Source organism: Brevundimonas sp. BAL450 (assembly GCF_015767455.1).
Lineage (GTDB): Bacteria > Pseudomonadota > Alphaproteobacteria > Caulobacterales > Caulobacteraceae > Brevundimonas > Brevundimonas abyssalis.
This window is the reverse complement of the sequence record NZ_JADWOW010000033.1, coordinates 1-56545: the sequence shown is the minus strand read 5'-3', so window position 1 is coordinate 56545 and position 56545 is coordinate 1. Positions and strand designations below refer to the sequence as shown.

The following is a 56545-nucleotide window of genomic DNA, read 5'->3' as shown; positions in this document are numbered from 1 at the left end:
GTGAAGTCGGCTGCGGCAGGTTCGCGGCCGATCAGCAGATGGTTGTTGCTGTCCAGACCCACGAACTCGGCCGACGGAATGGCGGTGGCCAGCTCCCGACCGGTGGCCATGGGGATGCGGCGGTCGCCCCGGCTGTGGATCACCAGGGTGGGCGCCTTCACCGCACCGAGACGGTGGCGGACGTCCAGCTCGGAGAAGGCCTGAAGGAAGCGCACCGCGTTGCGCGACGAGGTGGTCTGGCGCTGGAACTCGTCGAACCAGTCCAGTTCGTCCGGGGTCGCGTCGGGCATGAAGGTGCCCGAGAAGATGCGCCGGTATGCGGGGTCGGGCCGGCCCCAGCCCGCCTCGGTCAGCACCATGACGGCCTCGCGCTCACGAACCTCCGCCGGAGTGGCGATGTGGCGCCAGCCGGCGGGATAGCCGCCGAACAGGATCAGGTGGGACACCCGCTCCGGATGACGGGCGGCGTACTCGATGGAGACCGAAGCCCCCTGACTGATGCCCAGCAAGGGGAACCGTTCAAGGCCCGCCGCATCGACCACGGCCTCCAGATCGGAGACGAAGGTCTCGAGACTGATCTCGGGCGCGTCCCAGTCCGACAGGCCGCAGCCGCGACTGTCATAGCGGACAAGGCGATGGGTGGCAGCCAGATCGCGATACAGGGGGCTCCAGATGGGCGCTTCCCAGTCGAGCTCCAGATGGGTCAGCCAGTTGGCGGCCTTGACCAGCGGCGGCGCGTCCTCACGCCCCACCGAGGCCCAGGCCAGGCTGACGCCGTCGGCGGCGCGGACGAAGCGGACTGTCTGGCGCGGCCGGGGGGCGTCAGGTCGAGGACGATCGGACGGCGCCGCAGATGTCACAGCGGGCGTCGACCATGCGGGGGCGGTCAGACCCGCATCCCGGAACACCGTCTCCAGCTCGTCGGCGGATCGCCGCGCCTCCTCGGCGCCCCTCGCCCGGCGGGTCATGGCGACCACTGCGCGGGCGGCGTCGGGATCGAACGGCTGGTCGTCCAGCCAGCGCACGGCCCAGACCAGCGCCTCGTCCGCGCCCGTCTCGAAGTCCAGCGCCAGCCGCCGGGCCACCCCCGCTCGCAGCTGGGCGAGAGCCTGACGTTCGCGGTCCAGCCAGACGGCGAAGGCCGGCTGATTGGCGAGCTCGCAGTCGTCCAGCAGGATGTTGTCCGCCGTCCGCCAGGCCTCGGCCAGATCCTCGAAGGCCGCTTCGGGGTCGTCAGCGCAGGCCTGAATCCGGCGCAGGTCGACGTCCACGTCGTCGCTGACGACCTCCACCCGCTCGCGGTCGGCGGTCAGGCGCTCCACCCCGTCGCGGTTCAACAAGGGCCGCAGCTTGGTCAGCGACCAGCGCAGCGCCCCGCGCGGGTCGTCAGGCACCTCCCAGAACAGCTCACAGAGTCGGTCGCGCCGCTGGGGGCTTCTAATCAGGATCAGATACCCCAGCAGGGCGCGGGTCTTCCGCGAGGCCGGAAGCTCGAGCCGACGACCGGCCGCCCAGACCTCCAGGCTTCCAAGCAAATTCACCGCCAAGCCTGGGGAGACGACGGTGGGAGACGCGGCCATGAAGCCTCCGTATTATCCCCGGATACAGACTGAACTGTAACACAGCCGGGCCCCGACGAGAATCAGCGAAACCCGGCCGTAGACGGGGTTTCCGTCCCGGCGCGGGCGTCGTCCTTGCAGCGGATCGAACCTGGCCTAGCGCCCGAACTTCTGGAACTTGATCCGGTGGGGGATGAGGCTGTCGGCGCCGAGGCGGCGCTTCTTGTCTTCCTCGTAGGCTTCGAAATTGCCCTCGAACCATTCCACGTGGCTGTCGCCCTCGAAGGCCAGGATGTGGGTGGCCAGACGGTCCAGGAACCAGCGGTCGTGGGAGATGACCACGGCGCAGCCAGCGAACTGTTCCAGCGCCTCTTCCAGGTTCTGCAGGGTCTCGATGTCCAGATCGTTGGTCGGTTCGTCGAGCAGGATCAGGTTGCCGCCGGACGCCAGGGTCTTGGCCAGGTGCACGCGGTTACGCTCACCGCCCGACAGCTGGCCGACCTTCTTCTGCTGGTCGCCGCCCTTGAAGTTGAAGCTGCCCACATAGGCGCGGGTGTTGATCTCGCGCTTGCCGACCATCATCACGTCGGTGCCGCCGGAGATGGCCTGCCAGATGGTCTCGTCCGGCTTCAGGTCGTCGCGGGACTGGTCCACATATGCCAGCTTGACGGTCTCGCCGACCTTGATGGTGCCGCCGTCGGGCTGCTCCTGGCCGGTGATCAGCTTGAACATGGTCGACTTGCCGGCGCCGTTGGGGCCGATGACGCCGACGATGCCGTTGGGCGGCAGCTTGAAGGTCAGGTTGTCGAACAGCAGCTTGTCGCCATAAGACTTCTGCAGGCCCTCGACCTCCAGCACCACATTGCCCAGGCGCGGCCCGGGCGGAATCTGGATGTGGGCGTGGGTCTGGGCGCCGCGGGCGCTCTCCTGCTCCTCGACCATGCGCTCATAGGCGGCCAGACGGGCCTTGGACTTGGCCTGACGGGCCTTGGCGCCCGAGCGGACCCATTCCAGTTCGCGGGTCAGGGCGCGCTGGCGGGCTTCGGATTCGGAGTTCTCCTGAACCACGCGCTTCTGCTTGGCCTCCAGCCAGCTGGAGTAGTTGCCCTCGTGGGGGTGGCCCTTGCCGCGGTCCAGCTCCAGCGTCCACTTGGTGACGAGGTCGAGGAAGTAGCGATCGTGGGTCACCAGGATGACGCAGCCGGGGAAGTTCTCCAGGTGGTGCTGCAGCCAGGCCACGGACTCGGCGTCCAGGTGGTTGGTCGGTTCGTCGAGCAGCAGCATGTCCGGCTTGCTGAGCAGCAGGCGGGCCAGGGCCACGCGGCGCTTCTCACCGCCGGACAGGTTGGTGACCTCCCAGTCGTCGGGCGGACAGCGCAGGGCGTCCATGGCCATCTCGATGCGGCTGTCGATGTCCCAGACGTCGGCGGCGTCGATCTTCTCCTGCAGCGCCGTCATCTCTTCCATCAGCGCGTCGGAGTAGTCCTCGGCCATCTCGGCGGCGATGGCGTTGAAGCGCTCGACCCACTGTTTCTCCTCGCACCAGGCCTCGACGTTCTGACGCACGTTCAGCTCGGGGTTCAGGTGCGGCTCCTGCTCCAGATAGCCGCGCTTGATGCCGTCGGCGGCCTTGGCCTCGCCCGAGAACTCGCTGTCGAGACCGGCCATGATCTTCAGCAGGGTGGATTTACCGGAGCCGTTGACCCCGACCACGCCGATCTTGGCGTCGTTGTAGAAGCTGAGCCAGATGTTCTCGAAGATCTTCTTGCCGCCAGGAAAGGTCTTGGTCAGGCCCTGCATCTGGAAGATGTATTGCTGCGCCATGAGGTGCGGTGCGCCCTTGCTTGCGTTCGTGTGGGGAGGTTGCGCGGGATGTAGCGATTGCGAGGGCTTTAGGCAAACGCAGCGGCGTCAGTCCCGGGCCGGAAGCAGCGCCAGCAGGCCGTGGGTGAAGCCGCGCGGGGCCACGGTCAGGTGGTCCTCGTCGTTCAGAACCTCGCTGGAGAGGGTCAGTCCCTCATAGTTGCGGGACCGGAGCCGCGCCTCGAAGCGGGCGTTGTCGCCGACCATGTCATAGCGGTTGTTGCGCCGCCCCCCGCCCGGAACCTCGTACTCCCCGATGTACATATAGACCCGCGCCGGCAGGGCCGTATGGGCGCGGGCGTAGTCGGCCTCGGCCCGCATCATGGCGTGATCGCCGAACCAGAAGGACGGGCTGCCGAGGATATAGCCGTCGAACAGCGTGGGCTCGCTGAACATGATCTGGGCGCCCAGCAGGCCGCCGTAGGAATGGCCCAGCAGGATGCGGCGCGCCGGATCACCCCGGAAGCGGCCTTCGATGAAGGGCAGGACCTGCGTCTTCAGATAGGTCTGGTAGGCCGCGCCGCCGCCGGTCCGGTCATTGATCGCGACAGGGGTGTAGTCGCGGGCGCGGCTGGCCATTCCGCCCTCGCCCACCGCATAGGACAGGCCGACCAGGATGAACTCCTCGATGACCGGCTCGTTCAGGTTCACCCGGCGGGTGATCTGGCGCAGCAGCGGGAAGGCGTAGTCGGCGTCGGTGACGTAGAGCACGGGATAGCGGCGGTCCGGTTCGGCGCCATAGCTGGGCGGGAGGGCGACGAAGACCTGATAGTCGCGGCCGGACACCGGATCGGGCACGTCCCAGACCTGGGTGCCGAGGATTTCGTAGGGGCTCCCCTGCCCGCGCTGGGCGGTCGCTGATGAGGGCGGCTGGGCCGGTGGCTGTTCTGCGCTCGTCGCCGTATCGCCACAGGCCGACAAGCCCACTGTCAGCAAACCCGCCAGCATCAACCCTCGTCTCAGCATCGCACACCTCTCTGAAGCTTGGCCGCAGGGATGACGAGGCGCGGGGACCGAAATATGACGCTCAGGCGTAGTTGAAGCTGATGGAGACCCGCTCGGCCTTCGCGGCGTTGGGGGGGACCTCGTGGCGGAGCCAGCTTTCCCACATCAGGATCGTGCCCTCGGCGGGCGCCAGATAGACGAAGGGGCGCTCGGCCTCGGGGGCGTCGGCGTGGACGGCCGGGCGGGCCATCATCATGGGCAGGCGCGGGTCTTCCAGCTTGAGGGACGAGGCCCCGTCGGGGACCGCCAGATAGACCGTGCCCGACAGGAAGGCGTGGGGGTGGATGTGGCCGGTGTGGCCGCCGCCGGGCTTCAGGACATTCACCCACAGGTTGTCGAGGCGGGGCTTTCGGGCCAGGTCGAAGTTCAGCGCCTTCGCATAGGCAGCGGCGTGGCGATCAAGGTGGCGCTTGAGCTCGGCGAACTCGGGGAAGCGGCGCGGCAGGTCGTTCAACGACCCGTATGACGTGTAACCGCGATAGCCATGGCTGCGGCACCAGACGCGCCCGGCCGTGTCCTCGGACGCCAGCATGGCGATGAGGTCCAGCAGGCTTTCGTTGAGGAGCTCGAAACCGGATGTGTCGGCCAGAGAGGCCTCATAGACCTGGGTGACGAAGAGGGGGCGCAGGGACATGGCCAGCCGGAGATGGGCCCGATCGGGCGGGGTGGAAGTGAGACTCCGGGACGAAAAAACAGTGCAATGGAGTGCAATGGAGTGCAATGGAGTCTAACGCGCCGAAAAAAACAGGGTCTGAATTGTCTGAATAGTCTGAAATCGCCCTCCTGCTCGCAGATTCGCCGCGCGCCATTATAGGGCCGGTGGAGAGAGCGGGGGAAAAAGGCGGTCCCAGGGACGCCAACCCTTGTCCGCAAGGCGGTCCGGAGACGGAGAAAGCGGGATTTAGCGGGTTGCGGCTCAACCGGACCGGGCGGTTTATGTTTGAGGGTCGCCGGCTGTCCGCTACCCTGTCCGACAGGCGGGCGGATGGACCAGGGGCTTCGATGACACAATCGGGAACGGACGCCAGCTGGCACTGGAGCGACTATTGGCGCGACGCCAAGCCCGAGGTTCTGACCACGGGGCCAGCCGGGGGCCGCCGCCCGTTCGAAGCCCGAACCCTGTGGCTGTCTTTCTTCTCGGAACTCGCGCCGGGCTCCCACGTGCTCGACCTGGCCACCGGCGGGGGGCAGGTGGCGGGCTATGCCTGCGAAGCGGCGAGGCTGGGCGAGCGTGCGTTCGAGGTCGTGGGCGTCGATTACGCTGACCTTCCCTTGAGCAAGGGTCCGTTCAGGCTGGTCGGGGGCGTCCGCCTCGAGCAATTGCCCTTCGAGGCCGCAACATTCGACGCCGCCTCGTCACAGTTCGGGATCGAATATGCCGATCGCCGGGCCGCCCTGGCGGAACTGGCCCGTGTTCTGAAGCCCGGGGCCCCCGCGCTGCTCCTGATGCATCACGAAAACAGCGTCATCACCCAGCAGGCCCGGACGCAGTTGACCGCCCTGGACCGCGTCGAGGGGGGCGGAGCCTTGATCAGATTGGCCCGACAGGCGTTCCGGGCGCATCAGGCGAACCTGTCCGGCGACAAGGTCAGAGCGGCCGAAACGGCGTTCCGGAAGGCTGTGGCCCGCGCACAGACCCGGTTGGGTGATGACGCCAGAGCCATGACCGCCCGTCAGTATCTGGGCTTCATGGCCGACCTGGCCGGGCGTAGCGCGGCCTATCGCCCGGAAAGCGCCCTGCAGAGCCTGGCCCAGGCGGAAACGGCCAACACGGCCTGGCGCCGTCGTCAGCATAGCCAGATCCGGTCCGCGCTGGATGAGGCCGGCATGTCAGCCTTCCTGAGCCAGGCCCGGGATCGCGGCCTGACGGTCGAGCAGAAGGCGGAGGCATACGACGATCACAGCGCGCTCATCGGCTGGCGTATCAGGCTGAAGAAGACCGGGTGACCTGACCGCCCTACTCCAGCCCCACCTCTTCCGGGGTGGCGGGCGGGGTGGTGATGTTTTCGCGCAGGCGGCGGGCGGCGTGCTCGCAGCGGCCCGGCAGACCGAAGAACAGGCCGAACACTTCACTGCGCGAGGCTTCCTCCTCGCGGGCGATGGCGGCGTCCCACAGGGCGGTGCGCTCGGCGGCGGCGGCCTCGGCGGCGGCGAGGCTCTCGGGCGACTGGCGATCGCGGGCGGCGTTCAGACCGGCCTGGAAATCGGCGGCCTCGAGCCGGCCCAGACGCATGATCTCCTGATCCAGGTCCGACGGATCGGTCAGGGTCTCACCCAGACGCACATGGCCCGTGACCAGGGCCTCGCACCAGGCGGTGAGCGCATAGTCGTCGGTCGGGGCGCCGGGCGGCAGGGCGTAGGAATAGGCGATCGCCTCGCGAACCCGCACAGAGTCCGTGCTTTCAACTGCAGTGCCGCCTGTGCGGATGGGGCCGTCGTCGACGGGCTGGGCGGCGAGAGCGGCGATGAAGGCGAAAAGAACGGACATGCGGCTTCCTGAATAGCGAATGGCGTCGTGGACAGACGCAGGGCGCCCGAACCAGCGACCCTAACGCATGAACGGCCCAGGTGGTTTTTGTGGGGCGGCGAAATAGCGCATCGGCCAAGAAAAAAGGGCGGCGGACCCGAAAGTCCGCCGCCCCGATTTCACACTGACAGCTTCTTTTAGAAGTCGGCGGTGACGCCGAAGAAGATGTAGCGGCCCATGGAGTCATAGACGCCCGGGTAGGTGTTGCCGTTGCCGCCGCCCGAGTAGCTGAGGGGCGGATCCTTGTCGAACACGTTGTTGATGCCGACGCGGAAGCGGGTGTTGTCGAACGCCTGCCAGGTGGCCCCGATGTCGAACCAGTTGTAGGCGTCGAAGTAGCGGTCGATGCGGGTCGAGTTGGCCGGCAGATTGTAGTGCTCGACTTCACCGTGGTAGCGCCAGGTCAGCAGCAGGTTCACGTCCCAGGGGGTGGACCAGCTGGTGGTGAACCGGTGACGCCATTCGGGAGCGCCGAAGCCGCAGTTGTTTTCGTAGAAGCCGACGCATTCCAGACCCGGAGCGCCGTCGAACGGGGTGTTCTCCAGCGTTTCCAGCCAGGTGCCGGTCATGTTGAAGGCCAGGCCGCCCATGCCCGTCAGACCGAAGTCGTCCAGGTTCATGTTGTAGTTGACGACCACGTCCACGCCCTTGGTCACTTCACCACCGGTGTTGATGGTGAGGTTTTCCACGAAGCCGGTGTTGGTCCACAGCTGGCCACCCGCCGAACGGTTGAGACGGGCGCAGGCCGCCGCATCCGGGCTCGAGAAGGCGCCGAGGCCGTAGCAGGCGTCGATGGTGTTGTTGGCGCCGAAGGTGCCGATGGCGCCTTCGATCTCGATGTCGAAATAGTCGATCGACATGTTGAAGCCCGGCAGGAAGGTCGGGGTGAAGACCACACCATAGGTATAGGTGTCGGCTTCTTCCGCGTTCAGGGCCGGGTTGCCGCCGGTCAGGTTGTTGTACTGACCCGCCGGGCTGTCGATGAACGCCTGGCCGTAGTTGGCGGCCGGGACGCCCGTGGCGGTGCACTGGGCCAGAGTGGCCGTAGCCGCCGCGCCGCAGGGATCGCCGCCGCCGCGACCGAACAGGACCACGTTCTGGGCGTTGAAGAAGTTGAACACGTTGGGCGCACGAACCGCACGGGCATAGGAAGCCCGGAAGCGGACATCGCTGGTGGGCGCCCAGTCGAGGCCGATCTTGTAGGTGTCGGTGTCCTCGGCGAGGTTGTACTTCGAGTGACGATAGGCGGCGTCCAGGGTGATGGACTCGGCGAAGGGCAGGCCTTCCGCGATCGGGAAGATCAGCTCCGCGAAGTAGTCGCGCGCCACGGTGGCGCCGGAGATGCCGATGAAGGCGCCGCCCTGACCCGCGCCGTCGCCCGACTGATAGCCGGAGTCGGTGTTCACGGTCAGGTAGTCACGACGGTATTCCGTACCGAAGGCGACCTGCATGCCCGAGGAGGCCCAGGGGCTCTGCACGCCGTAGACGCCCAGGTCGCCGGTCATGGCGGCGGTCAGGACCTGATTGGTCACATAGCCGGTCGCGATCAGCGGCAGGGTCAGATAGTCGATCTGCTCCTGGGTGATGCCGCCCGGACGGAACGGGTTGTAGGGCACGCAGTTGGGGTCCGTGCCATCGACGACCGAGCGACAGGTCGGGGTGCCGCCCACGTCCACCACGTCAAGGGCGCGGCCCAGACGCTGGGTCGAGAAGTCGCCGAGGTAGCGGTCGGTGTACTGCACGCGGGCGTATTGCGCCGTCAGGTCGTAGGACCAGGCGTCGCTGATGTCGCCGCGCAGGCCGCCGACGAGGCGGTAGGAGTTCAGGTTGTAGTCCTGAATCCGCGGGCCGCCTTCGACGTTACGACGGCCGACGTAGAACAGGACGTCCTCGTCCGCCGCGATCTGGGCCGGGGTACAGATCAGCGCCGACTGCTGGGCCGACAGGAGCGGGTTTCCGCAGTTGATGCTGTCGTTGTTGAAGAACGAACCCGAGGGCGCGATCTGGGCCAGGGTCGAGCTGTCGGTGAACATCAGCTGGGTGTAGACCTCAGCCGCGCGGTTCAGCTCGTAGTTGGCGAACACGCCGAAGGAGTAACGCTCTTCCGGACGCATGTAGTAGTTGATCGGCGCGTAGTTGTACGCGTGGATGTTCGGGTTGTACGGAATGAACTCGCCGGCCGGGTTGTTCGGGTTCAGCGTGTAGCCATAGGTGGCGAAGTCGGTGAAGTAGCCGCCCGAGCTGGTGGCCGAACCGCCGCAGCTGAAGGTGTCGGGGCCGCTGGCCGCATTCGGGGCGCCGGCGGCGCAGGCCGAGTAGTCGCGGTCCGCCTGGAACACCGGGTTGTTTTCACGATAGGTGAAATAGCCGGTGATGTTGCCGCGGCCGCCGTCGACGTCGGTGCCGACGACCAGGCTGAACTGCGAGGTCTCGCCGTCACGGACATTGTTGTCCGGCAGCCGGAACTCGCCAGGGTTGGTGAGACCGCGACGGGCGATTTCCTGGCTGATGTTGCCCACGCCGTCGAAGTCGTTCTCGTGCTGGTAGAAGCCGTACTGGGCGTCAACGCGCACGCCTTCGAAATTCTTGCGCATGATGAAGTTGACGACACCGGCCACGGCGTCGGCGCCGTAAACGGCGGAAGCGCCGCCGGTGTAGACTTCAACCCGCTCCACCATGACGGCGGGGATCTGGTTCAGGTCGGCGGCGGCGATGGCCGGCGAGCCGTAGGGCATGCGGCGGCCGTCGATCAGGACGACGGTGCGGTTCGGGCCGAGGCCGCGCAGGTCGACCGTGGCGGTGCCGGACGAGCCGTTCACGACGGTCGAGGTCTGACCGGCGAAGACCTGCGGCAGCTGGTTGACCAGATCCTCAACGCGGGACACGCCGGCGTTGGTGATGTCCTCGCCCGTGACCTGGGTCACCGGGCTGGTGGTCACCAGGTTCGCCTGGGCGATACGCGTACCGGTGATGACGATCTCGTCGACACGGGTCGCTTCCTGGTCCTGAGCCTGCGCCATGGCAGGGGTCGCGGCAAGCGCGAGCAGCGCAGCGCCGCCGATCATCGTCGAGGCCAGCAGGCGCTCACGAGTATTCTGGATGTTCAAGGGTCACCCTCCTGAGACCGGCGATTTGTATCGGCCAAAATGACCGACCTGCCCCCGCCCGGTACGTTTGATTCAGCAGTCATCCGCGGAAATATTTCCGGCAGATTGAAGGGCACGATAGGAATTGCGACCTTATAGCGTCAACGGAATTACAGGGCTGTAAGGTTGTCGTCGTCGGACTGTCGCATTCGCGCCACGGTTCTGTCGCTGTGGGGCCTTGCTGGCGGCGCGCGTTTCGCGGTGGCATACAGGGTCGAATTCCGTCGGCGACAGAAGGCCTCGCACCATGACTTTCCTCAGAACGGCCCTGCCCCTCCTGGCGGCCTTGGCCATCCCCGCGCTCGCCCAGGCACAGGAGGCCCCCCGGCCCGAGCTGCTGAACCGCCTGACCGACTGCCGGGCCATGACCGATCCGGCGGCGCGGCTGTCCTGCTACGACACGGCGGTGGAGGCGCTGGACGCCGCTGAACGTCAGGGCGAAGTGGTGGTGGTCGACCGCGCCCAGGTGCGCGAGAGCCGCCGGGCCCTGTTCGGCTTCGAAATGCCCAGCCTGCCGGCCTTCGGACGGGTGACGGCGGCCGAGGACGAGGTCTCCAGCGTGGAGACCACCCTGACCCGCGCCAGCCGCGGCGGCGACGGAAAATGGGTGTTCCGCCTGGCCGACGGCTCCACATGGCGCCAGATCGATTCGGAATCGGTGTTCTTTTCCAACCGCGAGGGGACCGAGGTGCGGGTGCGCCGGGCGTCCATGGGCAGCTTCATGATGACCCTGGGAAGCAGCCGCGCCGTGCGCGTGCGACGGGACCAGTGAGCTTCCGGCCGCTGGCGCCCGGCGTGCGGGTCTGGGGCCAGATTCACGCGGACGACGTGGTCCGGGCGAAGGACCTGGGGGTCACGCTGATCGTCAACAACCGGCCAGACGGCGAGGAGCCGGGGCAACCCGCCTCCGCACAGGTTGAAGCCTGGGCGCGGGCGGCCGGACTGGACTACGCCTCGGTCCCCGTCCGGGGCCGTCCGACGCCCGAGGACGCGGCGGCCCTGGCGGACCTGCTGGCGAAGACGGACTCGGCCCTGATCTTCTGCCGATCCGGCATGCGCTCGACCGCCGCATGGGCCATGGCCCAGACGGCTTCGGGGGCGATGAGCCCGGACGAGGCGCGGGCGGCGGCGGCGGCGGCCGGTTATGATCTCTCGGGTCTGCCGCTCTAGCGCTGGACGGCCACGCGGGCGGCGTAGGGCGCGGCCGGTTCGGGCGTGCAGGCGGCGGTGATCAGCTGCGCCGCCATGAGACACAGCACGGCGGCGGCCAGGGGCTGGAGCCGATTTGAGACAGTGATGAGGGCGTCCAGGGCGATGATTCGGGCCATTTCGGCGTCTCCGGGCGTTTCAGACCGCCTTGACCGCAAGCTCCGCGCCGTCCGGAATGGGACGCCATGATCCCCTTCGTGAAAGCCTTCGATCCGGAATACGGCGTCTGCCGCCGCGTCTCGCCGCGCATCCGGCGGGTTGTCGCGAACAATCCGGGGCCGTTCACTTTCACAGGGACCGGGACCTACATCGTGGGGAACGGGACGGTGGCGGTGATCGACCCGGGGCCGGACGACGGGGCGCATCTGGAGGCGCTGCTGGCGGCGGTGGAGGGCGAGACGGTCAGCCATGTGCTGGTGACCCACACCCACCGGGACCACGCGCCGCTGGCCCGGCCGTTCGCGGACGCGGTGGGCGCTCTGGTGCTGGCGGCCCGGCCGCCGGCGCGCGAGACCCACGCCTCGGGGGCGCTGGACGAGGCGGAGGACCAGACGTTCCGTCCGGACGTGATTCTGAGTGATGGCGACCGGATCGCGGGGCCGGACTGGACCCTGGAGACCCTGGCCACGCCGGGCCATGCCTCCAACCATCTGGCCTTCGCCCTGATCGAGGAGAACGCCCTGTTCAGCGGCGACCATGTGATGGGCTGGGCCACCTCGGTCGTGGCGCCGCCCGACGGGGACATGGGCGCCTATATGGACAGCCTTGAGCGGGTGACGGCGCGGGGTTTCGACACGCTGTGGCCCACCCACGGCGCGCCGGTGACGGACGTGGCCCCTTTCCTGACGGCCTACAAGGCGCACCGGCTGGAGCGGGAGGCGCAGATCCTGGCGCGGCTTGAAGCGGGCGACCGGACCATCGGCGAGATGGTCCCGGGCCTGTATGCGGCGGTGGACGCGCGGCTGTGGCCCGCAGCGTCCCTGTCAGTGCTGGCGCACCTGATCGACCTGACCCGGCGGGGCGTGGTCGTGAGTGACGGGGAGCCGGGGCTCGGCGCGGCGTTCGCCCCTCGGTGAGGGCGATCACCGTGGCCCTGATGCATCACCTTGCCGGACACGCGCCGACAGACGGCCGGGTTCGCAGGACTGTTACAGAACTCAAACGGCCACGTCACAGAGCTTGGCCATTAGCGGACCTCGAACGCCGTTAGGCCGGGTGCGGACCAATCCCGCCCGGTTTTCGGCATCCACCGAGGACCGCACCATCATGACCCTGACCGCCCGAGCCCTCGCCACCGCCTCCGTGCTGGCCCTGCTCGCCCCCGCCGCCGTACACGCCCAGGCTCCCGCCGGGCAGATCCAGGGTCGCGTGACCTCGGCCGAGACCGGCGCGCCCCTGGCCGGCGCCCGGGTGAGCGTGGCGGGCAGCCCCGTGGTCGCCCTGACCGACGAAGCCGGCGCCTTCACCCTGACGGGCGTGCCCGCGGGCGCAGCCACGGTGACGGTCAGCTATCTGGGCCTGGCGGACACCAGCGCCGCCGTCGAGGTCGCCGCCGGCCGCGCGGCCAGCCTCAACATCGCCCTGGGCGGCGAGGCGGGCGTGACCGTGGACGCGGTGGTGGTGATGTCGCAGCGCATCGCCCAGAACGACGCCCTGAACCGCTATCGCAACTCCGACGCCATCGCCAACTATGTGGCCGCCGACGACATCGGCCAGTTCGTCGACCAGAACGTGGCCGAGAGCCTGCAGCGCCTGCCGGGCGTGTCCATCACCCGCGACCAGGGCGAAGGCCGCTTCGTCAGCGTGCGTGGCGTCGGCCCGGGCCTGAGCACCGTGACCGTCAACGGCATGCGCATCGGCACCCCCGAGGACAGCGACCGCGCCGTGCCGCTGGACGTGATCCCGTCGGGCTCCATCGACCTGCTGGAAATCGTCAAGGTTCCCACCCCTAACATGCCGGGCGACGCCATCGGCGGCTCCATCGACGTGCGCTCGGGCTCGCCGTTCAACGAGAACCAGAACTACAATTTCCGCTACCGCCTTGAAGGCTCGTACAGCGAGCTGAGCGAGGACTTCAATCCGGAAGCGCGCCTGAACTACACCAGCCTGTTCAGCGTCGGCGGCGGCCAGGACAACCTGGGCGTCTCGCTGGGCATGAACTACCTGGACCGCACCTTCGAATCGAACAACCTCGAGGCGGCCTACAGCTTCAACGACGACCTGGGCGACGACGAGTTCGTCATCGAGGAAATCCAGCTGCGCAAGTACTTCGTCAACCGCGAACGCTTCGGCGCCAACCTGAACCTGGAATACCGGCCGACGGCGAACGACACCTTCTTCGCCAACGCCCTGTTCAGCCGCTTCACCGACGCCGAGACGCGCCAGCGCAGCATCTTCGTGTTCGCCGACGGCGACCTGACCGCCTTCAACGGCGAGGCCGCCACGTTCGAGGACATCGATGAAGACGGCTTCCGTCGCCGCATCCGTTTCCGCACCAAGGACCAGGACACCCTGGCCCTGGCCTTCGGGGGCGAGCATCAGCGCGGTCTGTGGTCGTTCGACTACCGCATCGGCCACTCCATGACCGACGAGAACGTGCCCGACGAGATCGAGGGCCGCTTCGAGAATGATCAGTCGCCGCTGGACGCCGTCGTGCGCCAGGGCGCGGGCATGCCGACCTTCCAGATCCTGTCGGGCGGCGCCGCGGACACCAGCTACCTGGACAACGCCAACTACGCCTTCGACCGCGTGGTGTTGGCGCCCAAGTTCGTGGACGACGACGACACCAACCTGAACTTCAACGTCGAGCGGGCCGAAGCCTTCGGCGTGGCGGGCTTCACCCTGAGCGGCGGCATCGACCTGCGCTTCAAGCGCAAGGTGACGGATGTGGGCGAAACCGAGCTGCGCAACGTGCCGGATATCCGGCTGGACCAGTTCACCACCGGAGCGCCCGGCTATCCGTTCCACCCCCTGGGCGACGGGATCAGCAGCGCCGGCTTCGTGGACTTCTTCAACACCAACCGCTCAAGCATCCTCGAGCGGCCCCAGGACGTCGAGGACAACCTGATCCTCAACACCGCCGAAGACTATTCTGCGGATGAGGACGTCTCGGCCGGTTATCTGATGGGCACCTGGGACTCCGGCCCCTGGCGCTTCATCGTCGGCGCCCGCGTCGAGCACACCGAATATTCGGCTCAGGGTTCGGAGCTGAACTTCGACGACAGCGGCGACCTGACCATCAATCCCCGCTCGGTGGAATCCAGCTACACCAACGTGCTGCCGGGCATTCACGCCCGCTTCACCCCGCGCGACGACCTGGTCATCCGCGCGGCCTGGAGCAACACCATCGCGCGGCCCAGCTTCGGCGACCAGTCGCCCCGCTTCGAGATCAACAACGAGGATCTCGAGATCAACATGGGCAACCCCGATCTGGAGCCCTACGAGTCCAGCAACCTCGACCTGCTGCTGGACTGGTATCCCGGCGGCGGTTCGGTGATGTCGGTGGGCGTGTTCTCCAAGGAGCTGGACAGCTACATCGTCGAGCGCACCTTCCAGAATGACGCCCAGTTCCCGGGCTTCGAGGTCACGCGCCCGGTCAACGGCACCGACGCCTCGATCCGCGGCATCGAGCTGAACCTGGAGCAGGAGCTGGGCCGCTGGGCGCCGGCGCTGGACGGCTTCCTGGTGGGCGCCAACGCCACCCTGCTGGACACCGAGTTCACCGTGGACGGCCGCACCGAGACCTTCAGCCTCCCCCAGGCGGCGGAAGAGAGCGCAAACTTCTACGTCGGCTACGAGCAGGGCCGTTTCAGCGGCCGCGTCAGCTATTCGTTCCGCGGCGAGTACCTGGAGGAGATCGGCGACAGCCGCGAGTTCGACGTCTATGTGATGGAGAGCCAGCAGCTGGACCTGACCGCCTCGTTCCGCGTGAACGACGCCATCGAGGTGCTGTTCGAAGCGCAGAATCTGCTGGACGATCCGCTGGAGCTCTATCAGGGCACGCCGGCCACCACCCTGCAGTTCGAGGAATACGGCGCCACCTTCGCCATCGGGCTCAAGGGCCGGTTCTGATCCTCAACCGATAGAGACACTCCGCCTCGCCTCCCCCGCCCCGTGCGGGGGAGGTTTTTCTTTGGAATCAGAGCTCCAGGGCGCAGCGTTCGTGGATGGTGGGACGGCTGACGACCACGCGGGACAGGCCCGGCCAGGCGGGGGTGAGGCGCCGGGCGAACCACAGGCACAGGTGTTCAAGGGAGGGGACCTCGAGGCCAGCGTGCTCGTTCAGCATGCCGTGGTCCAGCTCCCCGGCGGCGGCTTTCAGGGCGGCGTCCAGCGCATTCAGGTCCGCAACCCAGCCGTTGGCGTCCAGCCGGTCGGAGCGGATCGACACCTCCACCTGGAACGAGTGGCCGTGGATGCGCCGATAGGGGCTGCCCTCCGGCTCGTTCGGAAAGTGGTGCGCCGCGTCGAAGGTCGCGGCCTTGGTGATTTCGAAGACAGGCTTGGTCATGTCAGGGTCAACGCACGCCGATGTATTTGTGGGTCTGGACGCTGAGGCGCCATTTGGGGTGTTGCAGGCAGTAATCCATGGCCGCCGCCGTGTTGGCCTCGGTGTCGGGGCCGTCCATGGGCTGGAGCCAGAAGCGTTCGAAGTCCATGTCGGCGAACTGCTCGGGCCGGGCCAGCGCCTGCGGATAGACCAGTTTCAGCTCCTGCCCCGTGGTCTGGAGCACCGGGGCGTCGGCCTTGGGGCTGACGCAGATCCAGTCGAGGCCGTCCGGCGCCACGACGGTGCCGTTGGTCTCCACCGCGATCTCGAAGCCCCGCGCGTGCAGGGCGGCGATCAGAGGCGGGTCCAGCTGCAGCAGGGGCTCGCCGCCCGTGCAGACCACCAGACGGGGACCGCCCGCCCCGCCCCGCCACAGGGACGCGACGCGGTCGGCCAGAGCCTCGGGCGCGGCGAACTTGCCGCCGTCAGGGCCGACGCCGACAAAATCGGTGTCGCAGAACGAGCAGACGGCCGTGGCGCGGTCCTGTTCGCGCCCGCTCCACAGGTTGCAGCCGGAAAAACGCAGGAACACGGCGGGACGGCCGGCCTGTCCGCCCTCGCCCTGAACGGTGAGGAAGATTTCCTTGACGGTGTAGGTCACGCGCCCGCCGCCCACTGGTCATAGCCGGCCGCGCGCAGCTCGCACGCCGGGCAGGTTCCGCAGCCGTAGCCCCACGGGTGACGGTGATCCCGGTCGCCCAGATAGCAGGTGTGGCTGTCCTCGATGATCAGCTGGACCAGGGCATCGCCGCCCAGATCGTGGGCCAGGGCCCAGGTCTCGGCCTTGGTCAGCTGCATCAGAGGCGTTTCGATGGAGACCGGCTTGTCCAGACCCAGCGACAGGGCCTGCTGCATGGCGTCCATGGTCTCGCGACGGCAGTCCGGATAGCCGGAAAAGTCGGTCTCGCACATGCCGCCCACCAGCACCTGCAGCCCGCGCCGGTCGGCCAGGGCCGCGGCGTAGGTCAGGAACACCAGATTGCGGCCCGGCACGAAGGTGGTGGGCAGGCCGCGGGCGTCCATCTCGATGGCCCGGTCACTGGTCAGGGCGCTGTCGGCGATGCGGCCGAAGCCGGTGATGTCCACCACATGGTCCGGGCCGAGGCGGTCCGCGACACCGGGCAGGACTCGGGCCATGCCGTCGCGCACCCTGAGTCGCGCCTGCATCTCGACCGCGTGGCGCTGGCCATAGTCGAAGCCCATGGTCTCGACCCGCGCGAAACGGCCCAGCGCCCAGGCCAGGCACGTGGCGCTGTCCTGCCCGCCCGAGAACAGAACCAGGGCGGAGGACGAAGGGTTGATCGAGGAAGCGCTCATGACAAATCTGCGGTCGGCCCGGGGGCCGCGCGCATGCAAGGGAGTCCAGTGATGAAAAACGAAGTGGCGGTGCTTTACACCACATGGCCCGATGCGGAAAGCGCGGCGGCGGCCGGGCGGACTCTGGTGGGTGAGCGGCTGTGCGCCTGCGTCAACATCCTGGGGCCCATGCGGTCGATCTATCGCTGGGAGGACGCGGTGGAGGAGAGCGTGGAGATCCCGGCCCTGTTCAAGACCACCGCCGACGTCGCGGCCGTCCTGAAGAGCCGCATTCTGGCGCTGCACCCCTACGATACCGCCTGCGTCCTGATGCTACCGGTATCAACGGAGGGGTCCTCAGGGGCCTTCACCGCCTGGGTCACGGACAATGTAACAGCGATATCAGAATGATTTTGCTGACCTTTCCCGATTCATCCCCAGCTTAACCCTTCCGCAAAGCCTGCTGGGGCATTGTCGCTCGGTAACAGGGAGTTCTCGGCCGTATGCCGACGATCGAGTCCATTGCCGAACGGGCCACCCCGGCCGGCCTCAAGACCCTCGGTCACGAGGTGTACGCGCGGTTCCAGGCGGAGCCCGACACCCTTGTCATACCTGTCGTCGAGAACGGTCGCCCGATCGGCCTGATCGAACGGGATAATTTCCTGCTGAAGTTCGCCGGCGATCACGGTCATGCCCGCTACGCCCACCGGACCATCGACATTGTCATGGACGCCGAGCCCGCCGTTGTGGAGGCCGGGGTCCACATCGACGCCTTCGCCGGCCCCATCCTGAACAGCGGCCCCGGCGCCCTTCTGCGCGGCTTCATCGTCACCCGTGACGGGGCCTACTGGGGCGTCGGCTCGGCCGTGGCCCTGCTGCGCGCGGCCAGCGAGGGCAAGGATCGTCAGATCCGCGCCCTGGCCGAACAGGAAGAGACCCGCGCCCAGGAGCAGGAACGCGCCGTGGCCGTGGCGCGCGGCCGCTATGATTTTCTCAATGCCCTGAACCATGACCTGCGCACCCCCCTGAACGGGGTGCTGGCGGTGGGCGAACTGTTGCAGCGTCAACCGCTGGGCGCCAACGCCCAGGCTCACGTGCAGACCATCGTGGACTCCTCCGAGACCCTGCTGCGCATCCTGCAGGACGCCATGGACCTGAGCCGCGCCGAGGCGGGCGAACTGGCGCTGGAGCCCGCGCCGACGGTGCTGCGCGGCGTCATGGACGCGATCCAGGCCGAGTGGGAGCCCCGGGCCCTGAACCAGGGTGTGCGCCTGATGGTCCGCTACGACGGCGACACCGAACTGGCCGCAGAGATCGACAGCCGACGTCTGAAACAGGTGTTCGACAATCTGATCGGCAACGCCCTTAAATTCTCCCGCGGCGGTCTGGTGGAAGCCGGACTGAAGACCCGCGCCGCCAGCGGTTCGGTGGTGATGGAAGCGCGGGTCCGCGACAGCGGCTCGACCCTGGCGGACCTGAAGGACGACGACCTGTTCGCCACCTTCATCAAGGCCGCCGACGAGGGCTCGGCGCCCGGCGGCGTCGGGCTGGGCCTGGCCATATGCCGGCACATCGTCCAGGCCATGAGCGGCCGCATCTGGGCCGAGCGGAACCAGGGCAAGGGGGTCACCTTCGCCTTCGACCTGTGCGCCCCCCAGGCCGTGATCGAGGCCGAGGCCGATTCCAACGTCTCCGAGCTCGGCGGCCTGTCGCTGCAGAGCCAGCCGCATGTGCTGATCGTGGACGACAACGCCACCAACCGCGTGGTGGCCCAGGCCCTGTGCGAGATGTTCGGCTGCACCTCCGAGACCGCCGAGGACGGCCTTGAAGCGCTTGAAGCCGTACAGGCGACCCGCTTCGACCTGATCCTGATGGACATCAAGATGCCCCGCATGGACGGGGTCGCCGCCACCAGGGCCATCCGCGCCCTGGACGGGGACGTGTCCCATACGCCCATCATCGCCCTGACCGCCAACGCCGACCCGGACGACGCCCGCAAATATGTGGCCTCGGGCATGTCGTCGGTGGTGGAGAAGCCCATCAAGCCCGAGCGCCTGCGCATGGCCATCAACACCGCCCTGTCCGAGGGCGAGGCCCACGCTTCGAAGGACGCCGCCCGCCGCGCGGGATAGGTGCTTTCCCCGCCTGCGCCCCACGGATAAGAACGGCCCATGGCCGCAACCATCGAATCCCTCCTGCCCCAACTGGCCGCCGGCGCCGCGCACACCCATGCCCTGGGGTTCGCTTACGAAGCGCTGGACGGCGACGCGGTCACCCTGCGGGCCCCGTATCGCGAGGACCTGGTCGGTGATCCCAACGCCGGCGTGCTGGCCGGCGGGCTGGTCACGGCGATGCTGGATCACGTGGGCGGCCTGGCGGTGTGGGTGGCGCTCGGCGAATTCCGGCCCATCGCGACCCTGGACCTGCGGGTCGACTACATGCGGGCCGCCGAACCCGGGCGCGATCTGCTGGCGCGCGCGCGCTGCTATCGCCTGACCCATTCGATCGGCTTCGTGCGCGCCTTCGCCTATGAGAGCGATCCCGACGATCCGGTCGCGGCGGCCCAGGCCGCCTACATCATCAACTCTGACGGGGAACGGGGCGCCGGTACGAACGGGCCGCGCCCCGGGGCCGCGACATGAGCGAGACGGCCGCCTTCGATCTGGACAGCATCCCCTACGCCCGGTTCCTGGGCCTGAAATCGCTGGCGTCCGGCGACGAGCTGACGGTGGTGATGCCGTTCTCGCCCCATCTGATCGGCAATCCGATGCTGCCGGCGCTGCACGGCGGCGCAACCGCCGCCCTGCTTGAGCTGACCGCGACCGCCCAGCTGGCGTTGCTGCACCCGCGCCCGCGGCTGCCGCGCCCCATCAATGTGACGGTGGCCTATCTGCGGTCCGGCAAGCCGGTGGACACCTTCGCCCGCGCCCATGTCAGCAAGGCCGGACGCCGGGTGGCGTCCGTGACCGTCGAAGCCTGGCAGGAGGAACGGCGCCAGCCCATCGCCACCCTGACCGCGCACTTCCTGCTCGACAACTGAAACGAGTATTGTTGCGAAACAAGCGTTTTGCGTGTCTGCTCCCGTCATTTGCGGGGAGTGAAGTCATGCATCACGAAGCCGTCGGCCGGGATCTGAGCCGGAAAGTCCATGCCGCCGAGGCGGCGGTGGACCACGCCCTGATCGAGATCGCCGCCCTGACCGCCGCCCTGCCCGAGGCGCGGATGCGCGCCGGCGTTTCGGGGGTCACAGGCCAGTCCGCCTTTGATGACCTGGCGGCCTCGCTGTCGGCCCTGACCCAGGCGCGCGCCCGGCTGGGAGGGGCGCACCGGACCCTCGCCGCCCTCGCCCGGCGGATGGGTCTTGGCGCCCTGGCCGCGGGTCCCATGGACAAGCCGGACGATCAGCCGCCGCTGGACGGGACCGGCGGGGTGCGGGCAAACATGGTGAACGAGAAGTAAACACCCTATCCAAAGGGGCTGAACCGTGTTAACACTTGGCTAACCACAGTGGAGGGTTTGCACGTGTACAAGGCTGAAATCGTCAACGGCGTCGCCAATGAGCTTTACGCCACGGAACAGGCGCTCGACGCCGCCATCGCCCAGGCCAGCGGTCTGGTGCAGACCATGATCGCCGGCCGTGCAGAGTTGAGCGTTTCGGCTCTCTCGGGCGCCGGCGCCCAGGCCAAGGCCATGGAAGCGATCGCCGCTCTCGGCCAGGCCCGCGAAGCCATCGTCGCCACCCACCAGGAGCTGGCCAAGGATCACCGCCGCATGGGCTGGGGCGTCTACGCCGCCGGTCCGCTCGACAAGCCCGATGACATGACCCGCCCGGTCGAAGTCCCGGGACGTCCGGGCGTGAAGCTGCGCGTCGCTTAATTCGCTGTAAGAATTCCCTTCAACCGTATCGGTTGAGGCTAAATCAGCGCATTATCGCCTCCGGACCACAGGTTCGGGGGCGATTTTGCATGTTTGACACCCTCTACACCCAGATCGGCGCGATCGTGATGGTCGCCGTGCTGGCCTTCGCCATGCTCAAGGGCGAGGAGCCGGAGCGGGCCTTTGCGGGTGTGTATCTGGTGGCCTGGCTGGCCTCGATGCTGGTCCAGCACGAAAGCAATCTCTTCGACTGGCAGCCGGTGATCGCCATGCTGGACATCGTCATCCTTCTGTTTCTTGCCGGTCTGAGCTGGAAAAGTAAGCGCAGCTGGCCAGCCTGGGCCATGGGCTTCCAGCTTCTGGCCCTGATGGGCCTGATTCTGCCCTGGGTCGATGTGCGCCCGCCCATGTGGTCCTATATCGCCGTGGTCAACATCGCGACCATCGGCATACTGGGCAGCCTGGCCGTCGGCACCTTCTGGGCTTGGCAGGAGCGCCGCGCCGCGGGCCTCGAGTAGAGGCTTTTATTCCTATTTCATGTTAAGTTCGGGCGATTCGGGAGGTCGCCTTGGCGCTGACGCACGCCCAGTTGTGGAGAGGTCTGGACGCGCTGGCGGCGCGGCAGGGCATGACGCCGTCGGCCCTGGCGCGGGCGGCGGGGCTGGATCCCACAAGCTTCAACCGGTCCAAGCGGTTCGGGCCGGGCGAGCCGCCGCGGCCGCGCTGGCCGTCCACCGAGAGCCTGACCCGGGCGCTGGATGTGGCCGAGGTCAGTCTGGGCGACTTCGCGCGGCTGGCGCGAGACGCGGCCTCGGCCGAGAGCGTGCCCCTGCTGGGCATGGCCCAGGCGGGGGCGGACGGCTTCTTTGACGACGCGGGCTATCCGACCGGACAGGGCTGGGACCGCACCCTGCTGCCGGCGGCCGGGGATGCGCGCTTCAGCCTGAAGATCAGCGGGGACTCCATGACGCCCCTGTACCGGGAAGGCGACGTGGTGATCGTGGACCGGGCCGTGACCGACGTGCGCAAGGGCGACCGGGTGGTGGTGTGCACCACCGGCGGCGAAGTGATGGCCAAGGAGGTCACACGCCTGACCGCCACACGGGTGGAGCTGGGCTCCATCAATCCCGCCCATCCGCCGCGCACCCTGCATCCCCGTGACGTCGACTGGATGGCGCGCATCCTGTGGGTCAGCCAGTAGCCACGAAGAAGGGCCGCCCCTTTCGGAGCGGCCCTCGCCTCGCGCACGGTGGGAGGATCAGTACGCGCGGCGGACGTAGCCGGAGTGGACATAGCCGCCCCCGGCCAGCTGCAGCCACTGGCCCTGCGACCCGGCGACCTGGAAGCTCTGACCTGCGCTGAGCGAGCCGATCTGGCCGTAGCCGGTGGAGGGGCCGGAGCGGATGCGCAGGTTGCTGACGGCCACATAGGCGTTGGCTTGGGCCGTGGCCTCCGCATGGCCGTTGTTGTAGCCGGCGTTGTAGTTGTCGAGGCGGGCGCGCTGCTGGCGGCAACCGACATAGGAGCCGGCCGCTGCGCCGAGGACGCCGCCGCCCACCGCGCCGAGCTCCCGCTCGTTGCGCGAGATCTGGGTGCCCAGGGCCGCGCCGAGGATGCCGCCGATCACGGCGCCGGCCTGCTGGCGGCCGCCAGGGGCGTCGCAGCCGAGGACGCCGGAGCCCATGGGGCGCTGGGGCTGCTGACCATACGACTGGGCCGAGGCGGTTCCGGCCAGGCCCATGGCCCCGGCCATCAACACCGCCAGAGCGGCTTTCGAGGAAGACTTCAGGTTCGACATGACGCTCTCTCCTTTGTTCGATCGCTATCGATGAGGAGAGGCTAGGCGCGCGAAGCTGAAGCGGTTCAGACGAGGGCGGTTATATTGGGTTCATGTTTTTGGGGCGGGCGTCTTCCCTCTCCCGGCGGGAGAGGGCCGGCTCCGCGCGGCGAGATGCGTAGCAGATCGCCACTTGCGCGGAGGGTGAGGGCTTACAGTGTGACCGGGGGCCAGCGAACGCCCTCATCCCCCGCGCAAGAACCGGATCGCGTCGCGCTCCGGTGCGCGGGTTCCCCCCTTCTCCCCTCGGGAGAAGGATCACGCCGCCGCCAGTTCTCCCCGGGCGCCCTGTTCCAGCAGGGTGATGGTGCGGTTCAGGCCGTAGATGGCGGCGAAGGAGCCGAAGCGGGGGCCCTGCGACTGGCCCAGCAGGACCTCGTACAGGGCCGCGAACCAGGCGCGCAGGGGCTGGAAGTCGTGTTCCTTGCCCACCGCATAGACCTCGTTCTGGATCACCTCGCCGTCAGTGGTGTCGGCCGGCAGGGCGCGCAGGCGCTCAGCCAGGTCCAGGAAGGCCGCGGCCTCCGCCTCCGTAGGCGCGCGGAAGGCCTTCGTGGGCTTCACGAAGTCCTCGTAGTAGTTCAGCGCATGGCCCATCAGCCGGTCCAGAACGGGCTCGTTCTCGGGCGTGGCCTCGGGCAGGTAGCGGGCGAAATAGGCCCACAGCTCCGCCTTGTTCGACGCGTTGGCGACGCCCACCAGATTCAGAAGCAGCGAGAAGGACGCCGGGCTGGCGTCTTTGGGCGGCGCGCCGGAATGGATGTGCCAGACCGGGTTGTCGATCTGCTTGGGCGGCTCCTGCTCCGGGAAGCTGGTGATCGCCTGCAGATAGTCGTCGATGGCGCGCGGGATGACGTCGAAGTGCAGCTTCTTGGCCGATTTGGGCGACTGGAACATGTACCAGCTGAGGGACTCCGGCGTGCCGTAGCGAAGCCATTCGTCCATGGTCAGGCCGTTGCCCCTGGACTTGGAGATCTTCTGGCCGGCCTCGTCCAGGAACATCTCGTAGTTGAACCCCTCGGGCGGGACGCCGCCCAGGGCGCGGCAGACCTTTGAGGAGACCTTGACCGAGTCGATCAGGTCCTTGCCGCTCATCTCGTAGTCCACGCCCAGCGCGGCCCAACGCATGGCCCAGTCGGGCTTCCACTGCAGCTTCACATGGCCGCCGGTGACGGGAACCTCGGTGCGGCCGCCCGCCGGGTCGTCGAACACGATGGTCCCCCGATCCAGATTGCGCTCCAGCGTCGGCACCTGAAGCACATGGCCGGTGACGGGGCTGATTGGCAGGAAGGGCGAGTAGGTGGCGCGGCGGTCCGGCCCGAGGGTCGGCAGCATGACCGCCTGAACCGCGTCGAACCGCTCCAGCAAGGTCAGCAGCGCCTGATCGAACCGGCCGGAGCGATAGGCCTCGGTCGAGCTCATGAACTCGTACTGGAAGCCGAAGCCGTCGAGGAAGGCGCGCAGGCGGGCGTTGTTGTGGGCGCCGAAGCTGTCGTGGGTCCCGAACGGGTCGCGCACCTGTGTCAGGGGCTTGTGCAGATCCTCGGCCAGCATCTCCGGATTGGGCACGCCGTCGGGCACCTTGCGCAGGCCGTCCATATCGTCGCTGAAGGCGATCAGACGCGTGGGCCAGTGGTCGCCGGTCAGGGCGCGGAAGGCGTTGCGCACCATGGTGGTCCGGGCCACCTCGCCGAAGGTGCCCATGTGCGGCAGGCCCGAGGGGCCGTAGCCGGTCTCGAAGATCACCGGGCGCGCGAGGGCCGGCAGCGTGGACAAGGCCTCGTCCGTCTTGTTCCTGCCGATCAGGGTCGCGGCCAGGTCGCGTTCGCCGTCCGTGTCGAGGCGGTGTTTGAGCAGGTGGGCCAGCAGATTGCGGGCTTGCTCGAACGGCCACGACCGGGCCTCACGGGACAGGGCTTCGATGTTTTGCAGCATGGGGTGGGCTTAGGGCGCGGAGCGCCCGGCGGTCAATGGATTCCGCCGTGGATCAGCCGACCTGGGCCAGTTCCGGGACGCGGGTGACCTCGCGCCAGGCGTGGGGCGCGGCCAGAAGGGCGCGGACCAGCTGGTTGTTCAGGGCGTGGCCCGCCTTGACCCCTTCGTAGCGGCCCAGCAGGGGCGCGCCCAGCACATAGAGGTCGCCGATGGCGTCCAGCGCCTTGTGCTTGACGAACTCGCGCTCCATCCGAAGCCCGCCGGGGTTCAGGATGGTGTCGCCGTCGATGACCACGGCGTTCTCCAGGCTGCCGCCACGGGCCAGGCCGGCGCGGCGCAGGGCCTCGACCTCATGGGCGAAGCCGAAGGTGCGCGCGGCCATGATCTGGTCGCGGAAGGTGGCCTCGTCGACCACGAAGTCCACCACCTGATTGCCGATGACCCTGGAGTCGAAGTCGATCTCGAAGCGCATCTCGTAGCGGTCGCAGGGCAGCAGGGCGGCGCGCTTGTCGTCCTCCTCCACCACGATGGGCTCGAGGATCTCGATGTAGCGGACCGGGGCCAGCTGACGGCGGAAGCCCGCGCGGTCCAGAAGCTGGACGAACGGCAGGGCCGAGCCGTCCAGGATGGGCAGTTCGGGGCCGTCGACCTCGACGATGACGTTGGAGACGCCCAGGGCTGCGAAGGCCGCCATCAGGTGTTCGATGGTGGACAGGCGCACGCCGTCGGCGTTCTCGATCATGGTGTTCAGTCGCGCCTCGACCACCGCTTCGCCCGACACCGGGATGCGGTTGTCGCGGTCGGTGACGTCGGTGCGCACGAAGACGACGCCCGTGCCCGTGGGGGCCGAGCGGATGGCCAGACGCACGCGCTCGCCCGAATGCACGCCCACACCCGCGCAGATGGCGGGCGCGCTGAGCGTGCGTTCGTGATGATCGTCGCGTCCAAACAAATCGAGATACCCGTAATGCAACCGTCACAAGACGGTCTGCGCCCCGTCATGCAGTTAATGACGGGGCGTCAGAGGGTAAATGAAATCCGGGTTTCGGATTGTTTCGAGCCATCGGGAAACCCTTGCGCCGCAAGGGATCGCGATGGTTACGAATTAGTTGGCGAGACGGCGCAGGAAGGACGGGATCTCGAGATCGTCGTCGGCCTGGGTCTGCTGGGGCTCGTCCACGGGCTGGGCCTGATGGGTCGGGCGCATCTGGGGCGCGGCCGGGGCGGGCGCTTCCTGCTGGTAGCTCTGGCTGGTCGGAGAGCGGCGGCCGCGGCCGAACAGGCTCCATCCGCGCTTGGGCTCCTGGCTTTCGAACAGGCTGTCGTCGGCGTACTGCGCCGGCTGGGCCGGTTGCGGAGCCGGGCGGCGCACGGGGGCAGGCTCCGGACGACGGTCGAAATACAGGTCGCCCTGCTCGGCGTCCGACGCCTCGTCCTCAAACTCATCGACCGAGGGGTCGACGATGCGGCCGATGACGCGCTCGGGGTCGGCCGAGGCGGCGGCGGGCTGGGCCTGCCGGATGACGGGGTCGGCGTCAGCCTGCGGCGGGGGCGCCGGGGTCTGGGCGGCCGGCTGGACCGGTTCACGGGCGTAGGACGGCGTGGCGGGTTCACGGGCCGTCATGGGCTCGTGGCGGGTGGCGGCGGCGTAGCTGGTGGCGGCGGTCGGCATGACCGGCGCGCGCGGGGTCTCCACCGGACGCTGTTGCGGGGGTTCGATGGACTGGGTGGCTTCCTCGTCCATGCCGGTGGCGACCACCGACACGCGCAGCTTGCCTTCCAGCGCCGGATCGAAGGCGGCGCCGAAGATGAAGTTGGCGTCCATGTCCACTTCGGCCGAGATGGCGTTGGCGGCTTCGTCCACCTCCATCAGGGTCATATCCATGCCGCCGGTGATGTTGACCAGCACGGCCTTGGCGCCCTTCAGGCTGGTTTCGTCGAGCAGGGGGTTGGCGATGGCGTTCTGGGCGGCCAGCAGGGCGCGGTCCTCGCCCGAGGCCTCGCCGGTGCCCATCATGGCCTTGCCCATTTCGGACATGACCGCGCGCACGTCGGCGAAGTCCAGGTTGATCAGGCCCGGCAGGATCATCAGGTCGGTGATGGAGCGCACGCCCGAGTGCAGCACCTGGTCCGCCATGCCGAAGGCGTCGGCGAAGGTGGTCTTCTCGTTGGCGACCCGGAACAGGTTCTGGTTGGGGATGACGATGAGGGTGTCGACGTAGCGCTGCAGCTCCGCGATGCCGGCGTCGGCCAGACGCATGCGGTGGCGGCCCTCGAAGGTGAAGGGCTTGGTGACCACGCCGACGGTCAGGATGCCGCGATCACGGGCGCATTTGGCGATGACGGGGGCCGCGCCGGTGCCGGTGCCGCCGCCCATGCCGCCGGTGATGAACACCATGTGAGCGCCTTCCAGGTGCTCGTGGATCTCGTCCACGGACTCCTCGGCGGCGTTCATGCCCACTTCGGGGTGAGCGCCCGCGCCCAGCCCTTGCGTGATGGTGGCGCCCAGCTGGATGCGACGGTCGGTCTTGGCGAACGACAGATGCTGCGCGTCGGTGTTGGCCACGACGAACTCGACCCCTTCGAGGCCGGCGTCGATCATGTTGTTGACGGCGTTGCCGCCGGCTCCGCCGACACCGAACACGACGATGCGGGGCTTGAGTTCAGTGTGTTGCGGCTTGACCAGCGACAGCGACATGTTCGTTTCGACCTTCCGACCCGTTTGTCCGGGACCCTGCGCGACACACCCCCGCGAATCACATGGGTCCGAACCCTGCGTTAATGAAAGAACCATCAACGTTAAGAGATGGTTACCCCCTAGCCTGAGTCGGTGAATTGGAAAGGCCTTTCGGCGTTCCCCGAACCCTTGCCCACAAAAGAAAAAGGGCGGCCCCGAAGGGCCGCCCTTTCCCGTTTCGGATCAGCAGATCCTACCAGAGGCGGTAGTTCATGCCGATGAAGAAGCGACGACCGAAGGCGTCGAACTGGTTGTAGAGCGTCGTGCCCAGCCAGGGGTGCTGGCTGTTGTCGAACGCGTTCACAACACCGGCCCGCAGGGAAACGTCGTCGTTCACGTTCCACCGGACGGTGAAGTCGTGACGGGCGAAGTCGCCGGTGTCGAGCTCGGAGGCCGGACGGCTGTCCGGGTTGTTCACGAAGGTCGACGGGCGAACCATGTGCTGGGCGGTCTGCCAGTCCATGGTCCAGTTCACGCTCCAGGTGTCGTTCGGCGTGTAGGTCAGCGACGAGGTCAGACGGACACGCGGGTAGTAGAGGTTGCCCGACAGGACCGTGGCGTCGGTCGGATCGTCCGTGTTGGTGTACTGCTCCTGCTTGAGCAGCCACAGACCACCCAGACGGTAGCTGAGGCGGCCCCAGTCGCGGCCGAGCCAGTCGTAGGTGTCGATCGCGTAGTTGACCGCGAAGTCCAGACCTTCGGTCTCCAGGGCGGCGTAGTTGAGCGAGCCCTGGATGAAGCCGCCGATCGGATCCCCGGTGGGGGCGCCGACGCCGAACGGAATGCTCGGGTTGTTGCGGAAGATCGTGTTGCAGGCCGCGGTGTTGAGCGTCGCACCGTTGACGCAGTTGGTGGCCGCGACCGCCGCCGACACCGAGGCGATCACGTCAGTGACCTCGATGCTGTAGTAGTCCAGCACGATCGACAGGTTGTTGATGAAGCGGGGCTGCAGGATCACCGAGAAGGTGAAGCTTTCCGACTCTTCCGGCTCCAGGAACGGGTTGCCCGCGTTCACACCCGCGATGCCCGAAGTATAGGCGGGCAGGTAGGCGTTGGGGGCCGACTCGTCGGTCCAGTTGAACTGACCGCCGAACCCGTACTGCTGAGCGAGGAGCTCGCAGTTCTGGATGCGGTTGGTGCGCTCCTCGGCCGTGCGGTTCGGCGAAGCGATCTGCCGGGTGTCGCAGGGATCGACCACGCCGTTCCAGAAGGTCTGGGTGGCCGGGGAGAAGTTCTCGCCCAGGTTCGGCACGCGGATCGAGGTGTTGAAGCTGGAGCGGAAGGCGATGTCCCGGATGGGACGATAGACCAGGTTCACGCCCCAGGTCTCGATCTCACCGACGGTGGTGTAGTCCGAGAAGCGGTACGAACCGCTGATCTCGGCGTACTCACCCAGGAACGAGTCGCGCATCAGCGGCACCGAGATTTCGGTGAAGACCTCGTCGCTGCTGTACTCGGCGCCCAGGAAGTCGGGGCCGGTGTTCAGGAACAGGAAACGACCGGCGGTGCTGGCGTCACGGCCGACACCCTCGGTGTATTCCTTGCGGTACTCATAGCCCAGGGCCATGCCGATCGGGCCGGCGCCCCAGAAGTCCCACAGCTGGCCGGCGATGCGGGCCATGCCCTGGTGCTGCTTGTTGGTCTGGGTCACGTCCAGGAAGGCGCTGGAATAGGCCAGGCCCTCTTCAGACTGGTTGCCCGCGCCGAAGATGTTCAGCGGAACGCACTCGTCGATCGACTGCTGACCGTAAGCCGTGTCGCGGATGTCGCCGCCACGGAAGTAGTCCACCAGTTGGCCGTTCGGGGCGCCTTGGGCGTCCAGCAGGCTTACGCGGCAGACGATGGCGCCGGGCGTGCCCATGACGCCCGCGGTGTCGACCACGGCGTCGGCCGACCACTGGAAGCGCTGGACGTCCAGGCCGTACTCCAGGTTCTGGTTGTCCACCTCACCGTAGGTGTAGCCGATGTCCCAGTTGACGTTGTTCACGAAGGCCAGGCGATCGAAGGTGCCCTCGAAGCCGCCCACGAAGCGGGTGACTTCACGGGTGTTCTCCTGGAAGCGCTCAGGACCGAACATGGTGTGCTGCGCGTAGGGCGCGGCCACGAAACCCAGAACCGGAGCAGGCGCATCCGCGGTCGGCGGGCCATAGACCGGCACAACGTTGGCGGCGATGGCATCCTTCACCGCCTGGGGCAGGAAGGCGTTGTCCGAGTAGCGCAGGTCGAACTGCGACGAGGCGCGCAGGATGCTGGCCGAGTTCGGACCGTAGGTGTTGTCCCACAGGTTGACGGTGAAGAAGCTCGGCTGACCGATGAAGTTGGCTTCTTCGGTGACGAACTTGGCTTCGAAGAAAGCCCGCACGTTCGGGGTCAGGTCGAAGTTGAGGCCGGCCTGGTAACGCTGGGACTCCATCTCCGGGTACTGCGAGAACAGCGAGAAGTCCGCCGGGTTCACGCCGTCGCCGCCCACGTTGAACGGACGGTTGATGCCGGTGTTGCCCACGCGGGTGCCGAAATTGGCCAGACGGGCGCCGCCGCCTTCATACCAGAAGGTGCGGCCGGGGGTGACGGCGAAACAGTTGGTGTTGTTGGTCAGGCCGGCGCACTGGACGTGAGCCACGTTCGGATTGCTGGTCGGGCTGGCCTGCTGGCCGCCGAACAGGGTCGTCTGACCCCAGCGCGGACGATCGAGGCGGTTCAGGTTGAAGAACACGCCCTGGTCGATGATGCCGTCGGAAGGCATCGCGGTCGGATCCGCGTCCAGGCCCAGCACCAGCGGCGCACGGTCCAGCCAGGGCAGGTCGAACGAGTTGACTTCGTCGTTCAGCTCATACTCGGCGTGCAGATAGACGTTCAGGCGGTCGTCCAGGAAGTTGCGGCCGGCCAGCATGGAGATGCGCTGCGAATACCGGTCGTTGCGGCTGGCGATCTCGCTGATGTTGGCGTCGATCTCCAGACCTTCGAAGTCGTCGCGAAGGATGAAGTTCAGCACGCCCGACACGGCGTCGGCGCCGTAGATGGACGAGGCGCCGCCGGTGACGATCTCGATGTTCTCGATCAGCAGACGGGGAACGGTCGACACGTCGACCGACAGCGAGCCGGCCGAAGAGCCGACGTGGCGGCGGCCGTCGATGAGGGTCAGGGTGCGGCCCGTGCCCAGGCTGCGGAGGTTGGCGAATTCCAGACCCAGGGCGTTCAGGACCGAACCGGTGTTGTCGGTCGGGACGCGCGAGTTCATCAGGGCCGGGATGGTCGCCAGATAGTCGATCATCGTGGTCTGGCCGGTTTCCAGAACCTCATCGCGGCTCACCTGGATCAGCGGCGTCGGGGCGTTCACCGGGTCACGACGGATCAGCGAGCCCGTGATGACGATCTCTTCGACCGTGGTGGCATCTTGTTCAGATGCGGGCGGTGCGTCCTGGGCGAGACCCGGCGACGCGAGCGCGAAAGCGGTCGCGAAGGCCGTGCTGCCGAGGAGCAGTTTGCGATTTATCTTCATGGTTTAACCCGAGCTCAGCTGATGTGGAACACAGACAGGCGCCGCAATCGGCTGATGCGCCCCCTAGCGCGACAGTAGCGGCGATTGGCGCTCGGGCAAGCATTGAGGCGACTTCGCGGCGAACTGGCGTCGGTAATGTTACAATCTCGCCACAGTCCCGCAACAGTCGGCCGCAATCCGGGCGGGAAACGGGATGATCTTGCGCGTCAGAGATTCTCGCGCAGCCAGCCTGCGGCGCGGGCGATGAAGCCGCCGGAATGGACGCGGGGGGCGTCGGCGGCGCTGAGCTGACGCGACATCAGCTTGCGGGCCGAGACGGATTCGCGCGGGCCGTAGGCGGCGCGCAGCAGGACGCCGGCGGCCGAGCAGAAGGCGGGACCCGAGGCGGCGTCGGCCAGGTGGGGCGCGCGCTGGGGACGGCCCAGACGCACCGGGCGGTCAAACACGCGGACGGCCAGTTCGCGCACGCCGTTCAGCTGGCTGGCGCCGCCGGTCAGGACCACGCCCGTGCCGGGCTCGAGCCCGGGGCCGGACGCCCTCAGACGGTCGCGCAGCAGCTCCAGCGTCTCTTCCACGCGCGGGGCGATGACGGTCTTGAGCATGGCGCGGGGAACGATGACGGGACCGGCGGAGGCGTCCTCGCCGCGCGGCGGGGCCTCCAGCATCTCGCGGTCCTCGTTGGGCGAGGCCATGGCCGAACCGTGCAGGGTCTTGAGTCGCTCGGCGCCCGCCTTGGAAGTCGACAGGCCGCGGGCGATGTCCGAGGTGACATGCTCGCCGCCCACGTTGAGGCTTTCCACGTGCAGCAGGCTGCCTCCACCCCAGACGGCGGCGGAGGTGGAGCCCCCGCCCATGTCGATGGCGACGCAGCCCAGATCCATCTCGTCCTCCTCCAGCGCCGCCAGCGAGGCGGTGACGGGGGCGGCGGCGACGCCCTGGAGATCCAGGTGGGCCAGCTCGAGGCAATGGCTGAGGGTGGCGAAGACGCCTTCGGCCATGGAGACCACCAGCAGATCGAGGCCCAGGGAGGCGCCGCGCATGGCGCGCGGGTCGCGCACGCCACGGGAGCCGTCCACCGACCAGGCGACGGGCAGGACGTGGATGGGGCGGCGGTTCGGCAGGCGAATCTGGGCCAGGGCGGTGGCGATGGCGCGGGCCAGGTCGGCGTCGCCGACGGGATTGGCGCCCAGCGAGACGCGGGCCTGCACCCGGTGGCTGGCGGTCTGGCCGATGGCGGTGGAGACGATGACGCCCGAAACCGGGGCCCCGGCCGCCCGCTCGGCGCGCTCGACGGCGTGACCGATGGCCTGGGCCGCCTCATCCATGTTGACGATGGAGCCGCCCTTGATGCCGCGCGACTGGACGTGGCTGGCGCCCGCCACGCGCACGGTGCGGTCAGCGTGACGCACGCCCTCGGGCTTCATGATGAAGCAGGCGATCTTGGAGTGGCCCAGGTCCAGCGCGGCCACCACCGGCGCGCGGTTGTGGGCGCCCATGGCCTGACCGGATTCGTTTCGATCTCGCGACATGACGCCCTCCCCCTAGGCTTCGCCGGTCGGCTGCACGGCCACGGCGTCGGGAGCGCGAAGATCCACGCGCTCGAAGCCGAGGTCGAGCAGACGCTCGCGCTGGTCCATGGAGTCCAGCTGGATGAGGGCCGCCTCCTGATTGGTCGCGGGCAGCTGGATGACGCCGCCGTTGCGGAGCCGCACGTCCCAGCGCCGCTCGTCCACGCGGACCAGGGCCTCGACGCGGGTCATCAGGCGCGGACGCTGGCGCAGCAGGGGCAGGATGTCCGAGGCGGCCTCGGCTGCGCCCGTCCCCACCACCAGCGGCAGGCGCGGATAGCGGCCCGGGTCGGCGCCGGGGATCACCTGTCCGGTGCTGTCCACCACATAGTTGCGGCCGCCCGTCTGCCAGACGGCCAGGCGGTCATGTTCGGTCACGGCCACGACGACCGTGTCGGGCAGCAGGCGCACCACGCGCGCCGAGCGGACCCAGCCCACGTCCTCCACCGAGGCGCGCACGGCGTCCAGATCGACGGCGGTGATGGGCTGGCCCTGGGTCAGGTCGATGGCGGCCTGGATGGCGGGGCGGGCCTCGTCGGAGGCGCCGGTGATGTGCACGCGGTTCAGGGCCAGGCCCATACCGGCCAGCTGGTCGTTCACGCCGCTGGAGACGGACGCGCCGATGCGATCGGCGCGCGCGCCTGTGAACAGCACAACGCCCACCAGCACGACGCCGGCGACGAAGCTGATGATCACCGCGCGGGGCGACAGGTCCAGACGCCCCAGCGCCGCCATCTTGCCGGGCGTCGCGGGTGCGTTGCGCGAACCGCCCCGACGCGGCGCCCCTTTCCTGGGAGCGCTCTTTCGGGGGGCCTGATTTGAACTCTGTCGCCGACCGCCGCGCACTACCGCGGGCATGAGGCGTCCTCCACCATCCACCGAACCAGATCCACATACGCCATTCCGGTGAAGGCGGCCTGCTCGGGTGCGAGCGAGGTCGGCGTCATGCCGGGCTGGGTATTGACCTCCAGCAGAACAAGATCGTCGTTAAGATCGTCATAACGAAAGTCCGATCGAGTCACGCCTCGGCAACCCAGTGCGGTGTGCGCACGCTCGGAAATCCGCAGGGCCGCCTCGAACACGCGGGCCGGCAGATCGGCCGGAAGCACGTGCCGCGACCCGCCCGGCGTGTATTTGGCCTCATAGTCATAGAAGCCCTTGGTGGGGGTGATGTCGGTCACGGTCAGGGCGCGGGGGCCGGATTTCTCCCCAAGAACCGTCACCGCCAGTTCGTTGCCGGCGATGAACGGCTCGACCATCACCTGCTCGCCATAGGTCCAGCCGGGCTCGCCCACCTCGGCGACGGGACGGTTCGCGCCCTCGCGCACCAGATAGACGCCGACGGACGAGCCTTCGGCGTTAGGCTTGATCACATAGGGCGGCGCGATGACATGGCGCGCGGCGACCTCGTGGCGGTCGAACAGACCGCCGCCGGGCACCACGATGCCCGCGGCCCTCAGCACAGCCTTGGACTTGTCCTTGTCCATGGCCACGGCCGAAGCCAGGACGCCGGAGTGGGTGTAGGGAATCTGCAGGGTCTCGAGGATGCCCTGGACGCAGCCGTCCTCGCCCCAGACGCCGTGCAGGGCGTTGAACGCCACGTCAGGCTTCAGCTCGGCCAGGACCTGGGCCAGGTCGCGCCCGGCGTCCACGCGGGTGACACGGGCCGCCTGCCCTTCCAGGGCGTCGGCGCACATGCGGCCGGACGACAGGGAGACCTCCCGTTCGGGCGAGATGCCGCCCATGAGGACGGCGACGTGAAGTTCCTGGATCGGGCGATTCATGGTCGAGCTCCGCGCTCAGGCGGGCCGCCCGATGCGCCTGATCTCCCATTGCAGGTCGACGCCGAATTTATCCTTAACGTCGGCGCGGACCGCCTCGCCCAGACCCTCGATGTCGGCGGCCGTGGCGTCGGCGAAATTGATCATGAAATTGGAATGCAGCTCGCTGAACTTTGCGCCGCCGAACGCCTTGCCGCGCCAGCCGGCGTCATCGACCAGCTTCCACGAGGAATGCCCCTCGGGGTTCTTGAAGGTGGAGCCGCCGGTCTTTTCGCGGATGGGCTGGGTGGTCTCGCGCCGCTCGGTGATGGCGGTCATGCGGGCCTGCACCGCCGCCGGGTCGTCGGGACGACCGCGATAGGTGGCCTCGATCCAGATGATGTCGGCGGGCGCCTCGGAATGGCGATAGGTGTAGCCGAAATCGGCCAGCTGATAGTCGACCCGCTCGCCGGCCCGGTTCAGGCCCCAGGCCGAGACCAGCACGTCCTTCGTCTCGGCGCCGTAGCAGCCCGCGTTCATGGTCAGGGCGCCGCCGATGGCGCCCGGGATGCCCGCATAGAACTCCAGCCCGGCCACGCCTGCCTTGGCCGCCGCGCGGGCGACCATGGCGTCCAGGGCGCCGGCGCCGGCGGTGACCGTGTCGCCCTCGACCGTCACGCTTCCAAAGGGACGACCGGCCAGACGGACGACGACGCCCTCCACGCCGCCGTCGCGGACGATGACGTTGGAGCCCACGCCCAGCACCTGCACCGGGACCGCAGGGTCCAGCGCTTTCAGAAAGTCGGCCAGATCGTCGGCGTCAGCGGGAATGAACAACACGTCGGCGTTCCCGCCCACCCGGAACCAGGTGTAGGGGCCCAGCGGCTCGTCCCGCAGCAGCTTGCCGCGCACGGTAGGCAAGGCATCTGTCCAGGCCATACTTAACTCCGCTCATCCCGGCGAAGGCCGGGATCCAGATGCAAAATCACAAACCGGGCCCCACGGCCAAGACCGGCAATGCAAACCTTCGGACGCCTCGCCATACGATCTGGATCCCGGCCTTCGCCGGGATGAGCGGTATGAGAAGTCACCCCAGCGCCTCCAGCTGGGCCGGGAGGGCGTAGGACCAGGCGGTGATGTCGCCGGCGCCCAGCAGGACCACCACGTCGCCGGGGTGGGTCTCGTCCTTGATCGCGCGGGGCAGGACGGCGGCGTTTTCCAGCGGCAGGACATGCCTGTGCCCATAGCGGCGCAGGCCCTCGACCAGGGCGTGCTTGTCGATCCCCTCGATGGGCGTCTCGCCCGCCGCATAGACGTCGGCCACCAGCACGGTGTCGGCGTCGGAAAAACAGGTGGAGAAGTCCTCCATCAGGTCGCGCAGGCGGGTGAAGCGGTGCGGCTGGACCACCGCGATCACCTTGCCGCCGGCGGCGGTGTCCACCACCTGACGCGCGGCTTTCAGCACGGCGGCGATCTCCACCGGGTGGTGGCCGTAGTCGTCCACGATGCGGACCCCGTCCACGATGCCGGTGGTGGTGAAGCGCCGCTTGACCCCGCCGAAGCCGGCCAGGCCCTTGCGGATGGACTCGTCGTCCACACCCAGCTCGCGGGCCACGGCGATGGCGGCCAGGGCGTTGGAGACATTGTGCCAGCCCGCCATGGGCAGGTGCAGGCCGCTGATGCGGAGGGGCTCCTCCAGCGCGGCGAGACCGGCGCCCTGGATCACCACATCGAAGCGGGCGCCGTCGGGGCCCATCTCGCAGTGCTCGGCCCGCACCATGGCCTGGGGATTCACGCCGTAGGTGATGAGGCGGCGATTATCGATGGTGGCCACCAGCTTCTGGACCTCGGGATGGTCCAGACAGACCACGCCGAAGCCGTAGAAGGGAATGTTCTCGATGAAGTCCACGAAGGCCCGGCGCACGGCGTCGAAGTCGCCGTAGTGATCCAGATGCTCCGGGTCGATGTTGGTGACGATGGCCACGGTGGACTTCAGGCGCAGGAAGCTGCCGTCCGACTCGTCGGCCTCCACCACGATCCAGTCGCCGTCGCCGACCTTGGCGTTGGTGCCATAGGCGTTGATGATGCCGCCATTGACCACCGTGGGGTCCAGATCGCCGGCGTCCAGCAGGGCCGCAATCATGGAGGTGGTGGTGGTCTTGCCGTGGGTGCCGCCCACCGCGATGGAGAATTGCAGCCGCATCAGCTCGGCCAGCATCTCGGCCCGGCGGACGAGGGGAATGCGGCGCTGGCGGGCGACGACCATCTCGGGATTGTCGGCCTTAACGGCGGTGGAATAGACCACCGCCGACACGCCCTCGCCCACATGAGCGGCGTCGTGGCCGATGAAGATGCGGGCGCCCAGGGCCTCCAGCCGCTCGGTGTTGGCGCTGGCCTTGGCGTCGGAGCCCTGCACAAGATAGCCGATCTTGAGCATGATCTCGGCGATGCCGCTCATGCCGATGCCGCCGATACCGACGAAATGGACGGGGCCGAGATGGAACGGGACGGGTCTGAGGCGCGCGATCATCACAGGGCTATAGCCGTCACAATCCCGCATGCGAAGGGCCAAGGCGCTTTGCCTGTGGTTCCGCGCGCTGCTAGGCGAGGACCATGCTCGCCCTCCTATTCGCCGCCGCTCTTCAGGCCGCCGCGCCGCAGCCTGTCGACCACGATCTGGTCCTCAGCAGCGTCGGTCGGTTCGCCGTGTTCGCCGACCGCGCCAGTCTGGAGCGGGAAGGCGAGGTCGTGACGATCCGGGCGCTTCAGGTGGTGGAGCCGGGCTTCGAGGCGGGCGGGCGGGCCTATGCGGGCGGCTGGTCCAACTGGCGGTTCGACTGCGCGGCGCGCACCGGCGACCGGCTGGATTTCGCTTCGCTTGCCGAGGACGGGACCGAGGGACCGGCCACGCCGGACGCCACGCCGCCCGCCCCGGTCAGCCCCGGCGGCGACATGGGCGATCTGTTCGACATCGCCTGTGGAGAAGCTGCGGCGGAGGCCGAGGTCGTGACCTCTGCGGCGGCGGCCGTCAGTCGGGGTCGCGCGCTTCTGGCAGAGCTGGATGGCCCTGGGTCGACGGACTGACGTCCTCGGCGGCGAAGCGTTCGCGCGGCAGGGCCTCCGGGCACGCGTCGCGCATGAAGGCCATAAGCTTCTCGCGCACCTCGCAGCGCAGGTCGAAGGCGGCGCCCGCGTTTCGCGCGCTCATCAGGGTGCGGACCTGAAGGGTGCGCTCGGTGATGTCGGTGACCTGCAGGGCCATCACGTCGCCGTCCCAATGGGGCGAGGCCCGGACGATGGCTTCGAACGCCGCGCGCAGCCGGTCGATGGGCGCGGCGTAGTCCACGAAGAAGAAGGCCGATCCGATCAGGCGCGAACTGTCGCGGGTCCAGTTCTGGAAAGGGGTGTTGATGAAATAGGTCAGGGGCAGGACCATGCGCCGCCAGTCCCACAGCCGCACCATCACATAGGTGGAGGTGATTTCCTCGATGTTGCCGAACTCGCCTTCGACAATGACCGCGTCATCGATGCGGATGGGCTGGGCCGTGGCGATCTGGACGCCGGCGATCAGGTTGGTCAGGAACGGCTGCAGGGCCAGGCCGGCGATGATGCCCACCACGCCGGCCGAGGCCAGCAGAGAGAGGCCCCACTGGCGGACCTCGGGGATGGTCAGCAGCGCCAGGGCGACGGTGATCAGGGCGATCAGCACGGCCGCGACGCGCTGGAGAATGCGGGTCTGGGTGACGTGCTTGCGCGCGATCAGATTGTCTTCGGACTCCATATTGAAGCGGCGCAGATAGACCACCGCCCACATGTCGACCGCGCCGATCACCATCCAGCCGGTCACCCCGATGAAGGCGAACAGCAGGGTGCGGCGGATGAACTCGCTGGTGGCGGGGTCCAGGGGCGAGATGGTGATGGCCAGGGCGAAGGCGATGATCAGCACCGCCAGCCGCACCTTGAACCGCGCCCGCGCCACCACCCCGCGCCAGAACAGGTCCCGCTTTCGAACCAAGAAGATCAGGATGCGGAACACGATGCTGTTGGCGATCAGTCCCGCCGCCACCGTGGCCAGAATAACCAGCCCGATCACCGCCCATTCCGGCAGCCAGGCGAACTGACGCCAGAGGGCGAAGACCTCGCGGGTCAGATTCAGGATCGGTTCGGGCATGGCTGGAGCCTAGGCGGCATGAGGGCCGGCGGAAAGGCCCGGCGTCAGGGATGATCAGGCCTGTGTGTGCGGGCGGCGGGTATGCTGCGCCCCGAATGACTGAAGAGACAACCATGTCGATGCTCGCCGCCGCCCTGATCGCCGCCGCTCTCGCCCAGCCGGAGCGGAACCCGGATCAGCAATCCCGGGACGAGGTGCTGGAGTTGGTCGCGGTGCAGGGCGCCAATCTCCACGCGCGCGGGACAGTTGATGTGGACCCCGACGGCGGTCGCGCCATGTGGTGGTGGCACTTCTATCCGCGCACCCCCGAGCAGCCGGACTGGGACGGGACGGCCTATCGCGTCGAGGTGGACTGCGTGGCCCGCACGACCCGCACGACGCGGGCCGAGTTCTTCGACGCCATGCAGTACGAGTACGGCCAGCACACGATCCGTCCGGCGCAGCAGGCGGAGCCAGGGACCGTCCGCGAGCGTCTGGTGCAGGCGGCCTGCGAGGACTTCCGGGACGGCGAGCCGTTCTCGGGACCACAGGAGGCCTATGAGCTGTCGCAGGAATATTTCCGGCTGCGCGAAGCGGGAAACTAGAGCCGGGCGGTGCGCTCCGCGATGTCCGCCAGGCGCTTCACGGCGTCCGGCATGGCCACGGAGCGGGCGGCGGCGGCGCGGGCGGCCAGGCCCGACGCACTGGACAGCAGGGACTGAACCGCCGCGGTCAGGCTGTCCACCGTCAGGTCGTCCTCGGTGATGACCCAGGCGGAGCCCGCATCGGCCAGCAGTTTCGCGTTCGCGCGCTGGTGATCGTCGGTGGCGATCTTCAGCGGGATCAGGACCGAGGGCAGGCCGGCGACGGCGAGCTCGGACACCGTGGAGGCCCCTGCCCGGCCGATCACCAGGTGGGCGCCCGACAGGCGCGCGGCCATGTCGCGGAAGAAAGGCGCCACCTCGGCGGCGATTCCGGCCTCAAGGTATATCTGCTGCGCGGCCTCCAGTGACTCGGCGCGGCTCTGCTGCTCCACCTTGAGCCGGGCGCGCAGGGTCTCGGGCAGGGTCGCGAGAGCGCGAGGGACGGTCTCGGACAGGATGCGCGCGCCCTGGCTGCCGCCCGTGACCAGCACCCGGATGCGGTAGTCGGGCGCCACATAGGCGCGGTCGTGCAGGGCGCGGATTTCGGCGCGCACGGGGATGCCGACCACCTCAATGGGGGCGCGGATCTTGTCGGGCGCCCGCTCCAGCGTCGGGAAGGCCGAGGCCACCTGATCCACATAGGGGGCCAGCCAGCGGTTGGTGCGGCCCAGCACGGCGTTCTGTTCGTGGATCAGGGTGGGCCGCTTCTGGCTGATGGCGGCCAGAAGGGCGGGGGCGGACGGATAGCCTCCGAAACCGACGACCACCGCCGGATTCAGACGGTCGAACGCCTTGCGGGCCTGCAGCACGCCCTGGGCGATGGCGCTCGCCGCCTTGAGCATGCCCAGCGGGCCTGAGCCCGTGGCCGCGTCCAGATCGAGGCGCTCCTCGGCGGGGAAGCCGTGGGCGTACTGCTCGCCGCGCCGGTCGGTGGCCAGCACGATGCGCCAGCCGCGCGCGGCCATCTCCCGGGCCAGAGCCTCGGCGGGGAACATGTGGCCGCCGGTGCCGCCGGCGGCGAGGACGCAAACTCGGGAAGGACTCATCGCGGCAGGATGCGACGGCGGTTGCGCGGCAGCAAGGCGCCCGGTTCATAGGCGCCCGGACGACGGCGGGTCAGGGCCAGGGCGAACCCCATGGTCAGACCCATGGCCAGCATGGACGAGCCGCCATAGCTGACGAACGGCAGGGTCATGCCCTTGGTGGGGATCAGGTTCAGATTGACCGCGATATTGATGGTGGCCTGCAGGCCGATCAGCATGAACAGGCCCGCCGCCGCCGTCTGCTGGTACGGGTCGGCCAGCTTCATGGCGCGCGACAGGCCGCGCAGCACGATGAAGGCGTAGAGGGCGATCAAGATCAGCGAGAAGACAAGGCCGAACTCTTCGGCCGCCACCGAATAGATGAAGTCGGTGTGCAGGTCGGGCACGTTGCGCTTCATCACGCCCTCGCCCACCCCGCGGCCCAGCAGGCCGCCGGCCGAGATGGCCTCGGAGGCGCGGTCGATCTGATAGGTGTCGGCGGCGCCCGGCGACAGGAATTTGGCCACCCGGTCGCGCACGTGGTCGAACACCACGTAAACCGCCACCAATCCGGCCATGAAGATGCCGCCCAGCACCGCCATCCAGCGGATCGGCACCCCGGCCATGAAGAACACGGCCATGAAGGTGGTGGTGATCAGCAGCGTCTGGCCGATGTCCGGCTGGATCACCAGCAGGCCCACGGTCAGGACATAGACAGCGAAGGCGATGGAGACGCCCGGCACCCCCTGCCCCTTCTGCGCCTCGGCGAACATCCAGGCGGCGAAGACGATCAGGCCGGGCTTGGCGAACTCCGACGGCTGCAGGCCGAACGGGCCGAGGTTAATCCAGCGGGCGGCGCCCTTCACCTCGTTGCCGATGAAGGGCAGCAGGATCATGACGATGATGGCGCAGATCAGCGCCAGCACGGCGATGCGCCGCACCCCGCGCGGCGACAGCAGGGAGGCGATCAGCATGGCCCCGCCCCCGGCCCCCGCGAACACGATCATGCGCCAGGCGTAGTGGAAGGGATCGGTGATGGACTCATCGGCCCGGATCGCGGCCGGGCTGGAGGCGAAGGACAGGGCCACGCCCAGGAAGATCAGGGTGGAGGCGGCCGCCAGCAGGCCCTTGTCCACCGTCCACCACCACTGGGCGATGGGCGAGGTGTCGTTGCGCGAGAACGGATGGGCGTAGCTGTTCACGGTCATGACGCGGCATCCTCGATCACGGGCGGCACGGCGCCGAGGCTCAGCACGGCGGCGCGGAACGCCTCGCCCCGCGCCTCGAAGTCCGGATACTGGTCGAAGGAGGCGGCGGCTGGGCTGAGCAGCACCACCGCGTCCTCATCGTTGGCCTCGGCCCAGTCGGCCGCGTCACGGGCGGCCGCGGCGACGGCGGCCTGGATGTCGCCGCACAGGGAGACGGGCGCCGCGTCGTCGATCTCGGCGGCGAAGGCGTCGGCCGCCTCACCGATCAGATAGGCGTGGGCGATGTGCCCAAACAGCGGGACCAGGTCGGCGATCCCGCCGTCCTTGGCGCGGCCGCCGGCGATCCACCAGACGCGCGGATAACTGGCCAGGGCCTGTTTCGCCGCGTCGGTGTTGGTGGCCTTGGAGTCGTTGATGAACACCACGCGGCCGAGCCGGGCGACCGGCTCCATCCGGTGTGCCAGTCCGGGGAAGGTCAGCAGGCCCCGCACGGCCTCGTCGCGGCTGAGGCCCACGGCGCGCACGGCGGCGTAGGCGCAGGCCGCGTTCTGGGCGTTGTGGCGGCCCGGCAGGGAGACCGCCGTGGACAGATCGGCGACGCGCTCGTCCCCGTCCATCAGCCAACCGCCCCGCAGGCCGACGCCGTCCATGTCATCAACGCGGGGCGTCCATTCGTCGTCGCTGTCCGGCGCAGCCACGGTGACCGGAACGAAGGCGGACAGGCCCCGGGCCACGCCTTGGCTGTACGGGTCGTCGACACCGATCACGGCCACACCGCCGGGCGGCTGCTCCTGAAAGATGCGGCGCTTGGCGGCCACATAGCCCGCCATGCCGCCGTGACGATCCAGATGATCCGGGCTGATGTTGGTCAGCACCGCAACGTCCGGCCCGAAGCGGCTGGTCAGGTCCAGTTGATAGGACGAGACCTCGATCACATAGATGGCGTCGGGCGTCGGCTCGGGCAGGGCCAGGACGCCGATGCCGATATTGCCCCCCACATGGATCGTGCGGCCCGCCTGCCGGAGGATCCAGCCGATCAGGGCGGTGGTGGTGGACTTGCCGTTGGTGCCGGTGATGGCGATGACCTTGGGCCGCTCGACCTCGGCCAGGGCGGACACGGCGCGGGCGAACAGCTCGATGTCGCCCATGACCCGCACGCCCGCGTCCTTGGCCATCTGGACGGTCCAGTGTGGCGAGGGATGGGTCAGGGGCGCGCCGGGCGACAGGATCAGGGCGGCGAAGTCCGACCAGTCCGCGCGGGACAGGTCCTCGACCGCGAAGCCTTCGGCCTCGGCCTGCAGTCGGCTGGACAGACTGTCGTCCCAAAGCACGGGCTCGGCGCCGCCGGCCTGCAGCGCGCGGGCGGCGGTCAGGCCGCTGCGCCCCAGCCCGAAGACCGCGACTCGCCGCCCTTCAAAACCGGGGACGGTGATCATGGCTATCTCAGCTTCAGGGTCGAAAGGCCGACGAGGGCCAGCATCGCCGCCACGATCCAGAAGCGGACCACCACGGTGGATTCGGCCCAGCCCATCTTTTCGAAATGGTGGTGGATGGGGGCCATCAGGAAGATGCGCTTTCCGGTGGCCTTGAAGTAGGCCACCTGGATCATCACCGACAGGGCCTCGACCACGAACAGGCCGCCGACGATGGCCAGGACCAGTTCATGCTTGGTGGCCACGGCCATGGCACCCAGGGCGCCGCCCAGCGCCAGCGATCCGGTGTCGCCCATGAAGATCTTGGCCGGGGGGGCGTTGTACCAGAGGAAGCCCATGCCCCCGCCGATGATGGCGGCGCAGAAGATGGCCAGTTCACCCGCGCCGGGCACATGGTGCACCTGCAGGTATTCCGAGAACAGGAAGTTGCCGACCAGATAGCTGATGATGCCGAACACGGCGGCGGCCATCATCACCGGCACCACCGCCAGCCCGTCGAGGCCGTCGGTCAGGTTCACCGCATTGGACGCCCCGATGATGACCACGGCGGCGAACACCACATAGAACCAGCCGATGTTCAGCAGCACTTCCTTGAAGAACGGGAAGGCCACCGAGGTCTCCAGACCCGGCGAGGTGGGCGAGATCTGCATCCAGACCACGGTCAGGACCCCGGCGATGACCGCCACCACCACCTGGGCAAGCAGCTTCTGCTTCGAGGTCAGGCCGGCGGAGGATTGCTTGGTCACCTTGGCGTAGTCGTCGATGAAGCCGAGGATGCCGAAGGCCGCGGTCACCAGCGAGACGATCCAGATGTAGGGGTTGGTCAGATCGCCCCACAGCAGCACAGCCGCCGCGATGCCTGCCAGAATCATCAGCCCGCCCATGGTGGGCGTGCCCTGCTTCGTCAGAACGTGGCTTTCCGGCCCGTCAGCGCGGATGGGCTGGCCCCTGCCCTGACGCGCCCGCATCCAGTCGATGAAGCGCTGGCCCATGGCCACCGCCACGATCATGGCCGTGACCAGCGCCAGACCCACGCGCACGGTCTGGTACTGGACCAAGTTCAGCAGAGGGTAAGCCTGGGCCACGTCGGCGTAGTAGAGATACAGCAGATAAATCATGAGGCGGCGCCCTCTTGCGCGTCGCGGCGACGCTCCATGTCGGCCAGGGCCGCGGCGATCGCCGAAGCCTTCGAGCCGTTCGATCCCTTGACCATGACGATGTCGCCGGGCCGCACTTCCTCGACCAGGGCCTCGGCCAGGTCGGCGGCGGTCTCGCGCCAAAGGCCCCGGCGCTCGGGGCGCAGGGCGTCATGCAGGCGCTTCATCTGCGGGCCGGCGGTGTGGACCAGATCCAGACCCGCCGCGTCGATGGTCTCGGCCAGTCCCGCGTGCAGGGCCTCGGACTGGTCGCCCAGCTCCAGCATGTCGGTCAGGGCGACCATGCGCCGCCCGCCAGCCGCCACGGGCCGCGCGCCCAGGCTGAGGAAGCCGGCCCGCATGGACAGGGGGTTGGCGTTGTAGCTTTCATCGATCAGCAGGAAGGAACCGCCGCGAATGGCGACGCTCTTGTTCTGTCCCCGTCCGGCCAGCGGCTGGAATTCCGACAGGGCCTCCAGCGCCGTCTCGACGGGCACGTCCAGGGCGTCCAGCATCAGGATGACGGCCAGGCAATTGTGGCCCCAGTGGAAACCGGACTGCTTGAGCGAAAACACATAATGGCGGCCGAAGATCTCAGCCTCGACCCGTGCACCGTCCGGATTGGGCGTGAAATCGATCAGCCGGGCGTCGGCGTCGGCCGAGGCGCCGAAGCTGACCACCCGCGCACTGGCCCGCAGGGCCGCCTGCCGCAGAAGGGGCGCCCAGTCGTTGTCGCCGTTGATCACCGCCACGCCGCCGGGCCCCAGGCCCTCGAACACGGCGGCCTTTTCATTGGCCACCCCGGTTTCACCGTCGGCGAAGCCCTCGATGTGCACCGGCCCCACGGTGGTGACGCAGGCGGCATGGGGCTGGACCATGCGCGACAGGGGCGCGATCTCGCCCGGCGCGTTCATGCCGATCTCGAAAACGGCCCGCTCCACATCCGCGGGCATGCGGGCGAGGGTCAGGGGCACGCCGATGTGGTTGTTGAAGCTCTTGACCGAGGCGTGGGCGGGACCGGCCAGATCGAGACCCGCCTTGATGGCCTGGGTGACGCTGGTCTTGCCGACCGAACCGGTGACTGCGCCGCGCCGCACCTGGGGCGCCCGGTCACGGGCGGCGGCGGCCAGCGCCTCGAGCCCCTTCAGCGTATCGGGCACCACGATGCAGGGACCGCCGTCGACGGGCCGCTCCACAAGGGCGCCGGCCGCGCCCGCCTCGAAGGCCGAGGCGACGAACTCATGGCCGTCGCGCGCTCCCTTCAGCGCCACGAACAGGTCGCCGGGCTCGACTTCCTTGCTGTTGAAGGTGATCCCCCGGGCCTGAAACCCGGCGCCGTCCATGCGGCCGCCCGTGGCGACGGCGATGTCGACGGCCGTCCAGAGGGGGTCTTTCCCCGACGATTGGGGCATCACGCGTCTTCCTTCAGGGCCTCGGCGATTTCCTGGGCGTCGTCGAAGGGATGGGTGATTCCGCCGACGATCTGACCCTGTTCATGCCCTTTTCCGGCGACCACGACCACATCCCCGTCGCGCATCATGGACAGGGCGTGGCGGATGGCCTCGCGCCGGTCGCCGATCTCGATGGCGTCGGGGGCGGTGATCTTCGCGTCCGCGCGAATGGCTGCGGGATCCTCGGAGCGCGGGTTGTCGTCGGTCAGGATGGCCACGTCCGCCAGTTTCTGGGCGATGGCGCCCATCAGGGGCCGCTTGGCCCGGTCCCGGTCGCCGCCGCAGCCGAACACCACGATGAGCCGGCCCGTCGCATGGGGCCGCAGGGAGGTCAGCACCGTCTCCAGGCCGTCGGGCGTGTGGGCGTAGTCCACATAGGCGTCGCCGCCCCGGGGGCCCGTGGCCACATGCTGCATGCGCCCCTCGGCGCCCTGCAGATGCTCCAGCGCCGCCAGCACGCGGTCGGGCGCCTCGCCGGCCGCGATGCACAGGCCCGCCGCCACCAGGGCGTTGGAGGCCTGAAAGGCGCCGACCAGCGGCAGCATCAGTTCGAAGACCTCGCCCTTCGCGTCAATGGTCAGGCGTTGGCCCTCGCTGGTCGTCTGGCGGGCGATCAGGCCCAGGTCACGGCCGCGCTGGCCCACGCCCATGATCGACAGACCCGCCATCAAGCCGTGCGCGGCGAAACCGGAGTAGGCGGGCGAATCCGCGTTCAGCACCGCCGTGCGGCCGCGCGGCAGCAGGGAGTCGAACAGGCGCAGCTTGGCGGCGCGATAGGTCTCCATATCGCCGTGATAGTCCAGATGGTCCTGGGTCAGGTTGGTGAAGGCGGCGGCCTTCAGCGACACGCCGTCCAGACGGCGCTGCTCCAGCCCGTGGGAAGACGCCTCCAGCGCCACGTGGGTGACCCCGCGCCCGGCGAGCTTGGAGAGGATTCGGGCCGAGTCTGCGGCGTCCGGGCTGGTCAGGCTGGCGCGGGTCAGGGCCTGGTCGCCGTGCCAGACGCCGAGGGTGCCGACGCTGGCCCCTTCGATGCCCAGCAGGGTCCAGATCTGGCGACAGAAGGCGGCCACCGAGGTCTTGCCGTTGGTGCCGGTGACGGCCACGCAGGTCTTCGGCTGCGTCCCGAAAAAGCTCCGCGCGGCCAGGGCGTAGGAGCGCCGCACATCGCCGCAGGGCACCAGCACCGGCGCGGCCTCGCCCGGCGTGTCGCTGGGGGCCAGAATGGCGGCGGCGCCCGCCGACAGGGCCTGGGGGATATAGGCGCGGCCGTCGGCCGACGCGCCGGGAATGGCGGCGAACAGGGTTCCGGGCGCGACCTTGCGGCTGTCGGCCGTCACGCCGGTGATGACCGGGTCGTGACCGACGTCGCGGCGCAGCAGGTCGGACAGACGCATCTCGGGGCGCGCGTCGAGCAGGCTCACTGGGCGGCCCCCGCGCGGTCTTCGGGCTGGGGGATGGGCGCGCCGGTCGCCGTGCGCCAGCGGTCGGCGCCGCGCCCCACGTTCAGGAAGCCGGCGATGCGGTCGATGACGCGCCCGGCCACCGGCGCGGCGACGAAGCCGCCGGTGCGCGGATAGCCCTGGGGCTCGTCCATCAGGATGAAGACCATGTAGCGCGGCGCATCCAGCGGCCCGTCGGTGGGGAAGACGGCGGCGAAGGTGCCGATGGCGACGGTGGGGTCATAGCGGCCGTTGACCACCTTGTTGGCCGAGCCGGTCTTGCCGCCCACGCGCAGGCCGGGCGCGTCGGCGCGTGAACCCGATCCGCGCACCACATTCGCCCTCATGAGCGCCAGCATCTCGCGCGAGGTGTCCTCACTGACCACGCGGCGCAACCCGGGATGGGGGCCGTCGGCGGGGCGCAGGGTCAGGGGCACATAGCGGCCGCCGTTCAGCAGCGAGCCCATGGCCGCCGCCGCCTGTGCGGGGGTGACCATGATGCCGTAGCCGAAGGACAGGGACGCCAGGGTGGTGTCGCGCCAGTTCACCGGACGGCGCGGGGCGGCGGATTCGTGCAGTTCGATGGGCGCGGCGTCCAGCAGGCCCAGATCCTGGAAATAGCGCTGCATGGTGTCGCCGCCCATCTCGATGGCCAGGCGCGAGGTGCCGATGTTGGACGAGTGCAGGAACACGTCCTCCAGCGTCATCACGCGGTTCTGGGCGTGGAAGTCGCGGATGGTGCGGTTGCCGATCTGCAGCGGGTCCGAGGCGTCGAAGGTGGTGGTCATGTCGGCCTGGCCAGTGTCGAGGCCAGCGGCGACGGTGAAGGCCTTGAAGACCGACCCCATTTCGTAGTGGGCGGAGGTGACGCGGTTCAGTTCGGCGTCGCCGGTCTCGCCCCGGCGGTTCGGGTCGAAGTTCGGATAGCTGGCCATGGCCAGGACTTCGCCGGTCTGGATGTTGGTGATGACGCCGACCGCGCCGCGCGCGCCCATCTCGGCCGCGGCGGCGTAAAGCTCGTTCTCCAGCGCCGCCTGGACCCGCAGGTCGATGGACAGGGGCACCGCCTCGCCCGTCGCTCCGGCGCGGCGGATCTCGCGGTCGAAGGCCAGTTCGGCGCCGGTGACGCCCCGTTCTCCGGCGAAGCCGATGACATGGGCCGCAGAGCCGCCCAGCGGATAGACCCGCGCATTCTCGGCCTCGAAATAGACGCCGCCCAGGGCCAGGTCGTGCAGGGCGGCGCGCTCGGGCGGGGTCAGGCCGTTCATGACCACCACGCGTCGGTCGCCGTACAGCGCCTCGCGCAGCCGGTCGTGGGGCAGGCGCGGCAGGGCGGCGCTCATGGCCTCCAGCGCCGTTTCGCGGTCCCAGACCTCGGCGGGCTCCACATAGAGGCCGTAGTGCCGGATGTTGGCGGCCAGCAGGTTTCCATTGCGGTCGGTCAGGTCGCCGCGCGCCAGCACAGGACCGGCGCGCCAGCCGCCCGCGCCAGGGTCGCCCGACAGCAGGGCCGCGTGTCCCGCGCCGCCGACCAGGGCGATGAACAGGACGCTGAAGACGATCAGCATCAGGGCGATGCGGACGCGGGTGTCCTCCTCGGGCCGCTGGTCCGCCTTGGCGCGCTCGAAGGCGTGCTCGATCCACCAGATCAGGCCGGTCAGCCAGCGCCAGGACGGCGTCGCGGAGGGAATGTGACGCGGTTCGACCGAACTCACTGGGCGGCCTCCGCTTCGACATCGGCGGGTTCGGGCGTCGTTTGTCCGGACGCCAGCGCGGGCAAGGAGTCCAGATCGGCGCGCTGCTCCACGGAGATGGGCGCCAGACCGGCCTGACGCGACAGGGCCTCCAGCCGACCCGGCTCTTCCAGGCGGGCGGTCTCGGCGGTCAGCAGACGGACGCGCTGGCGTTCGTCGCTGATGTCGCGTTGAAGCGTGGCGATCTCGGCGCTCTGGCGGGCGGCCTGGGCCTTCACGAAATAGACGGACACGACGACGGCGGCCAGGATGGCCACGCCGATGATCTCGGTCACGCGGAAGCCGCGGACCTTCCAGTCGAACACGGAGCGCAGGACGGCGGTCATGCGGCCATCCTCCCCCAGGCGGGCGCCTCGGTGCGCACGGCGGCGCGCAGCCGGGCCGAGCGGGCGCGGGGGTTGCCGGCGCGCTCCGCCTCCCCGGCCTCGCGGGCGCCCTTGAACATCAGGGTGAAGCTGGGCGCGCGGGTCTCGATCTGCAGCGGCGCATGGCGCGAGCCGCCCGGGGTGTTGCCGGTGCGCTCGGTCAGGAACGCCTTGACGATGCGGTCCTCCAGCGAATGGAAGGTGACCACCGCCAGCCGTCCGCCGGGCGCGAGGGTCGCCTCGGCCGCCTCCAGACCGGCGGTCAGTTCGCCCAGTTCGTCGTTCACGGCGATGCGCAGGGCCTGAAAGGTGCGGGTGGCCGGATGGATCGGGGCCCCGCGACGGCCGCCCAGGGCCTTCTCCACCACCTCGGCAAGATCCAGCGTGCGGGTGAAGGGCCGCTCGACACGGCGGCGCAGGATGGCCGTGGCCACGCGGCCGGACTGACGCTCCTCGCCATAGAGCTTGAGGATGTGGGCCAGCGGGCCGTGGTCCCAGCTGTTGACGATGTCGGCGGCGCTCTCGCCCTCGCTGGACATGCGCATGTCCAGCGGGCCGTCGCGCATGAAGGAGAATCCGCGCTCGGCCTGATCCAGCTGCATGGACGAGACGCCGATGTCGAACACCGCACCGTCCAGACGGTCATGGCCGGTCTCGGCGAAGGCGGCGGACAGGCCGGAGAAGGGCGTCTGCTTCAGCTCGAACCGGCCGGGGAAATCGGCGGCGACCTTGTCGGCGTGGGCGCGCACGGTGGGATCACGGTCCAGCCCCACCACGGCCGCGCCGCGCGCCAGGATGGCCCGGGTGTAGCCCCCGGCGCCGAAGGTGGCGTCGATCATGACGTCGCCCGGCTTCGGGTCCAGCGCCTCGATCACTTCATCCAGCAGGACGGGGGCGTGGGGAGAGGTCATCAGCCGCCCTCCCCGCGTACGGCCAGGCTGGCGCGGCGGCGCGCCTCGCCCATCTCGCGCATGGCCTGCTGGGCCAGCTTGCGCTGCTCGGCCTCATGCTCGCGCCAGCGGGCGCGGTCCCAGATCTGGAAGCGGTCGCCCAGGCCGACCATCACCACCTCGGACGTGAGGCCGCCGCGTTCGACCAGGGCCTCGGTCAGGGTGATGCGCCCGGCGGTGTCGTAGGAGAGCTGCTTCAGTCCGCCGTAGAACTGGCTTTCCATGGCCGCGCGGAAGGGGTCGCCGAACGGGATGCTGTCGATGAAGGCGCGATAGGCGGCCACGAACCCTTCGCCGCCCGCCTCCAGGCAGTCAGCCTCGATGGAGGGAAAGCAATAGAGGCCCGTGACGGCGCCGTTTTCGGCGGTGCGGAATTCCTGCGGCGCCTGCAGGCGCCGTTTTGCGTCCAGCTGCTTCTCGTGGGTTGAGAGAAACACCCTTGCCCGCCTCGGATCCGTCGATCCGTCCCGACACCCGTCGCCGCATGCGGACCGACACAATGCCGACCCTCCCCAGGTTCGCTATTGGGGTATCATGGGATCAGTTGGGAGACAATGGGATTAGTTGACACTTCTTAACCATGAAGACCCGATCTGGGCGGCCGTTTCTGTTAACTTTCAGAACATTCGTAGAACAAATAAGTATTCACAGCCTGTGGATGACTGTGCCCGCCACATGGGCGCCTCACCGGTTAACGGGGTTGAAATGCCAGACGGCCTGTAAGCCGGGTTCTGTTCCGGTCCGAAGACCGGCGACGATCATTCCTCTGGACCGGCCATTGCTGACCGGTTCTCGCGACCTACCCGGACGTCCCAGGCGGTGAGCCCTGCGGCCGAGGCCGCGCGACGTCCCTATTCGGTCTTGCTCCAGGCGGGGCTTGCCGTGCCGTCTGCGTTGCCGAAGACGCGGTGGGCTCTTACCCCACCCTTTCACCCTTACCTTCCGAAGAAGGCGGTTTGCTTTCTGTGGCGCTGTCCCTCGGGTCACCCCGGGCGGAAGTTATCCGCCGCCTTTTCACCGTGGAGCCCGGACTTTCCTCGACGAGACAGGATCTCTCCTGGCCCGCCGCGACCGCCCGGCCGTCTGGCGTGGTCAGTCTAACACGCCGGGGATGATCTTCAGAAGGCTATTCGTCGTCGGTCTCGGCCTGGGGCTCGGCCCGCTCACGGTCCCGGCTCATGGACGAGGCGATGGCTCCGCGCTGGGCGCTTGATGATCTCTGGTTCAGCTCGGCCGAGTACAGGGATCTGAGATAGGCCATGTCCCAATCGGTCATGCGCGGCGGCGCCGCTTCATCCTCGAAGAGGTTTAGGATGGTGTCGAAAGCTAGGGTCCGCGCCTCGGGGTCGACCTGGGCGAAGGCGACCATGGCCACATAGTCCGCCAGCTGCTCCAGGCTGACGCCCTCCGCCCTGACGAAATCGACAATGATGAAGGCTCGCGTCAGGTCATTGCGAATTTCGGTCCGCAACAGACTGCCCTGAACGCTCACCATGGCCGGGCCCTCGCCCGGCATCGACACGGCGGCGACGCCGGTGTCGGCGTCCACGGGCAAGCTCACGTGCCACCAACGCACCGGGCGCTCAGTGGACTGGAACCGCTGCAGGCTGGCGCGGCTCTGGGACGCGCCGGCATAACCCGGCCGAAACGCATAGGGCCGCTCGCTGACCAGGGCCCGCGCCAGGCCCGGGCCGTCCTCGGTGGCGAGGACGAGGATATTGGGGCTGCACCCCGGCTCACCGATATCCAGGCCCAGATCCAGGGCGACCTCGGAGACCCGGTCGACCACGTACTGACCTGACTCGCGCCTGAGATTGACCGCGCCCACGCAGACGCTGTCGCTCCAGCGTGCGGGCCCCCGACCACGCGGCGGATCCGTGACCTCGTCGAGGAAGTTGTTCACGGCCTCCCGCACACGCTGACCCGTAACGGTGACTTCATCCACCTCGGTCACGGGGGTGTCGGGCGCGGTTTGCGGCTCCTGGGCGGTCTGTCCGAACAGGGTCAGGGCGAAAAGCAGAGGGGTGATCATCATGAAGTCCCGCTAGCAGAGGGTGACGTGCGGCGACAGCCGTTCACGCCGAAACGTCGCGCTTTTCACCATGCTACACGCTAAAGTCGAATTTATGGCAGCACGCCGGTGAGTGTCTCGACCTGGGCCAATTGCAGAAGACCCATCAGACGGGCGCGGGTTTCGCCGTCGGCGATGCCGTCCACCTTCTCGGGCCGCCAGTGGCGCTGAAACGCCTCGACCACGACACGGGTGTCCTCGTCATAGACCCCCGACGGCGCGGGCTCGTAGCCGAAGCGGTGCAGCCCGGCCTGAAGCACGTGAACGCCCAGACCCTCGTCGCCGGGCCCCAGCGGCGGGCCCAGGGCGGCGATGCGTTCGGCGGCCGGTTCAAACCACAAGCCATGGCCGGCCTCGGCCAGCCGCTTCCAGGGAAACAGTTCGCCGGGATCGGTCTTGCGGCGCGGGGCCACGTCGGAATGCCCCAGAATGCGATCGTCGCTGATGGTCCAGCGCGATCGGATGTCGGCGACCAGGGCGAGCACCGTCTGAATCTGGACCTCCGGAAAGGCGCGATAGCCCCATTCGTGGCCGGGATTGACGATCTCTATGCCGATGGAGGCGGCGTTGATGTCCGTGTCGCCCTTCCACCAGGACACGCCCGCATGCCAGCAGCGGCGTTCCTCGGGCGCCAGGCGGAACACCCGGCCGTCCTCCTCCACCACATAGTGGGCCGAGACGCGCGCCTCGGGATCGCGCAGGCGGTCCAGCGCCTCGGCGCCGGTCTGCATGCCGGTGTAGTGCAGAAGGATCATGTCCGGCGGGGCGCGCCGGGCGTCGGTGTTGGGGGTCGGGGCGTCGATGAAGTCGAGGGCGGTCATGGGGTCATATTCGACCGGACCGCGCCTGATGGGAAGCGCAGGTTAGCGGCCCTGGCGTTCCCAGCCGTGGGCCACCCAGGTGTCGCCCACCTTCTCGGCCTCGATCACGCCGTCAGGGCCGGCCGCGGCGGTGCGGGCGCGGGCCGAACGGCGGGCGCGCAGGGCGAAGCCGGTCAGGAACATCACGATGCCGGCGACAAGGGCGATCACGGCCACGGCGGCTGCGGTGAAGATGGCCAGCAGGGCGCCGATGGTCACGGCGATCCCGGCGGCGATCATGCCGCCCAGCCACATGACCGAGCCCATCAGCCCCGATCCGCGCGCGGGACGCGTGGTGAAGCCGATGCGGGTGAAGCGGGTCTGGAACTGGGTCATGAGCTACCTTGGGGACGCCGTCATGAATGATCACTGAAGAGGCGGTGATCCTGCTCAACGCTTGAACGGCAATGTCGGTCCGCGAGGGGACGCCGTCAATGCGACATCCCCTCACAGGTGAGTGTGTCAGCGCAGGGGCTGATCGGCCATGACCACGGCGCCCTGGGAGCGCATGCGTTCGGCCCGGGCCCGGGCCATCACGGCCTGGACGTCCGGGTCGTCCATGACGGCCCCCACGCGAACCAGGGTCTCGGCCGCCTCGCTGGACGAGCCGAACGCTTCGCCCAGCGCCTCCCAGGTGGACAGGGGACGCGGATAGCGGCGGAAGCGCACCGATTCATCGGCGGGGATCTCGGCCAGGGCCTTGGCCCGCTGGATGGCTTCATGGATGCCGCCGACCTCGTCGACCAGACCCAGCTGGCGCGCCTGGGCGCCGGTCCAGACGCGGCCGCGCGCGATCTCGCGCACCCGGGCGGCGGGCAGATTGCGGCCCGTGGAGACGCGGGTGACGAAGTCCTCGTAGACCTGGTCCATCCAGCCGGAGAAGGCGGCCCGCTCGGCCTGGTTGAAGGGCCGCTCGGTGGTGAAGGCGTCGGCGTATTCGCCGCCCACGGTCAGACCGCTGATGTCCACGCCGAACCGGCCCAGGGCCTCGTCCAGCACGAACTTGCCGCCAAACACGCCGATGGAGCCGGTCAGGGTCGAGGGCTGGGCCACGATGGCCGAGGCCTCGGACGAGATCCAGTAGCCGCCCGAGGCCGCATAGGCGCCCATGGACACAACCACCGGCTTGCCCGCCGCCTTGGCCGCGCGCACCGCGTCCAGAATCTGTTCGGAGCCTTCCGGCGAGCCGCCCGGCGACGAGACGCGGAAGACGATGGCACGGACGGAGTCGTTTTCGATGGCGTCATAGATGGCGGCGGCGATGTCGTCGGAGCTCATCATCGATCCGGCGCCGAACGGATCGGCGGAGCTGCGTCCGGTGAGGATGGCGCCCTCGCCGCCGACGATGGCGATGGCGTTGCGGCCCGAGCCGGTGCGCTCGCCCACGGCGTTCGAATACTCGCTGAACCGGATGATGCGGCCGTTGTCGCCGGCGAGGCGACGGGCCTCGGCCTCGGCTTCATGCACGCCGCCGGTGTTGTCGATCAGGCCCAGGGCTTCGGCCTCGGCCGGGGTGTGGGGGCCGGATTCGAAGGCGGTGCGCAGAGCGTCCAGCTCCATGCTGCGGTCGCTCGCGGCGTTGGCCAGGGCGCTCTCATAGATGGAGGTCATCCAGCCTTCGGCCGCCTCGCGGTGCGACTCGGTGAAACCGCTCTGGGTGAAGGTGTTGACCGCGTTCTTGTACTCGTAGCGCTGCTCGAAATCGGCGGTGATCCCGTAACGCTCGAAGGCGCGGCCGAAGAAGATTTCCTCGCTGGCCAGGCCCGTGGCCTGGAAGCTGGCGTTCTCCTGCATCCAGAACTCGCTGGCCGAGGCACCCAGCATGTAGGTGGAGACCACCGCGCCCAGCGGCATCAGGCCCTGGGAGTGGGCGATCACCGGCTTGCCCGAGGCGCGGAAGCGCTGGATGGCCTGGCGCAGCTCGTCGGCCGAGGCCGGGGTCATGCCGCTTTCCGGCAGACGCACCAGCACCACCTTGATGCGGTCATCGTCCTGGGCCTGGGCCAGCACGTCCACGACGCGCATCACCGACAGGCCCGACCCGCCGAACCCGGCGAAGGGATTGGTGGGCGCCTGGTCGGTCAGGCCGCCGCGCAGATCCAGCTCAAGCACCGCCTGGGCCGGCACCGCAGGTTTGGACGACCCGGCGGCGGAAGCGATCAGAAGGACTGGAATTCCAATAATGAACAACAGAAGCCCGACAAAGACCCCGGCGATGGTGAGTGCGAACTGCTTCATCGGATTCCTGAAAACCGTCGTTCGGCCAGTAGGAGGCCACCCCGGACCATAGGGCCTGACCCGTCACCGTCAAATGAACGTCCCGTAACGCGCGAACTTCAATGCTGCACCGCCGCAGTCCTGATTGAAGACGGGCTTCGAAACCCCTATATGCGGGCCACCAACGGGGGACGTGCCCCCGCCCACGGACATAGGAGGCCGGAGCTCCCCATGCTGGTCACCCTGATGAAATCCAAGCTGCACCGCGCGACGGTGACCCAGGCGGACCTCGACTACGAGGGCTCCATCGCCATCGACCGCGATCTGCTGGACGCCGCCGACATCTATCCGCACGAGCAGGTGGATGTGCTGAACATCACCACCGGCGCGCGCTTCACCACCTACGCCATCGAGGCGCCGCGCGGCTCCCGCGTCATCGGCGTCAACGGCGCCGCCGCCCGTCTGGTGCAGAAGAAGGACAAGGTGATCATCGTCACCTATGGCCAGCTGCCCGCCGAACAGGCGCGCAACTACACGCCCAATGTGGTGCTCCTGGACGACGGCAACCACATCAAGGACGCGGCTTGATCATTCCTGGTGCGCTAACGCTCGGCGCGCGGCGCCTCGCTGCTTGAGCGCGTTTTTGGTGCGCTAACGCTCGCGCCGCGGACGCTCGCTGCTTGAGCGCGTTCCTGATGCACAATTGAAAAGGCCCGCCGGGCGGCGGGCCTTTTTGTTGTCTGGCGCGTAGCCTTATCGCACGATGTCGTAAACACCGTTGATGTTGACGCGGATGGTCAGCTCGCCGGGCGCCACGCTGGTGCTTTCCATGCTGTCCATGGGCGCGGCCGCCATACGGGCGAACATCTGCGGCTGGGGCGCATAGCCGCCGCCTTCCGACAGGTTGCGGATGCCCGCGAGGCGCACACCGAGCGCATTGGCGTACAGATTGGCCTTGGCCTGCAGCGCCTGGACGGCGGCCATGCGGGCCTGATCCTCGGCCTGCCGAGGGTTGATCAGGCCGAAGCTGATGCCGTCGATCTGGTTGACCCCGGCGTTCACCACCGCGTCGGCGGTCGAGCCCACACGCTCCAGATCACGAATCTCAACGGTGACCCGGTTGGACGCCTGATAGCCGCGCAGGCGGGGCGGCTCGTTCTGCACATAGTCATACTGCGGCGACAGGTTCAGGCCCGAGGTCTGGATGAACCGCTCCTCGATCCCGGCGGACCGCAGGGCGCGCATCACCTCGTTCATGCGGGTGCGGTTCTGGGCCATGGCCTCGGCGGCGGTGGTCGCCTCGGTCATGACGCCGAAATTGATGCTGGCCATGTCCGGCGCGGCGCGCACCTCGCCATGGGCCGACAGGTTCAGGGTCGGGGTCTCGGGCTGGACCAGAATGGTCTGGTTGGCGGGCGGGGCCTGCTGGGCCAGGGCGGGGGCGGCGGTCATGACCGCGCCGGCGGCCAGCACGGC

The 56545-nt window shown here is 68.5% G+C and carries 52 protein-coding genes and 1 other RNA gene (1 of these 53 cut by a window edge); 16 read left to right on the top strand and 37 right to left on the bottom strand.

Annotated elements, in window-relative coordinates:
- The 4 genes from IWC96_RS02720 to IWC96_RS02705 all read right to left on the bottom strand — a co-directional run.
- On the bottom strand, positions 1-1580 hold the 5' portion of the coding sequence (locus IWC96_RS02720; RefSeq protein WP_021698068.1) for an alpha/beta fold hydrolase. The gene continues 34 nt to the left of window position 1, outside the view; only the first 1580 of its 1614 coding nucleotides appear in the window; the start codon lies at positions 1578-1580; the stop codon falls past the left edge of the window.
- 135 nt (positions 1581-1715) lie between these two features.
- On the bottom strand, positions 1716-3383 hold the full coding sequence (gene ettA / locus IWC96_RS02715) for an energy-dependent translational throttle protein EttA (protein WP_021698067.1): 1668 nt from the start codon (positions 3381-3383) through the stop codon (positions 1716-1718).
- A gap of 87 nt (positions 3384-3470) precedes the next feature.
- Positions 3471-4388 carry an alpha/beta hydrolase gene (locus tag IWC96_RS02710; RefSeq protein ID WP_081703501.1) on the bottom strand — a complete coding sequence of 306 codons (918 nt, stop codon included), beginning with the start codon at positions 4386-4388 and terminating at the stop codon, positions 3471-3473.
- Between the two features lie 61 nt (positions 4389-4449).
- Positions 4450-5061, bottom strand: coding sequence for a TIGR02466 family protein (locus IWC96_RS02705; protein WP_021698065.1), 612 nt, complete (start codon positions 5059-5061; stop codon positions 4450-4452).
- Positions 5062-5429: 368 nt separating this feature from the next.
- On the opposite strand from IWC96_RS02705, the gene IWC96_RS02700 reads away from it, so the two are divergent.
- On the top strand, positions 5430-6374 hold the full coding sequence (locus IWC96_RS02700; RefSeq protein ID WP_196838304.1) for a methyltransferase domain-containing protein: 945 nt from the start codon (positions 5430-5432) through the stop codon (positions 6372-6374).
- 10 nt (positions 6375-6384) lie between these two features.
- Here IWC96_RS02700 and IWC96_RS02695 read toward each other — a convergent pair whose 3' ends face one another.
- Positions 6385-6915, bottom strand: a complete 531-nt coding sequence (locus IWC96_RS02695) for a hypothetical protein (RefSeq protein ID WP_021698062.1) — start codon at positions 6913-6915, stop codon at positions 6385-6387.
- A 176-nt stretch (positions 6916-7091) separates the two neighbouring features.
- Positions 7092-10061 (bottom strand): TonB-dependent receptor domain-containing protein, encoded by a 2970-nt coding sequence (locus IWC96_RS02690; RefSeq protein WP_021698061.1) that lies wholly within the window; start codon positions 10059-10061, stop codon positions 7092-7094.
- A 286-nt stretch (positions 10062-10347) separates the two neighbouring features.
- Between IWC96_RS02690 and IWC96_RS15865 the strand changes: the two genes are divergently transcribed.
- Together IWC96_RS15865 and IWC96_RS02685 are read left to right on the top strand one after the other, a co-directional pair.
- Entirely contained in the window at positions 10348-10872 is a 525-nt protein-coding gene (locus IWC96_RS15865) for a hypothetical protein (RefSeq protein ID WP_021698060.1), read from the top strand.
- Positions 10869-11270, top strand: a complete 402-nt coding sequence (locus IWC96_RS02685; RefSeq protein ID WP_021698059.1) for a TIGR01244 family sulfur transferase — start codon at positions 10869-10871, stop codon at positions 11268-11270. Before IWC96_RS15865 ends, IWC96_RS02685 begins: the two co-directional genes overlap by 4 nt.
- Here the strand turns inward: IWC96_RS02685 and IWC96_RS02680 are convergent.
- Positions 11267-11428 (bottom strand): hypothetical protein, encoded by a 162-nt coding sequence (locus IWC96_RS02680; protein WP_021698058.1) that lies wholly within the window; start codon positions 11426-11428, stop codon positions 11267-11269. The genes IWC96_RS02685 and IWC96_RS02680 overlap by 4 nt on opposite strands.
- 66 nt (positions 11429-11494) lie before the next feature.
- On the opposite strand from IWC96_RS02680, the gene IWC96_RS02675 reads away from it, so the two are divergent.
- Positions 11495-12385: an MBL fold metallo-hydrolase gene (locus IWC96_RS02675; protein ID WP_021698057.1), complete on the top strand. Its 891-nt coding sequence runs from the start codon at positions 11495-11497 to the stop codon at positions 12383-12385.
- Positions 12386-12575: 190 nt separating this feature from the next.
- Positions 12576-15380 (top strand): TonB-dependent receptor, encoded by a 2805-nt coding sequence (locus tag IWC96_RS02670; RefSeq protein ID WP_196838302.1) that lies wholly within the window; start codon positions 12576-12578, stop codon positions 15378-15380.
- Positions 15381-15447: 67 nt separating this feature from the next.
- On the opposite strand, the gene IWC96_RS02665 is transcribed toward IWC96_RS02670, so the two are convergent.
- The 3 genes from IWC96_RS02665 to queC are packed head-to-tail and all read right to left on the bottom strand — an operon-like array spanning position 15448 to position 17175.
- On the bottom strand, positions 15448-15819 hold the full coding sequence (locus IWC96_RS02665; RefSeq protein WP_021698053.1) for a 6-carboxytetrahydropterin synthase: 372 nt from the start codon (positions 15817-15819) through the stop codon (positions 15448-15450).
- Positions 15820-15826: 7 nt separating this feature from the next.
- A complete protein-coding gene (gene queE / locus IWC96_RS02660; RefSeq protein ID WP_021698052.1) occupies positions 15827-16459 on the bottom strand; it encodes a 7-carboxy-7-deazaguanine synthase in 633 nt (210 codons plus the stop codon).
- Positions 16456-17175 carry a 7-cyano-7-deazaguanine synthase QueC gene (gene queC / locus IWC96_RS02655; RefSeq protein ID WP_196838301.1) on the bottom strand — a complete coding sequence of 240 codons (720 nt, stop codon included), beginning with the start codon at positions 17173-17175 and terminating at the stop codon, positions 16456-16458. The genes queE and queC overlap by 4 nt, the downstream gene beginning before the upstream one ends.
- A 51-nt stretch (positions 17176-17226) precedes the next feature.
- On the opposite strand from queC, the gene cutA reads away from it, so the two are divergent.
- From cutA to IWC96_RS02615, 8 genes are all read left to right on the top strand, one after another.
- A complete protein-coding gene (cutA, locus tag IWC96_RS02650; protein ID WP_021696986.1) occupies positions 17227-17565 on the top strand; it encodes a divalent-cation tolerance protein CutA in 339 nt (112 codons plus the stop codon).
- Positions 17566-17657: 92 nt separating this feature from the next.
- Positions 17658-19286: a response regulator gene (locus IWC96_RS02645; protein WP_021696987.1), complete on the top strand. Its 1629-nt coding sequence runs from the start codon at positions 17658-17660 to the stop codon at positions 19284-19286.
- Between the two features lie 39 nt (positions 19287-19325).
- Positions 19326-19796 (top strand): PaaI family thioesterase, encoded by a 471-nt coding sequence (locus tag IWC96_RS02640; protein ID WP_196838300.1) that lies wholly within the window; start codon positions 19326-19328, stop codon positions 19794-19796.
- Positions 19793-20194 (top strand): PaaI family thioesterase, encoded by a 402-nt coding sequence (locus IWC96_RS02635; protein WP_045318927.1) that lies wholly within the window; start codon positions 19793-19795, stop codon positions 20192-20194. The genes IWC96_RS02640 and IWC96_RS02635 overlap by 4 nt, the downstream gene beginning before the upstream one ends.
- Positions 20195-20259: 65 nt before the next feature.
- The gene (locus IWC96_RS02630) at positions 20260-20613 is read left to right on the top strand and encodes a hypothetical protein (protein WP_021696989.1); all 354 of its coding nucleotides are present in this window, start codon (positions 20260-20262) and stop codon (positions 20611-20613) included.
- Positions 20614-20676: 63 nt separating this feature from the next.
- Complete coding sequence (locus tag IWC96_RS02625) at positions 20677-21030, top strand: hypothetical protein (RefSeq protein ID WP_196838299.1); 354 nt, start codon at positions 20677-20679, stop codon at positions 21028-21030.
- An 89-nt stretch (positions 21031-21119) separates the two neighbouring features.
- Complete coding sequence (locus IWC96_RS02620; RefSeq protein ID WP_196838298.1) at positions 21120-21548, top strand: hypothetical protein; 429 nt, start codon at positions 21120-21122, stop codon at positions 21546-21548.
- 50 nt (positions 21549-21598) lie between these two features.
- Complete coding sequence (locus tag IWC96_RS02615; RefSeq protein WP_021696991.1) at positions 21599-22231, top strand: helix-turn-helix transcriptional regulator; 633 nt, start codon at positions 21599-21601, stop codon at positions 22229-22231.
- Positions 22232-22288: 57 nt separating this feature from the next.
- Here IWC96_RS02615 and IWC96_RS02610 read toward each other — a convergent pair whose 3' ends face one another.
- The 10 genes from IWC96_RS02610 to murC all read right to left on the bottom strand — a co-directional run bounded on the left by IWC96_RS02610 (position 22289) and on the right by murC (position 36896).
- Positions 22289-22828, bottom strand: a complete 540-nt coding sequence (locus tag IWC96_RS02610) for an SH3 domain-containing protein (RefSeq protein ID WP_021696992.1) — start codon at positions 22826-22828, stop codon at positions 22289-22291.
- 297 nt (positions 22829-23125) lie between these two features.
- Entirely contained in the window at positions 23126-24802 is a 1677-nt protein-coding gene (locus IWC96_RS02605) for a lysine--tRNA ligase (protein ID WP_021696993.1), read from the bottom strand.
- Positions 24803-24854: 52 nt separating this feature from the next.
- Positions 24855-25754, bottom strand: coding sequence for a UDP-3-O-acyl-N-acetylglucosamine deacetylase (lpxC, locus tag IWC96_RS02600; protein ID WP_021696994.1), 900 nt, complete (start codon positions 25752-25754; stop codon positions 24855-24857).
- 153 nt (positions 25755-25907) lie between these two features.
- A complete protein-coding gene (gene ftsZ, locus IWC96_RS02595; RefSeq protein WP_021696995.1) occupies positions 25908-27500 on the bottom strand; it encodes a cell division protein FtsZ in 1593 nt (530 codons plus the stop codon).
- 232 nt (positions 27501-27732) lie between these two features.
- Positions 27733-31038, bottom strand: a complete 3306-nt coding sequence (locus IWC96_RS02590) for a TonB-dependent receptor domain-containing protein (RefSeq protein ID WP_021696996.1) — start codon at positions 31036-31038, stop codon at positions 27733-27735.
- 206 nt (positions 31039-31244) lie between these two features.
- Positions 31245-32567 carry a cell division protein FtsA gene (gene ftsA, locus IWC96_RS02585; protein WP_021696997.1) on the bottom strand — a complete coding sequence of 441 codons (1323 nt, stop codon included), beginning with the start codon at positions 32565-32567 and terminating at the stop codon, positions 31245-31247.
- A gap of 12 nt (positions 32568-32579) precedes the next feature.
- Entirely contained in the window at positions 32580-33464 is an 885-nt protein-coding gene (locus IWC96_RS02580; RefSeq protein WP_045318931.1) for a cell division protein FtsQ/DivIB, read from the bottom strand.
- Positions 33452-34390 (bottom strand): D-alanine--D-alanine ligase, encoded by a 939-nt coding sequence (locus IWC96_RS02575; protein ID WP_021696999.1) that lies wholly within the window; start codon positions 34388-34390, stop codon positions 33452-33454. The genes IWC96_RS02580 and IWC96_RS02575 overlap by 13 nt, the downstream gene beginning before the upstream one ends.
- 15 nt (positions 34391-34405) lie before the next feature.
- Positions 34406-35305, bottom strand: a complete 900-nt coding sequence (gene murB / locus IWC96_RS02570; protein WP_021697000.1) for a UDP-N-acetylmuramate dehydrogenase — start codon at positions 35303-35305, stop codon at positions 34406-34408.
- A gap of 148 nt (positions 35306-35453) precedes the next feature.
- On the bottom strand, positions 35454-36896 hold the full coding sequence (gene murC, locus IWC96_RS02565) for a UDP-N-acetylmuramate--L-alanine ligase (protein ID WP_021697001.1): 1443 nt from the start codon (positions 36894-36896) through the stop codon (positions 35454-35456).
- An 83-nt stretch (positions 36897-36979) separates the two neighbouring features.
- Here murC and IWC96_RS02560 point away from each other — a divergent pair, with 83 nt between their 5' ends.
- On the top strand, positions 36980-37450 hold the full coding sequence (locus tag IWC96_RS02560; RefSeq protein ID WP_045318932.1) for a surface-adhesin E family protein: 471 nt from the start codon (positions 36980-36982) through the stop codon (positions 37448-37450).
- Here IWC96_RS02560 and IWC96_RS02555 read toward each other — a convergent pair.
- The gene (locus IWC96_RS02555; RefSeq protein WP_021697003.1) at positions 37395-38537 is read right to left on the bottom strand and encodes a mechanosensitive ion channel family protein; all 1143 of its coding nucleotides are present in this window, start codon (positions 38535-38537) and stop codon (positions 37395-37397) included. The two genes, IWC96_RS02560 and IWC96_RS02555, sit on opposite strands and share 56 nt — an antisense overlap.
- 113 nt (positions 38538-38650) lie before the next feature.
- Between IWC96_RS02555 and IWC96_RS02550 the strand changes: the two genes are divergently transcribed.
- Positions 38651-39121 carry a hypothetical protein gene (locus tag IWC96_RS02550; RefSeq protein WP_021697004.1) on the top strand — a complete coding sequence of 157 codons (471 nt, stop codon included), beginning with the start codon at positions 38651-38653 and terminating at the stop codon, positions 39119-39121.
- Here the strand turns inward: IWC96_RS02550 and murG are convergent.
- The 15 genes from murG to sppA form a co-directional block, all read right to left on the bottom strand.
- Positions 39118-40206, bottom strand: coding sequence for an undecaprenyldiphospho-muramoylpentapeptide beta-N-acetylglucosaminyltransferase (gene murG / locus IWC96_RS02545; protein WP_196838297.1), 1089 nt, complete (start codon positions 40204-40206; stop codon positions 39118-39120). The genes IWC96_RS02550 and murG overlap by 4 nt on opposite strands.
- Entirely contained in the window at positions 40203-41390 is a 1188-nt protein-coding gene (gene ftsW / locus IWC96_RS02540; protein WP_021697006.1) for a putative lipid II flippase FtsW, read from the bottom strand. The genes murG and ftsW overlap by 4 nt, the downstream gene beginning before the upstream one ends.
- The gene (gene murD, locus IWC96_RS02535) at positions 41387-42826 is read right to left on the bottom strand and encodes a UDP-N-acetylmuramoyl-L-alanine--D-glutamate ligase (protein ID WP_021697007.1); all 1440 of its coding nucleotides are present in this window, start codon (positions 42824-42826) and stop codon (positions 41387-41389) included. The genes ftsW and murD overlap by 4 nt, the downstream gene beginning before the upstream one ends.
- Positions 42827-42828: 2 nt before the next feature.
- Positions 42829-43941, bottom strand: a complete 1113-nt coding sequence (mraY, locus tag IWC96_RS02530) for a phospho-N-acetylmuramoyl-pentapeptide-transferase (protein WP_196838296.1) — start codon at positions 43939-43941, stop codon at positions 42829-42831.
- Complete coding sequence (gene murF, locus IWC96_RS02525) at positions 43938-45371, bottom strand: UDP-N-acetylmuramoyl-tripeptide--D-alanyl-D-alanine ligase (RefSeq protein WP_021697009.1); 1434 nt, start codon at positions 45369-45371, stop codon at positions 43938-43940. The genes mraY and murF overlap by 4 nt, the downstream gene beginning before the upstream one ends.
- On the bottom strand, positions 45371-46807 hold the full coding sequence (locus IWC96_RS02520) for a UDP-N-acetylmuramoyl-L-alanyl-D-glutamate--2,6-diaminopimelate ligase (RefSeq protein WP_045318935.1): 1437 nt from the start codon (positions 46805-46807) through the stop codon (positions 45371-45373). Before IWC96_RS02520 ends, murF begins: the two co-directional genes overlap by 1 nt.
- A 23-nt stretch (positions 46808-46830) precedes the next feature.
- Entirely contained in the window at positions 46831-48567 is a 1737-nt protein-coding gene (locus IWC96_RS02515) for a penicillin-binding protein 2 (protein WP_021697011.1), read from the bottom strand.
- Entirely contained in the window at positions 48564-48932 is a 369-nt protein-coding gene (locus IWC96_RS02510; protein WP_021697012.1) for a cell division protein FtsL, read from the bottom strand. The genes IWC96_RS02515 and IWC96_RS02510 overlap by 4 nt, the downstream gene beginning before the upstream one ends.
- Positions 48929-49885 carry a 16S rRNA (cytosine(1402)-N(4))-methyltransferase RsmH gene (rsmH, locus tag IWC96_RS02505; RefSeq protein WP_148291451.1) on the bottom strand — a complete coding sequence of 319 codons (957 nt, stop codon included), beginning with the start codon at positions 49883-49885 and terminating at the stop codon, positions 48929-48931. The genes IWC96_RS02510 and rsmH overlap by 4 nt, the downstream gene beginning before the upstream one ends.
- Positions 49882-50358: a division/cell wall cluster transcriptional repressor MraZ gene (locus IWC96_RS02500; protein WP_021697014.1), complete on the bottom strand. Its 477-nt coding sequence runs from the start codon at positions 50356-50358 to the stop codon at positions 49882-49884. Before IWC96_RS02500 ends, rsmH begins: the two co-directional genes overlap by 4 nt.
- Before the next feature lie 267 nt (positions 50359-50625).
- Positions 50626-51008: RNase P RNA component class A (gene rnpB / locus IWC96_RS02495), an RNA gene on the bottom strand.
- Positions 51009-51047: 39 nt separating this feature from the next.
- Entirely contained in the window at positions 51048-51956 is a 909-nt protein-coding gene (locus IWC96_RS02490) for a hypothetical protein (protein WP_021697015.1), read from the bottom strand.
- 89 nt (positions 51957-52045) lie between these two features.
- Positions 52046-52813, bottom strand: a complete 768-nt coding sequence (locus tag IWC96_RS02485; protein ID WP_021697016.1) for an N-acetylmuramoyl-L-alanine amidase — start codon at positions 52811-52813, stop codon at positions 52046-52048.
- A 42-nt stretch (positions 52814-52855) separates the two neighbouring features.
- Positions 52856-53188, bottom strand: coding sequence for a hypothetical protein (locus IWC96_RS02480; protein ID WP_021697017.1), 333 nt, complete (start codon positions 53186-53188; stop codon positions 52856-52858).
- Between the two features lie 126 nt (positions 53189-53314).
- Positions 53315-55090, bottom strand: coding sequence for a signal peptide peptidase SppA (gene sppA / locus IWC96_RS02475; protein ID WP_021697018.1), 1776 nt, complete (start codon positions 55088-55090; stop codon positions 53315-53317).
- Positions 55091-55300: 210 nt separating this feature from the next.
- Here sppA and panD point away from each other — a divergent pair, with 210 nt between their 5' ends.
- Complete coding sequence (panD, locus tag IWC96_RS02470; protein ID WP_196838295.1) at positions 55301-55657, top strand: aspartate 1-decarboxylase; 357 nt, start codon at positions 55301-55303, stop codon at positions 55655-55657.
- A 165-nt stretch (positions 55658-55822) separates the two neighbouring features.
- On the opposite strand, the gene IWC96_RS02465 is transcribed toward panD, so the two are convergent.
- A partial coding sequence (locus IWC96_RS02465; protein ID WP_370541075.1) for an SIMPL domain-containing protein occupies positions 55823-56545 on the bottom strand: 723 nt, incomplete at its 5' end.

Excerpts from the sequence above, each read along its gene's own strand:
- ettA (WP_021698067.1), bottom strand. The coding sequence starts at position 3,383 with ATGGCGCAGCAATACATCTTCCAGATGCAGGGCCTGACCAAGACCTTT.
- IWC96_RS02710 (WP_081703501.1), bottom strand. The coding sequence starts at position 4,388 with ATGCTGAGACGAGGGTTGATGCTGGCGGGTTTGCTGACAGTGGGCTTG.
- IWC96_RS02705 (WP_021698065.1), bottom strand. The coding sequence starts at position 5,061 with ATGTCCCTGCGCCCCCTCTTCGTCACCCAGGTCTATGAGGCCTCTCTG.
- IWC96_RS02700 (WP_196838304.1), top strand. The coding sequence starts at position 5,430 with ATGACACAATCGGGAACGGACGCCAGCTGGCACTGGAGCGACTATTGG.
- IWC96_RS02695 (WP_021698062.1), bottom strand. The coding sequence starts at position 6,915 with ATGTCCGTTCTTTTCGCCTTCATCGCCGCTCTCGCCGCCCAGCCCGTC.
- IWC96_RS15865 (WP_021698060.1), top strand. The coding sequence starts at position 10,348 with ATGACTTTCCTCAGAACGGCCCTGCCCCTCCTGGCGGCCTTGGCCATC.
- IWC96_RS02680 (WP_021698058.1), bottom strand. The coding sequence starts at position 11,428 with ATGGCCCGAATCATCGCCCTGGACGCCCTCATCACTGTCTCAAATCGG.
- IWC96_RS02675 (WP_021698057.1), top strand. The coding sequence starts at position 11,495 with ATGATCCCCTTCGTGAAAGCCTTCGATCCGGAATACGGCGTCTGCCGC.
- IWC96_RS02670 (WP_196838302.1), top strand. The coding sequence starts at position 12,576 with ATGACCCTGACCGCCCGAGCCCTCGCCACCGCCTCCGTGCTGGCCCTG.
- IWC96_RS02665 (WP_021698053.1), bottom strand. The coding sequence starts at position 15,819 with ATGACCAAGCCTGTCTTCGAAATCACCAAGGCCGCGACCTTCGACGCG.
- queC (WP_196838301.1), bottom strand. The coding sequence starts at position 17,175 with ATGAGCGCTTCCTCGATCAACCCTTCGTCCTCCGCCCTGGTTCTGTTC.
- cutA (WP_021696986.1), top strand. The coding sequence starts at position 17,227 with ATGAAAAACGAAGTGGCGGTGCTTTACACCACATGGCCCGATGCGGAA.
- IWC96_RS02645 (WP_021696987.1), top strand. The coding sequence starts at position 17,658 with ATGCCGACGATCGAGTCCATTGCCGAACGGGCCACCCCGGCCGGCCTC.
- IWC96_RS02640 (WP_196838300.1), top strand. The coding sequence starts at position 19,326 with ATGGCCGCAACCATCGAATCCCTCCTGCCCCAACTGGCCGCCGGCGCC.
- IWC96_RS02635 (WP_045318927.1), top strand. The coding sequence starts at position 19,793 with ATGAGCGAGACGGCCGCCTTCGATCTGGACAGCATCCCCTACGCCCGG.
- IWC96_RS02630 (WP_021696989.1), top strand. The coding sequence starts at position 20,260 with ATGCATCACGAAGCCGTCGGCCGGGATCTGAGCCGGAAAGTCCATGCC.
- IWC96_RS02620 (WP_196838298.1), top strand. The coding sequence starts at position 21,120 with ATGTTTGACACCCTCTACACCCAGATCGGCGCGATCGTGATGGTCGCC.
- IWC96_RS02610 (WP_021696992.1), bottom strand. The coding sequence starts at position 22,828 with ATGTCGAACCTGAAGTCTTCCTCGAAAGCCGCTCTGGCGGTGTTGATG.
- IWC96_RS02605 (WP_021696993.1), bottom strand. The coding sequence starts at position 24,802 with ATGCTGCAAAACATCGAAGCCCTGTCCCGTGAGGCCCGGTCGTGGCCG.
- ftsZ (WP_021696995.1), bottom strand. The coding sequence starts at position 27,500 with ATGTCGCTGTCGCTGGTCAAGCCGCAACACACTGAACTCAAGCCCCGC.
- IWC96_RS02590 (WP_021696996.1), bottom strand. The coding sequence starts at position 31,038 with ATGAAGATAAATCGCAAACTGCTCCTCGGCAGCACGGCCTTCGCGACC.
- ftsA (WP_021696997.1), bottom strand. The coding sequence starts at position 32,567 with ATGTCGCGAGATCGAAACGAATCCGGTCAGGCCATGGGCGCCCACAAC.
- IWC96_RS02580 (WP_045318931.1), bottom strand. The coding sequence starts at position 33,464 with ATGCCCGCGGTAGTGCGCGGCGGTCGGCGACAGAGTTCAAATCAGGCC.
- IWC96_RS02575 (WP_021696999.1), bottom strand. The coding sequence starts at position 34,390 with ATGAATCGCCCGATCCAGGAACTTCACGTCGCCGTCCTCATGGGCGGC.
- murB (WP_021697000.1), bottom strand. The coding sequence starts at position 35,305 with ATGGCCTGGACAGATGCCTTGCCTACCGTGCGCGGCAAGCTGCTGCGG.
- murC (WP_021697001.1), bottom strand. The coding sequence starts at position 36,896 with ATGATCGCGCGCCTCAGACCCGTCCCGTTCCATCTCGGCCCCGTCCAT.
- IWC96_RS02560 (WP_045318932.1), top strand. The coding sequence starts at position 36,980 with ATGCTCGCCCTCCTATTCGCCGCCGCTCTTCAGGCCGCCGCGCCGCAG.
- IWC96_RS02555 (WP_021697003.1), bottom strand. The coding sequence starts at position 38,537 with ATGCCCGAACCGATCCTGAATCTGACCCGCGAGGTCTTCGCCCTCTGG.
- IWC96_RS02550 (WP_021697004.1), top strand. The coding sequence starts at position 38,651 with ATGTCGATGCTCGCCGCCGCCCTGATCGCCGCCGCTCTCGCCCAGCCG.
- murG (WP_196838297.1), bottom strand. The coding sequence starts at position 40,206 with ATGAGTCCTTCCCGAGTTTGCGTCCTCGCCGCCGGCGGCACCGGCGGC.
- ftsW (WP_021697006.1), bottom strand. The coding sequence starts at position 41,390 with ATGACCGTGAACAGCTACGCCCATCCGTTCTCGCGCAACGACACCTCG.
- murD (WP_021697007.1), bottom strand. The coding sequence starts at position 42,826 with ATGATCACCGTCCCCGGTTTTGAAGGGCGGCGAGTCGCGGTCTTCGGG.
- mraY (WP_196838296.1), bottom strand. The coding sequence starts at position 43,941 with ATGATTTATCTGCTGTATCTCTACTACGCCGACGTGGCCCAGGCTTAC.
- murF (WP_021697009.1), bottom strand. The coding sequence starts at position 45,371 with ATGCCCCAATCGTCGGGGAAAGACCCCCTCTGGACGGCCGTCGACATC.
- IWC96_RS02520 (WP_045318935.1), bottom strand. The coding sequence starts at position 46,807 with ATGCGTCTGTCCGACCTGCTGCGCCGCGACGTCGGTCACGACCCGGTC.
- IWC96_RS02510 (WP_021697012.1), bottom strand. The coding sequence starts at position 48,932 with ATGACCGCCGTCCTGCGCTCCGTGTTCGACTGGAAGGTCCGCGGCTTC.
- IWC96_RS02490 (WP_021697015.1), bottom strand. The coding sequence starts at position 51,956 with ATGATGATCACCCCTCTGCTTTTCGCCCTGACCCTGTTCGGACAGACC.
- IWC96_RS02485 (WP_021697016.1), bottom strand. The coding sequence starts at position 52,813 with ATGACCGCCCTCGACTTCATCGACGCCCCGACCCCCAACACCGACGCC.
- IWC96_RS02480 (WP_021697017.1), bottom strand. The coding sequence starts at position 53,188 with ATGACCCAGTTCCAGACCCGCTTCACCCGCATCGGCTTCACCACGCGT.
- sppA (WP_021697018.1), bottom strand. The coding sequence starts at position 55,090 with ATGAAGCAGTTCGCACTCACCATCGCCGGGGTCTTTGTCGGGCTTCTG.
- panD (WP_196838295.1), top strand. The coding sequence starts at position 55,301 with ATGCTGGTCACCCTGATGAAATCCAAGCTGCACCGCGCGACGGTGACC.